This is a genomic window from Streptomyces sp. NPDC002018 (assembly GCF_042890865.1).
Taxonomy (GTDB): Bacteria; Actinomycetota; Actinomycetes; order Streptomycetales; family Streptomycetaceae; genus Streptomyces.
In genome coordinates this window covers 1-42,318 of sequence record NZ_JBIASO010000035.1, presented here as the reverse complement: position 1 = coordinate 42,318, position 42,318 = coordinate 1, and the positions used below count along the sequence as shown (strand labels likewise).

Below are 42,318 nucleotides of genomic sequence, written 5' to 3'. Positions count from 1 at the left end.
GAACAACACCCACAACTCATCCGGCACCAACCGCTCAACCAGATCCGCCATGCATCGTTCAACGACTGACCACGCCATAAGAAACGACGTCTTAGAGCTGCGTAAGCGTCGTTTGCCGCGCTGCCCAAGATCTGGCTCAGGAACACACCAACGAGCGTGCGCGAGCCGGCCTGTCATCACGCTGCCGCGAGGATCGAAGGTGCGCCCCACGGCTCGCGTGACGACGTCGGAGAGGCAAGTGCTGATTCAGGCTGCCGATAGCGGTTAGCAGGGAATCGAGCATGCCCTTTCCTTGGTGCAGCGGATCGACAAAGCGAACTTCAGTTTCGATCAACGTCTTGTTCTGTTGCAGGGGTCCCCTGAGGAATGGCCTGCCGACCATCTGGATCTGCTGGCGGATTACACACCTGTCGGTTTTTCGTCTCGGTGGGGAGAGGTCCAAGCGTTTTTGGGTAGCGGCAGGGATCTTCCCAGGCCGCTGGACAACGCGTAGTCCGAGGGCACGGAAGCGCCCCAGCCGTCTCGGGCTGGGGCGCTTCGTCAGGTTCGGTGTCGCCGTTCGGCCGCGCCTGTGGCGGCGGGAGTCGTACCCGCGTCGTGACCGTCACGGTAGCCGATGGCGGCGGCCAGGACGTGCACCCGGCGGCCGCTTCCCTGGATTCACCAGGGGCATTCCACAGAACTGCCGTACCCCGGCAGCTTTTCGTCCCAGATCCAGCCCTTGAGGACCAGGTTGCTGTAGTACGCGGTCACATGTGTCCACGTGTTGTTGTGGCTGTTGACGGTGTAGCAGTCGTATACGACCCTGGTGTTCGGGGTCAGGCCGTAGCCGGGGGTGCAGTCGGCGTACGGGCCCTGCTGGTGGAGTGTCGCACTCTGGGTGAGTCTCGTTTCCGTGCCGTCCACGCTCTTCCAGGAAGCCGTCTGGCACGCTGCCGCGCCGGATGAGGCCGCGTGGGCTGGCGCGGCGGCTGCGCCGGCGAGGAGCGCGGTGCTGAATACGGTGCTGGCGATGGCATGGCGAAGACGCATGGGTTCCCTTCCCCCTGGTGACTGAGCTTCCGCCGCCCCCGTTGATGCGGCGTGCCGATTAGCGTCTCCGGTCGGTCTTGTAGAAACCTTGAATGCGCTGCGGCCGTTGCCGGCATGCATCTCCCGTACGGGGGCCCTGCGTTTCCCGCGTCCAGGAGCGCCACGTCGAGCGCACCCGCCGGTGGATCGCGGCCGAGGAGCGGCGTGCCACCGATGAGAGGCTCGCGGCTGACGAGCGGGAGCAGCGGTGCCCGCCATCGCCCGCCATCAAGTGGCGGGCGATGCCCATGGACTTCCCCGTCTAGGACCGGGTCTACGCGTTCATCCGCCGCTGGCGGGACAAGGGTCTGGTCAAAGAGTTCCACGACCGGCTGCGCGGGAAGACCCGGCCGACCGGGACCCGGAGCCGACCGCAGGCATCATCGACTCCCAGTCGGTCAAGGCCGCCGCGTCCGTGCCCGCCTCCTCACACGGCTTCGACGGTGGGAAGAAGATCAACGGCCGCAAGCGGCCGCAGGTCGTGGTGGAGCGGACTTGGTCAGCGGACTGCCTTTGACCGCAGGCCGGGGATGTGGACCCCAGAGTGAGACCGAGCGGCTGGATACGGCGTGAGACACCGTGAGAAACCACAAGTCACAGCGTCGGCGGATGCCATCAGAGCTGAGAACCTGCATGAAGTGCTCCAACCCGGGAGCCGCACCGGCTTTACTCCGCGGTCGCGGTCGCGGCCTGCGTCCACGCGCAGGCCGAGGCCGATGCCCGGGCTTGTGGCTGCAAAAACCGGCGCCCAGGGGCGCGAAACGGTGTGCGTGGTGGTGTTGGTCCTCGTTCCGGTGACGCAGGGCCGCGTTGATCCCGCGTGGGTGGACGTGCTGCTGCGGCTCTGGCTGCGCTGGCGGTTCCCGGCCCTCGTGTGTGCAACCGGCGCGGGACCGTGGGCATCCGGCCGGCGGTCTCGCGCCTGCCACCGGCACCGAAAGGTTCACCGTGGGTGTGTCACCCGTGGAGCGATGCGCCTCCTGCGAAACGGAGTTCCCCGACGGCCCGGGCCCGGCCGTCCGAAGAGGTACTGCAGTGTCACCTGCCGCCGCCGGGTCCAACGGCAGCGCGACCAATACCGCGAAGGACGGCTGTACAGGCAGCATTCGAGCAGCGGCACAGCAGAGTCCGGACGCCGTCTGCTCGGGAAGGTTCTCGCAGCTGCCCGGTCAGAACTGCACCTGATGCTTCCGTGATCGCCGGGCGATCGCAGCGGTGCGCGTGCCGGACGCGGGCCGGGGTACGGACGAGGGCCGGGGTACGGACGAGGGGCGGCCGGGTTCGCCGCCGTGTTCCAGGATCTGACGGCCGACGGCCTGGGAGCTCCCGGCCGATTCTACGAATGAATCCGAATCAGCCAATGCTGAAAGGTAGGGATGACATGACAGAGCGAAGCCGCTCGAGGGTGCCCGTCCCTGCCGGCCTGGGCGGCGACATCAACGCTCACCGTGAAATGCCGCAGGTATACGGAGCCGACGGAGCGAATGATCACATTCGGTAGCAGACGTAGGTTCGCAGAGCAGGCCATGTTTGGCTGCCGACGATGCCGTCGGTTGCGAGCGTATAACCGTGCGAGTTGTTCATCATGGTCTGGAATCGCTTAGCGGCGGCTCGGGAGTTGGTCCCGAAGACACCGTCGATCGTGCCGGGGTCGAATCCTGCCCACTTGAGCAGGCACTGAGCCTCGATACCCGCCGTTGTCACCACGGTGGAGCTCGGAACGACCGACATGCCCTCGTAGTAGCCGGCATACGCATAGGGCTCCGCGGCGTCATAGCTGCAGCTATATGCCTGAGCGGTGGTGGTGCCGGCGAAGGCGGCAGGCGCGGCAATGGTTCCGGTGGTCAGTGTGGCGACTGTCAAAGCCGTCACGATACTTCTGCGCATGTCGTCTCGTCTCTCTCGTGAGGTGGTCCGGCAGCACGGCCGTTGGCCGACTGCTGCTGGTGGCAGGTGCTTCGGCTCAGGGCGGCCGGCCTGCTTGTGAGCGTGTGGAATCCGGCGCCGTCATGGACGATGACCGCGTGCTCCGACTCCAGGTACGCCGCCGTCCCGGCGCCGACGGCGCCGGGACGGACTTTCTTGATCAACAAGTTCCCGAGCTGTGGACGATGACGGCCGCTCAGGCGTTGTACTCGGCGTACCACCGCAGCGCGGGCCATGTTTCCTGGCCGACGATGCCGTCAATGGCGGTGTTGTAACCGAACGCGTCGTTCATCAGGGTCTGGAATCGCTTGGCAGCGGCTTGAGACCTGGGCCCGAAGACACCGTCGATCGTGCCGGGGTCGAATTTCGCCCTCTTGAGCAGGCACTGGGCCTCGATGCCCGCACTCGACACCCCGCCGGAGCTCGGAATGACCGTATTGCCGCTGTAGTAGCCGGCATACGCGTTGCCTCCCGAGACGGAGTAGTGACAGCTGTATGCCTGAGCGGTACTGGTCCCGGCGAAGGCTGAGGGTGCGGCTATGGTGCCGGCGATCAACGTCGCGGCTGTCAAGGCAATCGCGATGTTTCTGCGCAAGGTCGTCTCGCTTCTCTCGTGTCGTGGGTCCGGTGGTCATCACTGTCAGGCGAATGCCACCAGTGGCGCCGCTGCACGATGTGCTGCGACGCTACTTCTCCGGAATACGCAGGGGACGGTTCAAGTCGTGGTACCTGGAGAGGGCGGCTGGATCTACCAGTGGGCGCCTACGTAGTACCGCAGTTCAGGCCATGTCGCGCTGCCGACGATGCCATCGACGTCAAGCACGTGGTAGCCGGCCCTGTCGTTCACACGGGCCTGGAATTCCCTGGCGGCGGCTTTGGAGTTGGTCCCGAAGACTCCGTCGATCGTGCCAGGGTTGAACCCTGCCTCCCTGAGCAGGCACTGGGCCTCGATGCCCGCACTCGACACCCCGCTGGAGCTCGGAATGACCGTATTGCCGCTGTAATAGCCGGCATACGTATACGCTCCCGACTCCGAGTAGTGACAGGTGTATGCCTGAGCGACGGCGGGACCGGCAGATGCCGCAGGGGCGGAAATGATGCCGGTGATCAGCGCCGCGGTCGTCAAGGCCAGAGCGATGTTTCTACGCAAAGTCGTCTCGTCTCTCTCGTGTACGGCGTGGTAGTGACTACCATGAGTCGACCGCCGCTGGTGGTGCGTGCTTCAGCCTTGTGACGTCGGAGCCTGAAAAGCAGCTCTTGACATTCAAGGTGTGCAACAGCGCAGGAAGTACCACGTTTTGGGGCCGACGATGCCGTCGACTTCCAGCATGGGGCGTTCGGCCCAGTCGTTTATGTATTCCTGGAATTTCCTCGCGGCGGCTCGAGAGTTGGGCCCGAAGACACCGTCGATCGTGCCGGGGTCGAACCGCCCTGACTTCTTGAGCAGGCACTGGGCCTCGATGCCCGCACTCGACACCCCGGTGGAGCTCGGAATGACTGTACTGCCGCCGTAATGGCCGGCATACCAATCGCCGCTCGACGATTCGGTGTAGTGACAGGTGTATGCCTGAGCGACGGCGGGACCGGCAGATGCCGCAGGGGCGGCAATGGTGCCAGTGATCAGCGCCGCGGTCGTCAAGGCCATAGCGATGTTTCTGCGCAAATTCATCTCGTTTCTCTGGTGCGGTGATCCGGTGATGATCACCGCAGGCCGACTGCTACGCGTGGCACGTGTTTCAGTCTTGAGGGAAACGGGTACTACGGCCATTCCGCGATCCCTCGCGTCCTCGCATCGCAGCTCCCCCGCAGTGGTGGGGCCCCAACACCGCCGGCCACCAGACTGTGGTGATCAGGCCTTCTAAGGCGACCATTTGTGCCATGATTCGATCAGGTTCGAAAGGACGGCTGCGGAACCAGCCGGACCGGACAGCGGAGGGGTCGGAAGGGGCGTGATCGAGCTCACCGTGGACGCCGCCGGGCTCGCCCGGTCCCGCTTCGCCGTCTCACCGCTGCACGAGGTCGCCTTGACGCTGCTGCCCTGGGGTGTGCAACCGGCTCCTGATACCGATCCGTGGATCGCTCGCGCCCGGCGCATACTGCGTCGGGCGCAACTGCCACTGCTGTCGGAACTGGCGCGGGACGAGGGCGGATACGTGCCCGACTTCCTCAGCCCGCATCCTTCAGGGCCCTCGCCCACAGTAGAGGAGCAACTGAAACAGGTCCGGTGCACCCCACCCCGGCGCATCCTGTTCGAGTTGGAGGCCCTACGCGACGGGCGGCCCCGGAACGGTCTCGCCGGTTGCGAGCTGCCGGCAGGTGTGCGGCGGGCCATGGGGCGGGGTGGTGCGCATGTGGCCCGGCAGGCGGCCGACGAGATGCGGCGCTATTGGGATCTGGCCTTCGCCCCGCACTGGGATGCCGCCAAGGCCACTCTCGACGCCGAGATCGACCGATGCGCCAACGTGCTCGCCCGACATGGAGCGGCCACGCTCTTCAACTCGCTTCACTCCGACATCCGATGGGCCGATGGCACCCTGCGGGTCGAGAGCCGGTTCCGGATCGCCCTGCCCGTGCCCCTGGTGATCGTCGTACCGTCACTCGTCGCACGTGGGTCAGTCGTGACCGTGGACCCGACGCGTGACGGGGGGCGGCCCCCGACGCTCATCTATCCCGTGCGCAACGAGGTCATTGCCAACATCGCATCAGCGACCCCCACTGCCGAGATGGCCCGACTGCTCGGCCCCACCCGTGCTGGACTGCTGGCCGCTCTGGCACAACCGGCCTCCACCACGGAGTTGGCGATACGTCATTTCCTCAGGATCTCCACGGTCTCCTACCACCTCGGCATACTGCACCGGGCCGGCCTCGTCGCCCGTGCCCGGTCCGGCCGATCAGTGCTCTACCGCCGTACGCCCGAGGGGTCCCGACTCGCGGGGCGCCGGTAGACGGGCGCAACTCCTCGGTCCCCCGTTATGTTCTTCGCGGTCCTGCAAGAGGGCCGCTGGCCTCCGGGCCCGGCATGGCTGTTCCCCCCTGTCGAACCGATGACCCGGGGGGTGGTGCCACCGGGCCCGAGAGGCGCCGTTGGAGACGCTGATCAGAGGTCCGGCCACCGTCCGGTCCGGCGCAAGGCCGGGCAGTTCGCGGGCGGCAGGTCTGCATAACGTGGATGCGCGCACGACGCCAACGCCGAGGCCGGCACCGCACAACCCCGTTCGGGAGGACGGCTTGAACGAGTACGACGAGATAGGCGTCTTCCTGGGCCTGGACGTCGGCAAGAGCCACCACCACGGCCACGGACTCACCCCGGCTGGCAAGAAGGTCTTCGACAAGCAACTGCCGAACACCGAGCCGAAGCTGCGGGACGTCTTCGAGAAACTGAAGACCAAGTTCGGCACCGTCCTGGTGATCGTGGACCAGCCTGCCTCGATCGGAGCCCTCCCGCTGACGGTGGCCCGCGACACCGGCTGCAAGGTCGCCTATCTGCCCGGCCTGTCGATGCGGCGGATCGCCGACCTCTACCCGGGCGAGACGAAGACCGATGCCCGCGACGCGGCCGTGATCGCCGACGCGGCACGCACCATGCCGCACACCCTGCGCTCGCTGGAACTCACCGACGAGATCACCGCCGAGCTCACGGTCCTGGTCGGCTTCGACCAGGACCTCGCTGCCGAGGCCACCCGCACCAGCAACCGGATCCGCGGCCTGCTCACCCAGTTCCACCCATCCCTGGAGCGCGTCCTCGGCCCCCGGCTCGACCACCAGGCCGTCACCTGGCTGCTGGAACGCCACGGATCCCCGGCCGCCCTGCGAAAGGCCGGACGCCGCAGACTCGTCGAGGTGATCCGGCCCAAGGCCCCGCGCATGGCCACGCGGCTTATCGACGACGTCTTCGACGCGCTCGACGAACAGACCGTCGTCGTCCCCGGCACCGGCACCCTCGACATCGTCATCCCATCCCTGGCCCGCTCGCTCGCGGCCGTCCACGAACAACGCCGGGCCACAGAAGCCCAGATCAGCGCCCTGCTGGAGGCACACCCTCTTTCCCAGGTCCTGACGTCGCTGCCCGGCGTCGGCGTCAGGACCGCCGCCACCCTGCTGGTCACCGTCGGCGACGGCACCGGCTTCCCCACCGCCGCCCACCTCGCCTCCTACGCAGGACTCGCCCCGACCACGAAGTCGTCCGGGACCTCGATCCACGGCGAACACGCACCCCGAGGCGGCAACCGCGTCCTGAAACGCGCGATGTTCCTGTCCGCGTTCGCCGCCCTGCACGACCCCGCCTCCCGCACCTACTACGACAAATGCCGGGCCCGAGGAAAAACCCATACCCAGGCACTTCTCCGCCTGGCCCGGCAACGGATCAACGTGCTGTTCGCGATGCTCCGCGACGGCACCTTCTACGAACCCCGAACCCCACGCCTCGCTTGACCAAAGACATAGAGGCACCCCTGTGAAACCGGGGCGTAGATCCGTACCCGGGGAAGCCGACGGTCCTTGCACGTCATCGAGGCGGAAACACGTGCAGGAGAACATGCACACCTCGTCCGAGTCCGGGATGGGACATCCTTACTCACGCTCGAAAGCAGTGCGGCCCCGAGAGTGTCCGCCTGAGGGGTGCGGGGAGACACTTCCGTGCCGGTGACGGCAGTGGCCATCACGAGCCAGTCCGTTCCGTCACCGCCGGACAGGGGGAACGCCGCTTCGATGGAGCGATGGAGGCCGGCGCCTCCTCCGTCTCCTCGGCGTGGTGCCGTCGTCCCGGACCACGGCTCACGCATCCGTGTCCATCGGACCGGCTCGGCCAGGGCCCGGTCCGCGAAACACGGCCTCGGCAGAAGCGCGGCGGAGCGGCCGGCGGTCTCGGCGGCGCTCTACCCAGAAGATCCCTGGCGCCTTCCGGCCATTCCATGGCAGGTTCCCGGAGATCGATCATCGACACGGCCGCGCCGACCGGAGTGAATTCCGACGTTTCGGCTGCTGGGTTGGTCTGTCCTGCCTCCCCCCGTCGCGCCGTTGCCGGTCGGGTCCGCTTCGGGGGGAGGGGTGCTCAGTCTGTGGTTGTGGCCTTGGCCTCGGGGCGTCGCTCGGCGGCCACGGCCACGCGCACGGCTGGGGCGACCTCCTCAGCGAACTGCCTGATGACATCGGGGGAGTTCGCACGGTAGAGGAAGAAGGCGCTGATCCCCTGGGTGAGGGCGAGGTCGGCCAACTGCTCGACCCACAGACGCGGGGGTCCGTCCAGAAAGGTGGAGCCGGAGGAGAACCGTCCTTCGATGTTGTACCCGCGGCGCACGTCGCGCGGGGAACGCCCGGCTCGGGCCGCGGCCTCGTCGATGACCCGGTTGGCCGTCGCCACGTGCTCCGGCGGCAGGAACGGCGAACTCGGCACCCATCCGTCCGCGATCGTGCCGACCAGACGCAGCATCCGGGGCTGGTAGGCACCCAGCCAGATGCCGAGGTCGTGCACGGGGCGCGGACCGGGCTTCACGCCGGCCAAGCGGTAGTGCCTGCCGTCGAAGCCCACCTCGGTGTCCGACGTCCACAGGGCACGGATGATGCGAACCGCCTCCTCCAGCGCTTCGATGGACTGGGCGGCATTTCGCCGCGGGCCGCCCTCTGCGACCACGAGGTCCCACATCTGCTGGGCGCCCGTGGCTACACCCAGCTCGAAACGACCGCCACTGAGGATGTCGAGCGTCGCGGCGGTGCGGGCGAGCGTGGCGGGCGGGCGCAGCGGGAGATTCGCCATGTTGGGCATCACCGTGACACGTTTCGTCCTGGCCACGATGGCGGCCAAGAGGGCCATGGTGTCCAGCCGCTCCGGCCAGTAAGGGTGATCCGAGAGGCTCACCACGTCGAGCCCGACCGCTTCGATGAGTTCGGCCAGGGCCAGGACGTCCTGGGGGCGGTCGTTGGGCGGCTCCAGCAGGGCCCCGAACACGAGATCGTGTCCGTAGTCGGTCATCGCCGCACCCCCGTCCGCGGCGGGGTGGGTGTGCCGTGTACGCGTTCCGCGTACTGAGCGAATGCCTGCGCGGCAAGATCCGCCATTACCGGACGAATCTCCGGCGGCATCGTGGCGACGATGTCCCGGACGGTGTCGGGTTCGCCCTCGTAGGCCATCATGCCGAAGATCAGGATCATGTCATCGGGCACGAGACCGGCGCCGCCCTCGGCGACCATCTGTCCCCACTCCGCCGCCGTGATGTGCTTCTTGATCAGCGGAAGTGCCTGGTCCTCCTCGGTCGCGAGGTGTTCGACGAGAAGATCCAGCAGGCGCTGCAACGCCTCGGCGAGCGCCGCCCCGTCCTCCGGGGCCACGGTGACCCGCCACGTGGCCGCCGCGTCCCGCACCTCGGTGTTGGTCTTCTCGATCGCCTCGTGCTGGTCCTCCATGACCCGCACGACGGCAGCGGCATCCGTCCCACCCCTGGTGAGCAGCCGGGGCCACAGGTGCCGGTCCTCGCCCTCGTGGTGATGACGAAGGACGGTGTCGACGAACTGGATGTGGTCGGCGACGATCCCCGCCCGCTCGGCGTTGCCGCCCGCCACGCCACGTACCAGGGCTGGGGCGAGGCCGATCTCCCGGCGGAACATGGTGTGCGCCATGTACATATCACGCACGTCTGCGTAAGGCTCGTTTTGCATGTTCAATTTCCTAATAATGCTCGCAGGGCTTTACTGGTTGAAAGATTAACAGGCCCATGGCATTTTTCCTGGAATTGTCCAGCAAACGAACTCGATTATCCGCGAAGTGTTTTCAGCGGCGTCTGCCCGTACCTAGCCTCGTGTGCGGCCGCGAACCGGCCCAGATGGCGGAAGCCCCAGCGCCGCGCGACGGCGGCAACGGATTCGGCGAAGGGGTCCGCGGCGCGCAGTTCTTCGTGAGCCCGGCGCAGTCTGACCTCGCGTACATAGGCCATCGGTGCCATTCCCAGATATCGACGAAAGCCGTTCTGCAGGGTACGGACGCTGACGTCGCAGGACGAGGCAAGCATCGCCACGGTCAGGGGCGCCCTCGGATCGGCCTCGATGAGGTCGACGGCCACGCGGACCGCGGCCGGTCGCGCGGCGGCCGCAGGTGCCCTGAGCGCCTCGGAGTGCGAGTGCACCGTCGCGAGCAGGAAACCGTTCACCAGGCTCTCCGCGAGCGGGGCCGCGATGAGCGGCTCGGAGAGGAGACTGTCCGGTTTCCCCAACTGCCGGTTGACGGACAGGAGCAGTTCCGCCCAGCCGCGCCCGAAGCCGGCCGCGATGTTCACGGTGTGCTCGAAGGTGATCCGCGCCGGTGCGCTGTCGTCCAGAACCCGCACAAGCGCGGCGTTCACGTACGTGACATCCAGCCGTACGCACAGTGCCCGGTAGCCGGCCGCCCACCGGCCGAAGAACGATCCGCCACCGGGCCGGTAGAGAGCGGTTGCCTCGCGGGTGTGGCTCAGGTCGATGCCGCGGTGCCGCGAGTCGAAGCGACCCGCGAGCGGCAGGTGGACGTAGTAGTAGGCGCCGACGTCGTCGCAGGTGACCGCCAAATCGCGCAGAAATGTGACCTCGCCCAGGCCCACCGGGCCGAGCTGTACCTCACGATAGGCCGAAGCGAAGCGTCCTTCCGTCGTGCCGAGCGTGTCGATGGTCGGGGTATGCAGAAACACTGTCCCTACTCGAATGTCGATCTCGTTCCGAGGCGAATACGAGCGGCGCAGCCAACCGGCTCAACGCCTCCGCTGTACAAACGTAACTCGCCCCGCGTCCTCTGCTCGGCCGGTTCCGAACGGTCGCCAACGGCCGCCTCCCCGCCAACCGCGCCGCGCCTCCGGCAAGCCCTCCGGCTTGCCCGCGGGAACGCGGGAGAGATCGTCCAGAGCCCGGCGACGGAAACGGGTGTGCGGCGTGGCCCACGGGCCGTACCGGTCGGGAACATCCCGCCAAGCCGTCCCGGTACGGAACTTCCCCTTTTGGTGTTGACTCCGACCACGAAAAGGCGTGAGCGGCGCTGGTCGATACGGTGGCGGTGGAGGCCTGAGAGCTCGCCCCAGTGGAGGCCGGGGTAGAAGCCGAGTAGGCACCTGGCAGTGCTGCGCCGAAACCGGGCCGCTCGCCTTCACACGGTGAATCCGTCGAGGGTGCTGTACTGACCGGACAGCTTGGTCACCACGATGGTGTGTCTGCCCGAGGAGAGCAGACCGGACGTGTACACCGCGACGTTCGCATGTCGTACGCCGTCGCTCGGCAGTGTGCTGACGACCTGCTGCGGTCCGCCGTCGATGCTGATTCCGATGTTTCCCTGGTCGGTGTTCTGCTCGCCGTACACCGTGACTCTGGTGCCGGTGAAGGTGAGCGACGCGGTCGACCCGTTCGACGTCGCGTAGTGGACGTCGTTCTGATGGTCGCCGTACGAGCGGCCGTCCGCGTACGCGAATCCGCTGTAGGTGATTCTGCCGTCGTCGTCGTTGAGCCGGATGGATCCAGGGACCTGCGGAGTGACGGAGATCTGCCCGGCTGTGGTGCCGGCCGGGACCGGGACGATCATGAATCCGCTGGACAGGTGGGTCACATCGGCGACCGGGGTGGTGCCGATGTATACCGGCGTTGCCGGGCCGAAGCCCTCGCCGGCGACGAGCACCTCCGTCGCGTTGGCCGTGGGCGACACGTAGTAGATTTTCGCGGGGACGGAGACGACCGGCGTGAAGGAGCCGGAGCCCGTGCCCGCGGCGCGCAGCAGGGCGTTGGGAAGGTCGGTCGGCTTGGGGGTTGCCGGGATGGTCGTGTTCCCGCTGGCGTGAGTGTCGACCGGCTGGGCGCACGGGTATGACTGGATGCCGGCGGAGAAGTAGTTGCCGGTGATCCAGAAGTGGCCCGTCGGGCTACAGCCGCCGTGTGATTTGTCACCGGCGCGGAAGGCGACGTTTCCCTGCCAGTTGATCCACTCCGAGCCGGCGTCGTTGTAGTAGGTGAAGTTGGTCGTGGGGCCGTTGTAGGCGATGTTGCCGGTGACCTGAAGGCCCTTGGCCAGGGTCTGCACCGGGTCGATCGTCGTCCCGTCCGCCTGGTACACGTACTGCGCCTGGTGTCCCTCGACGTAGACGGCGCCGCCGTCGCTGCGGACGGACAGATAGTCATGGAGGATGTTGTTGCTGATGGTGTTCGAGCTGTTGATGTTTGTGGTGTTCTGCGGGGTGCTCGCCTGATTGACGTGCCCCTGGATGACTCCGGCCGTGATGCCGGTGTAGGGCAGGTCGTACAGGTTGTTTCGGGTAATGGTCGTGTGCTGTGAGAACAGCAGGGTGATGCCGCTGGCCGAGGAGTAGTCGGTACCGATGTGATGGATGACGTTGTCCGCCACGGTGGTGCCGGTCAGGATTTCGTTGGTGCCGATCGCAGCGGTTTCATTTGCTCCGTTGGGGGTGCAGTTCTGCTTGATCCCCGCGGCGTCGGACGGGTCGGTCGGCAGCGGGTCGTAGGTGCAACCGAGGAGGATCGCGGTGGAGGCGATGTCGGTGAATTCGTTGCCCTGAATGAGGGTGTTGGTCGCTCCGTACATCACGCCCAGTCCGGCTCCGCCGAGTCCGGTGAACCGGTTGCCGGTGAGCGTGATGTTCTTGGAAGCGGTGAACGAGACGTTCGCCAGGGGCTGGGTCAGCGATCCCCAGGGGCAGCTTCCCGCGGGATTGGAGAACCTGCACATGCCCTGGTTGTTCGCGCCGGTCATCCGCAGATTGCTCTGCACGTCGGCGAACCCGGAGCTGGTGGAGGGAGCGTTCCAGGTCGCGAACGAGAACTGAAGACCGCTGAAGGTGATGTCGTGGATGGGCGCGGCGAGAGTACCGGCGCCCTGGACCAGGGTCTCGAGGCGCGGCAGTTCCACGTCGAGGGCGGACATCTGCTGGCCTGCGGAAGGCTTGTAGTACAACGTGCCGCCGGCGCCGTCCAGGAACCACTGTCCGGAACCGAGCAGGGCCTGCGCGTTCTCGATCCGCGCGGGCATCGTCTGGGGCGACATGGACGGCAGGCCACCGCTGGCTTGTGCGTAGGACGCCCGGGCGGTCACATTGGTCCAGCACGGCTGGCTCATCCTCAGCGTTCCGGCCGCCGCCGAGAAGCTTGCCACGCGGCACCTCGACTCGGTCCACGGGCCGTTGCCACCGGGGTAGCCGAACTCGACTCCCGCCACCTGACTTGCGGTCAGCGAGCCGAACCACGCCATCGCCGCCTGGTCGCCGGAGATCGTGTAGCCCGTCGACGTTCCGGTCCACGAGCCCCGGAATCCCAGGCTCGCCGGGGTCGCCTGCGCTATCGGGGCCTTATGGCCGTCGATGTACAGCTGGCGGCTGTTGCTGGAGCTGGGTACCGGAGCGGACCACACCCCGCTCGATCCGCGCTGCGTCCATCCGGTGACCTGTGAGGCCCCCGAGATCACCGGATGCGCCCCTGGCGCGGACCTCCACACCACTGGGTGGCCCGGCGTGCCCGAGTCCGCCGGGGCGAGGGACCAGGTCTTCGACAAGCGATACACACCGTCGGCCAGCAGTACGCTGACGTCCGCGGAGGCCTCTGCGGCGAGATGGGTTCGAACCGCCTCCTGGGCACCGGACAGGGAACACGGGGCCGAGGAGGAACAGGCCGAACCCGTCCCGGACGGCGACGCGTAGAGCGTCACGGAGGCCGCGGCAGTGGCGGATTGAACTACGGGTGCCGTCAGAAGCAGACCGAGGGCTGCTGCGATCGGGCCGACGCGGCGCAGCAGCCTCCGCGTGATCGAACCTTGTGGTGACACGGGCGGGTCCTTCCCCTGTACGGAGACGAGATGATTCTGAGTGACCGGAGGGTTGGCGTGGAGGGCCGGGCAGCGCGAATATTCATCAAGGGCGTGCCAGCGTCGGGAGCTCGGGCCCGGCTGGTGAAGGACGAACGGTATTGCGTCCGCTGGAAGACTCGCGTGCGTCGGAGAGGTGCCTCCGGCGGCTGAAGGCTTGGACCACACACTTACATCCTATGTTTGGTGAATAGTCGGGCTGCCCGCCCCTTCCTGTCAAGGGCCTGCGCAAGCGTGCCGCACCAACGCTTTTGTCCGGCAAGGGTTGTTGAGCATGCGGTAGCCCCGCACGCTTACAGCGCCACCTGAACTGTCCACAGGCACAGATTCATCGGGTGTCTGGTTCGTCGGCCCAGGCCCTGACGTACCCGCCGACGGCCTCCACCGCGGCGGGCACGTTGCCCCCAACCGGACGCATACAAGGCGGTCCTCGGAGCGTGGGACCGGCTCGACGTTCCGCTCACCGTCGCCGCATGACGATCCTCTGCCCTGTCTTTTAGGGACAGGGCAGAGGCGTTTACACGAACAGGTCGGCCCCGGGACTTGTTCTTCGGGCGGCGTCCGCTGTCCCTTGTTCTCGAATGGCCGGGGGCAGGCACAGAGATCACCCTGGATCAGCTCGCGCAGAGCCTCACGGCCGGCCGGCGGATCCGGGGGAGTCCCAAGCGGTGAGCACGGCGGATCGATCCGGTCTGCGTACGCCTCGGTCCATTCCAACCGCTGCGGAAACCGGCCAGGAGGTCGCACTGGCCGGGTGGGGAGGGCGCATCATGCCGAAGGTGTGGCCGCTGGGTGTCGGGCTGAGAGGGTGTCGAGGAGCTGTCCGAAGGTGACCTTGTCGTCGTCGAAGGTGAAGTCGAGGGCTTTCAGGAGGGCTTGCCAGTGTGTGGGATCAGTGCCGCACCGGGCGAGCAGGACAGGCAGCGCTACGACGGGAGCGTCCCAGGTGAGAACCTCATCGAAGGGCATTTGCCGCAGGTGGTCCAGGGTGCAGTGCCGGGAGCGCAGGACCGTGTGGTACACCGCTCCGTGCGACCACAGGCTGTCTCTCTCGGGCGCGTCCAGCCAGGACTGAAGGATGGCTGCCGGGTCGGGGTGTCGGTCGAGTTCGTCATCGGTCAGGAGCCGCAGCACGCCGTCGTCTTCCGCTTCGGCCGGAGCGAGCGCGCCCGTGTCCGTGCGCAGCCACGGCGGTGCGGCGTCCTGGAGGGTGATCCAAGTGAGTTCGAGCGGGTGCAGCGCTTGGAGCACGTCAGTGACCGCAGTGCGTGGCGTGTGCGGGTTGTTGGCGAGGGCAACCACGGCCTCGGCGCGATGGTGCTGGTAGTCGTTCTCCAGCAGCCGGGCGGGTGTGTCGAGTTCACGGTCGATGCCGTTGTTGAAACGGGACCAGCGACGACTCGGCGGGACGGAGACGACCTTCGGGTGCTCAAGGTGGGTGAGCAGTGCGCACGCCTTGGCCAGATGGTCGGGGTTGATGCTGAGGAGAGCCACGTCCTGGGCAAGGTCGACCTGGCGGCCATCGCCGTACTTTTTGTTACGGGGCGGGCCGAGTAGCCGGCCGCGTCGGATGCAGGTGTCGGCGGCCTCGCGGAGCTCCTGGGCGGCAAGGTCCAGGAGGCGTGGGTAATCACGGACTCGTTTGGCGATGTGGTGCAGCCGGTGGCGGGCGCTGATGCTGGGCTTGGGCAGGTCCGCGAGTTCCGGCAGGCACAGCGCGGGCAGACACGCCCGCAGTAGGTCGTCGTCCAGTGCCGGCCCCGGCTCGGTTGGTGCCTGTGACCCGTCCGTGTCGTCGGTGAGCAAGAGGGTGGCTGGCGCCCGCATGCGTTGCTGGTTCGCCTCGGTCTCCGCTCGATCGAGCAGCAGATGCTGCACCGCTGCACCGACGGTGGGGTGGTGGACGAACTCGCGCCACCTCTCAGGGCACGTGGCGAGAACGCGCCAGGCGCGACCGTCACCGAGCCGATGGTAGAAGCCCAGGTGGAAGTCGAGCGGCCGGGTCCAGTCCTTGTGCCGCTCGGGGGCGAGCAACGCGGCTGCCAGGCGTCGAGGTCCTGCTGGAGCTGGCGTCAGCGGATACCACCGTCAAGGCGCTGGGCACGCCCTCACTGCGGGCCCAGCGGCGCCCTTGGTCAGGTGTCTGTCGAGGGGGTGTACAGGTGTGCTTGCCGTATCCCGGCCTTGCGTAGTTCGTCCGCGATGATCCGCAGGTCGGTACGGGCCATGCGCGGCATGATTCCGTCCTTGCAGTCCAACCACACGGAGGGGACGGTTTCCTCGACGGCCACGAAGTTTGGATTGTAGAGATCGATCAGGCCGTACTCCGTCTCTTCCGGAGTGCGTTCACCGCCGTCCTCAAAGACCGTCCACATGCGGTCTGCGGCGGCGGTGAGCGCCACAACTGCACGGGCGTGGTCGTCCGACTCGACGGCGATCTCCCACTTCTGGTGAGGAATGCCGCTGATCCTCTCGATGCGCAGCGTGTTCGGGTCCACGGTGATGCCGCCGGGCTCGCTCTCCGAGACGACGGCACGGCTCATCCACCGCGGGCCTTCCTCGGTATCCAGGCATTCCTCGGCCACGCGCCACAGCATGTCCGAGCTGCCTTGACGGACCGCCTCCTCGAACAGGGCCTGTGCGCCGTCCGGATCGAACACTTCGAAGGCCTGGCACCCGCCTCTGAACGCGACCTCGGCGGGATGGTCGACGCCCGGCGTAACACTCTCGGTATTCTCCATGCCCCGTATCTATCACCAGGGTCTGACACAGGGTGGCGTGGTGGGTGAGGGGGGCGAGTCCGCCGACGTTGCCGGCGTAGGGCACGGCCCAGCCGTAGCGGGCGGCCTGGGTGAACCGGCCACCGGGAGGTCCACGGCCCCGGCGCAGAACTGCCCGACGTCGGGGTCGAGGATCAGCAGTCCGTGCTCGTCGGCCGGGCAGTGACCGGGCAACAGCACGCCGACCATCAGAGGTCGGCCGCTCCGACGATGCCTGGTTTTGAAGTGGTTGGGTGGGGGCTTGCCGAGGGCTTCTTCCGCGACAGGGGCGAAGGCGATGCGATGCGGTAGCTCACGCGGCGGCCGCCCCGAATCCGGCGGCCATCTGCTCCGTGCGCAGCGGGACGTCGACGCGGTCGATCGGACTGGCGGCTGGGACGACCCGCTGCGGGCCGGGAACCTGGAACAGGGCGCCTGGGCGATCGTGCGCCGGGCCGTCGACGACCAGCTCGAACGGGAGGGCCGCGCGCCCGCGTTCGTCATGAACGGCCCCATAGCCCAGGCCCTGCGCGCGACCCGGGACAAGTTCAAGGTGATGGAGAGCAGCAGCGTTCTGTACGCGGCGATCGCCGCCCTCCCGCCCCGGCAGTTCGAGGTCATCGTCCTGCGCTACATCCTCGGCTGCCCCACCAACAAGGTCGCCTGGTTCGTGGACGTGGACGTGGGCGTGGGCGTGGGCGTGGGCGTATGGGCCGTGGGCCGTGGGCCACCACATCCGCCGGGGCCGAACGCCGCCGTGCACATGGACCGGCTCGCCGACGACGCCGAGTCCGCACCGCCCACCACGAAGCCGGACGGCGAGCTCGACGCCGATGTCGACGGAGCGCTGGTGACCGACAGCCCCGCGCGCCGCAAGAAGACCGGGCTCCTGACGAACCGTCCCATCCGCTGGACCGTCCGGCAACGACGGGGGCGAAGCTCTGGTGGTGACACTGCCCGCCGTGCCAGTGGCGGCTGGCCCCCAACACCCTGTCGGCGGCCCCGTGACTGGGTTTGCCTGCCAAGGACACGGGGCTGTCAGGCGCTGGTAATACGGAATGCCTGGTCGGCGCCGCCGGTGCAGGCGGTCTGCATGGCTTCGGCTCCTTCTGTGCGGGGCGCGAGGAAGCCGACACACAGGCCGCCGGACAGAGGCCGGAGCCGGTGTCCGCCCTGGGAGGGTTCCAGGCGGTACTTCTGGGCGGCGACGTCGGCGCAGGTGCGGGGGGTGAGGAGATAGCCCTCGCCCGGGCCGTCGACGGCCAGGCAGCCGATGCCCTTGTCGGGGTCGGGGTGGTGCCACTGGATGCGGTAGACGTTGCTGCCGAGGGATTCTACGTAGACCCGTGGCAGCGAGGTGCATGCGCCCTGGACTGCGATGTCGCGGGTGGTGCGGCCGTTCCGTTCGCGGCCTTCGGTCAGGCACAGGCCGCTTGCGGAGACGGGGCGCATGCTCGACCAGCCCGACTTGGGAGTGTTCGGGGTGCTGGAGGAGGGGGGCTTGCGCGTCGGCGGGTCTGGGTCTGGGTCCGGTGCGGGGGCAGCACCGGCGGACTCGATGGCACCAGCCCCGCCACCGCCCCCTGCCCCGCCATCAGCCCTGCCAGTCCCACCAGCGTTACCGGATCCGTCCAGGCCGGTGGATGGGCCCGGCGTGGTGGTGGACGGGCTGATGCCGGTGGGGGACGGAGCCGGGTCGGCGGCGGGCTGCGAGGTGCCGGAAGCGGACGGGACGCTGGTGGGGGATGGGCCGGCGGCCCGGTTCTGGGTGCGGCCGGTATCAGTGTCATCCTTCGGCCATAACCAGAAGGTGCTCAGGGCGGCCACGGTGAGGGCGCACAGACCGGCCACCAGAAACGTCACGGCCCGTCTACGGCGAGATCGTGACGAGGCGGTGGCTGCGGCTGGTACGGCGATGGGGGGCGGCAGCCGGTCGGCCTCGGCTCCAACGGCCACGCCCCCGGGCTTGTTGCCGAGGGAGCTGTCCGGCCCGGGGGACTGCGGGCGGAGGGTGTCCTGAGCGGGCACCTGTTCGGGTATGGGGTCCGCCGCGCTCGCGGCTTCGTCGTCGGGAGCTTTGTCAGCGGAGGGCGTCTCCTCCTGGGGGGAACTGATGCTTTCTCCGGCCGTCGGCGGTTCCGAGGCGACGGCCAGGCGCCGCCGGGCCGAGAGCCATTCTTCCGCTGCCTCGGGGCTCAGACCGCAGGCGCGGACGTAGGCGGCGAGCAGTTCTGCCCGCGGCAGCTCGTGACGTGCCAGGACCCCCGAGACCGTGGCGCGTGGCAGGACGTCGCCGACGGTGGCCGCGCGTCGTTCCAGTTCCCTGAAACTCACGTCCGCCCAGCGGCGCAGCTGACGCATCGCGGTGGTGAACTCGGCGGCGGTGTGCGCCGCGTTCGGGTCCGGGGCCGGTTCCATGACCACTCCTGATCGCTCATTTAGTCGAATGAGCTCAGTGTGGCGGTGGAGTGATCGATGACGCACCCGGATCCGAGGGTTCCTCTTGTCGGGGATGCGGTGGGAGGAAGCGCGGGGCGCGGGGCGTCCCGGGCAATGGCCGCGTCGGGGCCTACGCATCGGCTGGCCTCAGGCGCTGATGTGGCGATAGCCGGTGGTCCGGGACAACGGTGGCAGGGGCGCGACGGTGACGGTGGTACCGGGCCGGGGGGCGTGGATGACTTTGCCGTGGCCGATGTAGAGCGCGATGTGGCCGTCACCGTAGGACAGGACCAGGTCGCCCGGGACGAGCGCGGCGCGGGTGGTGGCCTTGCCCGCGTGCTTCTGGTCCCAGGTGGTGCGCGGCAGGTCCACTCCGGCTTTTGCCCAGGCCCGCATGACCAGTCCGGAGCAGTCGTAGCCGCGCGGGCCGGTTCCGCCCCACACGTAGGGCTTGCCTATCTGCGCTCTGGCGTAGCTGATGGCCTCGGCGGCCCCGGTGCGGCCCGGGACCTCTGTTGTCGGGGCGGGAGCGGTCCGTTTCGGAGCCGACGGACCGGTGATTCCGTGCCCGGAGCCGGAGCCGGAGCCGGAGCCGGAGCCGGAGCGGGCTTCGGGCGCGTGGCTTTCCGCGTCGTCGGCCAGGCGCAGCGTGTCGCCCGCGTAGATGAGAGTGGAGGCTCCCAGTCCGTTGAGGCGTTGCAGGGCGGCCACCGTGGTGCCGTGCTTCTCCGCGAGGCCGTACAGGGTGTCGCCGGGGACCAGCCGAACCGTCTTCGGCCGGACGGTGCTGTCCTTCCCCTTGGACGGGGCGATACGGCCGCCCTTGTCCTGCGCCTGGGCACTGCGGTCGCGCTGCTGCGAGTCCGGGTGTTCGGCCCTGTCCTCGCCCTTGCTCCTGGCCGGTGCGGGGACCGTGGGCCCGTATGACGGTTCGAGAACGACCGGCCGGGACGGGGAGGAGGCAGGGCCGGCCGCGGACGGGCCGTGGACGGCGAGCACCGCGCCCGCCAGGATGGCCAGTACGCCCAGCACGGCCAAGGCGCAGGTGCCCCATGCCGCCCGGGCCAGAGCCCCCCGCCTCTGGCTGGTCGGCCGCTTGCGGTGAAGTCCGCGCCGCGCGGACTGGATTCCGGTACGGCTCCCGATGACCCGCAGGTGCTTTCTCATCACATCCCCCTCTACGACCCCTCCGATGCGGGGCACGAGAACGAGACTCTTGCGGCAGGGCGATGTCCGGCAACGCCTTCGCCGTCCGGGACAGTCCGGATGTGTCCTAGCAGCTCAGAGCACCCGCAGATACGCTCCGGCACCGCTGATCCCCGCCCACGGGACGAGGGTCGGCGGAGCCGGAGCCGCACCACCGGTGTCCCCCCGTCATGTTTTTTTCGGTCCTGCAGGAGGGCCGCCGGCCTCCGGGCTCGGCATGACTATGTCCCCCTGTCGAAGGCATGACCTGAGGGAGGTGTCACCGGGCCGGCGCCCGGGAGGTGCCGTCGGAGACGCTGATGAGAGGTCCGGCCACCGCCTGGGCCGGCGCAATGCCGGGCAGCTCGCGGGCGGCAGGCCCGCACAACGTGGATGCGCGCGTACGACACCACCGCCGAGGCCGATGCGGCCGATCACCGACCTCTACCCGGGCGAGGCCAAGACCGACGCGAAGGACGCGGCGGTGATCGCGGACGCCGCCCGCACCATGCCCCACACGCTGCGCACCCTGGTACTCACCGACGAGATCACCGCTGAACTCACCGTGCTGACCGGCTTCGCCCCCGGGGGCCGGCAGCACCGCATCCGGCGCTGCCGGAACCGCTCCAGCCGCACACGACCTCAGCGTCGGCTGTCGCCGGGCGCGAGCAGACTGGTACCTCGGCGATCGCCTCCGCCGAAGGGTGGAAGTACTTCCGTACGTTCTCGGGCTTCTTGTGCCGGGACTTCGCCATCGGCATCAGCAGGCTCGCCCTGACCTTGACCAGATGCGTGAGTGTGGAATGTCTCCACTCATGGACATCCCCAGCCCGTGCGGGACTCGCCGCCGAGAGCGCTGCCGCACTCGCTTCAGGCGGCGCTGAAGCGGAACACCTGGTCGCTGGCTCTGCTGCACGTCGCTTGGATCGCTTCGGCGCCGTCGGTGCGGGGAGCCTGGATGCCGATGCACATGCCGCTGTCCATGGGGCGCAGTCGGTAGCCGCCGCCGGATGGCTCCAGGCGGTACCGCTGGCCGAGTGCGCTGGTGCATTCGCCCGGGGACAGTAACTCTGAGCCATAGGTCGGGGCTTGGTCGACGCCAAGGCAGCCGTCGGCTCCGGACTCCGGGTGTTTCCAATGGATGCGATAGATCTGGTTGCCGAGGGATTCCAGGGAGACCTGTGGCTGAGCGGCCTCGGCGCAGGGGCGCTGCACGGCGAGTTCACGATCGGTACGGCCGTTGCGCTCCCGGCCTTCGGTAATGCACAGGCCCGGTGAGTTCGCGGGGTGCATCGTCACCCTGCCGGCCTTGGGCATGCCAGGGGAGCTGGGTGCCTTGGCCGGAGGGCGACTGGGCTGGGCCGTGGTCACGGCGGCGTTCTGTTCGGACCCAGCGCCTGGGGGCGTTCTCCCTTGTTCCGCGCCGGACGGGGACGCACTCGGTGACGTGGGGGCGGACGGGGAGAGCGAAGAGGCGGGTGACGCGGTGTCCGAGGGGCCCGCGGTGGTGCGGGGGCCGTCGCTCGGCTGTGTGGTGACGGGCTTTCCGCCGCCGGGCCAGAACGCGAGCAGAAGAACCCCCGCGGCGGCGCAGACGCCGACGGCTGCCATCGGCAGGTGGCGGTTGCGGAATCTTCGGCCGCCGGGCTTTGCGGGCAGCAAGGGCGTACGGGGCGCGGTTGCGCCTACCGAAGCCTCGTTCCGCGGGTTTCCGGAGGTGCTGGTGCTGGCGCCCGTTTCCGTGCTCGTGCCGGTGTCGATATCGGCGGCTGCGCCAACGGCGGGGTCGGGTTCAGGGGCCGGCCTTGGTTCTTCGCTGGTCCGGTTCGGTACCGCGGGCTCCGCGCTCATTTGGTCCGGTACGGCGGGCTCCGCGCTCATGGCCAGTCGACGGCGCGCGTCCAGCCAGGCGTCGACGGTGGCAGCGTCGCCGCCGCACGCGCGGATGAAGGCGGCCAGAAGCTCTTCGCGCGGGAGGTCCTCCCGCGCCAGCACCCCGGAAACCGTGGCGCGCGGCAGTACATCACCCGCGTCGTTCGCCCTGCGCTCCAGCTGCCGGTAGCTGAGATCGGCCCAGTTACGTAACTGGCGCATCGCATGGACGAATTCCGCCGGTGTACGCGCGGCCTCCGAATTGGGCCCCATCCCCATATCTCCCCCTGATCGCTCGCATGCCCGAAGGGGACTAGTGCGAAAGCGAGTCGGCGAAGAGCTCGACGGCCGGTGATGGCAGAGAGCGGTCCAGCGGTCCGAGGCGGCTTCGGGTTCGGTCACGGTGTGATGTGGCGGTAGCTGACGACGTCGGACCGGTGGGCAAGCTCCGTGATGGTGACCGTACGACCGGAGCCGGGGGCGTGAATGACCTTGCCGTCCCCGATGTAGAGCTGAACGTGGCCACCGTTGTTGCTGATCACCAGATCGCCGGGCACAAGTTCGCTGCGGGTGGTGGCTTCGCCTGCCTTCACCTGGTCCCAGGTGGTACGCGGGAGCTTCACTCCGGCCTTCTCCCAGGCCCGCATCACCAGACCCGAGCAGTCGTAGCCGCGCGGGCCCGTGCCGCCCCAGACGTAGGGCTTGCCAAGCTGAGCTTGCGCGAAGGCAACAACCGCCTTCGCCCCGGCCTTCGCCCCCGACTTCGGCGCCTTCTTCGGCGGATCCGACGTCGGCGGGTCGGTCTTCGGCGGATCCGACTTGGGCGGATCAGTGTCCGGAAGATCGATCTTTTGCGGTTGCGTGGAGTCCGGGGTGGCGGGGACGCGCAGGGTGTCGCCGGCGTAGATCAGTGTCGAGGTGCCCAGATCGTTCAGCCCCTGAAGGGCCTTGACGCTCGTGCCGTGAATACCGGCGAGGGCGTAGAGCGTGTCACCGGGGCGCAGGGTGACTTTCTCGACGACCGTGCCGGTCGGTTTCTTCGGCATCTCCTTCACCGGCTCGGGCGTCTCCTTCACCGGCTCGGGCATGACCGGCCCGTACGGCGTCCGCGGCGAGGGAACGGGCGTCGGCTGGACCTCCAGGGACGACGACTCAGAGGGGCCATGCACTGCCAGCAGCACCCCGCACACCAGTGAGAGCACGAACATCACCACCAGCGAGGCCACCGCCCACAACCGCTCGCCACGGGTGCTCCGAGTCCGGGGCTTGCGGTGCGACACCGGCCCCTTCGCCTGAACCCGCGCCTGCGCCGTCCGCGGCTGCCTGCGTTGCGGAGCCTGCCGCGGGGGCCTGGGCAACGTCTGCTGTGTCATCACAACCTCCCTCTCGGGCCGCGACCTCCGCAGCTCCGAGATGAGGCTTTATCGCCGTCGTGGTGTCCCACCAGATCCTCAGGCGTCCCGGACAGTCCGGATCCGTCCACGCTCACGAAACCCGGCCGGGCACACCGTCCGACCAACCCCGGATACCGGTCCTGACCAGCACGGACGAACCTGGACTGTCCGGGCCGCCGCAATCCGTTGCCCCACCCCCACCCCCGCGGCAACGCTTCTCTCATCGCCCCGCACCACCCGGTCGGCGCCTGAACAAGACGCCCTCCAGGGGCAGATGCCGGGCACGCCCCGCCGCCAGCCATCAGTGCACCCATGCACCAGCGGCGGAAGCGCCCTCACACACATCACGTCCACAAGGAGCATCAGTATGCGCAGTACACGTGCCCGCTCACTGGCGGTCGCCACCGTCGCCGCAGGTCTGCTGGCCGGCGGTATCACCGCCGGCACCACCGGCGCCTTCACCAGCGACAAGCCCACCGACACGATCGCCGAAGCGGCGGCCGCGCGGCCACAGAATCAGCCCAAGACCCAGGGCGAAGACGCGGTGAATGCCGCAACGGGGGCCGGACAGGCGCCGACAGCGCCGCGGGCGGCTGCGGCAGAGGGCTGCAAGACCGACACCTCGCAGTACGAGATCCGCAATCACTGGGTGAACATCAAGACCGCCAATCTCAAGGTACGCATCACGCGGTGCGTGGATTCGTCCGGGAAGCTCACCCCGAGCACCACCACACGCATCTTCGCCACCACGACGACGGCCGGCGACTGGCTCTACGGCGCCACAGTCACACCGGAGCCTGTTCCCGCCATCATCAAGGCCACGGACCGCCAGTACATCCTTGAACAGGACATCGATTCCAAGACCTGCCTGGCGGTCAAGAACGGCCCGTTCTGCTACCACAACAACATCACGTTCACGATCACCGTGAACAAGACGGGCACCAAGTGGGAGATCAGGACCAAGGACACAAGTCTCGACGACGACATCGTTCCTGCCTGACCCTCCCTGCCGCCGGACAGCATCGGCGGGCGCGCCTCCTCGTCAGGGCCGGAGGCAAGGACGCAGGGGCGGTTCCGTCCTTGCCTCCCGGATAACGGGCCCATGGGTCTCCCGGTCGCACGGATGCGCCGCAGGTTCTGCATCTGGGCTTCCTCGAAGTGCCGGCGAGCGCTTCGAGAAGGCCCTGAATGTCACCCTCGACTCGGTGGTGTTCCGCTCCGGCGGCCAGGACCTGACCATCGCCGGACAGCTGGTACCGCGGTGATCCGCTGAGCATGGGACAGGAGAACCACGACGAGTGGCGCGCGGCCATCAGGAACCCTGACGTGGTGCGGGCGATGCTGGAGGACTACAGGGCCGGTCCCACCGTCGACCGGCGGCACGAGGAGGACGACCGCGCCGCCGGAGTACGGATCCGGTGCCCGGCGCTGATCCTGTGGTCACTCCGGGACGACCTGGAGGACCTGTACGGGGACCCGGTGAAGATCTGGCGGCAGTGGGCACCGGACGTACGGGGCCACGGCATCGACTCCGGGCACCACATGGCCGAAGAGGCTCCAGAAGAGCTCGCGTCCTCCCTCGCGGGCTTCTTCACCGGGCGGCCTGAGTAAGAACCCCCTCTGGGCCGCCTCCTGCTCGCCTTCCGGGAGGGCGGAAGCACGCTGATGTCTGGCAATGGGCACAAACGGAAGCGCTCGGTGCACGAGCGTTACTCAGCGGGCGCACAGGCTCCGTGCTGCTCCGTGAGCGGGGCTTTCAAGGTAGCCACAAGGTTTGTACAAGGGCTGTCGATCAGGGTTGGCCCGTCATCAACCGCCCCCTGGAGGACGAATGAGAAAGCGAATAGCTGCAGCCGCTGCGATAGCCGGTGCAGTCGCAGCGTCGGTGCTGCCGGTAACCGCCAACGCGAGCACCTTGGATTCGACAAGCGCCTCCGCATCGGCGCGGGCTGTTCAGTCTGTGCCCCGGCCGGCTACGGGGGCCGCCCCCTCCGCCTCTCAGTTGGCGTCCGCGGCGTTGGCGCCGGGCGAGCAACTGACGGTAGTGGCCGAGGGCAACGTCGGAGCTCTTGCTTGCTTCCCGTGGTCCTTCGACGAATGGTATGGCTGGTCGACCGGTGAGGCATGCCGTCCGGGCTTGACGACGGCCGAAGTCTATGCCGAAGAGGGGGAATGCGCCTTCCTCGTGGTGAAGTGGTGGAATGCCAGCGGTGGTTCGCTGGGCAGCCAGCGCATGACGCCCGCAGCATGTGACGGCACCACCAGTAGATGGACATCGCGGGCTGCTCCCTCGGGTGCCGCGCGTGTCCAGGTCAGCATGGGAAGGTCCTGACGTGGCGCTGAACACCACTTCGCGCCGCGTCCTCGCGTGGGCGGCGAGCCTGTCAGCCGCTGCGACACTGATGGTCAGTGGCACAGCTTCCGCCGCCACCATTGAGTACTACAAGACCTTCTCCTCCAGTGCGAACTACATCACCAAGTCGGATGCCAACGGGGCGTTCAACGCCCAGGTGACCTGGCCGACCACCAACAGGCCGCTGGCATGGTCGTTCGACATCAGCCCGACACTGGAACGCACTGCCACCGGCAATATGCGCTGCACGGCCAAGGTACCCAGCTTTCCCAACTACGACGACACCCATGGCAGCATCCCCGTGGACTACAAATGGCACTCCAGTGTGTCGGGGCCGCACAGGGTGAACACCAGCTACTGGTATGTGCTCAACGCTCAGTGCAAGTTTCCTTCCACCGTCAACGGTACGGGGGGAACCACGACGGTGACGTTGAAGTTCAACTACAAGATGTCGACCACCTCTGCGTTCGCGCGAGGGAACGGACCGGCCTACCAGTCGCGCGTGGCCTTCACACCGGCCTAGAGCCTCTCGTTTGGATCTTGCTGGGTCCCAGCCAGATCCAAACGAAGGACCCTAGGTACTCCAGCCGGACGGGTGGTGTCCTGGGTACAGCGCAGCATGTGCATGGGCTCGACGGCATATCCCCCGTCGATCCAGCTGGCTGACCTCCTCGCCGGCGCAGTCCGGTTGTCCCGGCAACGTCAAACCGCTGCGCCGCGCCGCCCGGCGACGGCTTCTTCCCGGTCCCTCTCGAACACCCGGACCAATTCGCCGACTTCGTCGCCACCGTTGACGATATTCCCGGCAGGGTCGTAGAAGCACTGTTTTTGTCACGGTCAAAGCCAGCTCCAGTCGGGATGGTGCCGTTTCGTCGGCACACCCGCTGTGAAATATGGGGGTAGAAATGAAGGATGACGCTCGCTGGATCCTCGCCTTCGACGCGTCATGCGCAACATGCCGCAAGGTGTCCGACGCCGTGGCGCGGGCCAGCGGCGACAGACTTGATGTGTTGCCACTGTCGCACCCGGAGGTACAACAGCTGCGAGAGCGCGGCTTGGGGAAGGACGCCCCGTGGCGGCCGACTCTGCTCCTGGTGCGTGGCTCCACGCTTCGGGCGTGGACCGGCCCCACGCTCGGTCTGCATCTGGTCCGGTGTCTCGGGCCGCGCTCGACCGTTCGCGTCCTGCAGGCGCTCGGTGACCTGAAGCGGGTGGGCGGCCATGCGCCCTCCGAGCCAACGGCGTACCGGCCGAGCCGGATGGGCCGTGCCCAGTTTCTGCGGCTTGGTGCCGGGGTTGTAGCCGGTGCCGGGCTCGTTCTCGCCGGCCGTACGCCGGCAGTCGCCGAGGACCGGGCCTGTGTCTCCGCACGGAAGTGGGTCCGCGACAACAAGGGCAACCTGCCGCGTGAGTACGACAACTTCATCACTCACCCGATGGCTGTTCGCAGGGCCGTCTTCGCCGAGCTCGACCCACAAGACCGCAGCGACCTGTGGGTGGAACACATAAACCGCTACCGGGCGGTGCACCCGAATCTCTCCCGGCAGTGCGGAAGTGTTCTTGATGAGGCACTGGCGCTTCTCTCGGTGCCATCCACATTCGCCGTCGAATCCGGGCGTGGCGCCGCAGCCCTACAGCGCTTGGACGCGCTGACCACCGAAGCCCAGCAGGCGTTCGGGCCCCTCGAGGCGGGCAGGCTGCTGTTCACCCTCGGCCCCGACGACCGGGCCGACACGGCGGTCGCCGCAGCAGGGTGCGATTGCAACTACGACCAGCCCTGGTGCGGGCTCTTTGGCGCACCCGGCGGTATTTGCATGTACGGCGGCTGCAGCGGCTCGTCCTCCGGCTGCGGCGCGGGGTGGTCGAAGCCCTGCGACGGCGACTGCTGGCTTTGAGTTCAGAGCTGCCCGGTGGGCCAGCCCACTGATCCGATCGCCCCGCTGTACCGCCCGCCGCCCGCCGCCCGCTGCCCGCCGGGCTCGGGCGGTCCGCTTACCGTGGTCGCCGTGGAAATGGGCCGAGGGACGTCGAGAAGCAGCCTTGAGCGGCCGGGGGCCGGTTCGAAGAGTTCCGGCCCCCGTGTCCCGTCCACCGGCGTCGACGGCGCCGGTGATCTTGCGGGGTCATCTCCGCCAGGACGGGGACTTGGGCCGCCCCGGGCTGCTCGTGGAACCAGGATCCCAAGCCATTCATCTGGGTCAAGACCGCCAACCGGATCCCCGAATCCGTCGCCACCCACTGCCACGAATCTCTGACTCAGGGCACTGGTGCCAGGCGAGGGCGTCGCGGACGGGGTGGGTGGTCGCGGCGGTCAGTCCGCCGGCCACCAAGCCGCAGGCAGCCAGAACCGTGACGGTGTGGGACGGGACATGCATGTTTCCTGTCCACGACATAGTGCGGCGCCGGTGCCCACGAACCCGCTGGTCCTATTGACGAGCTCGGTTGGAACATCCGGGGCGGCCGCCCGGAATCACTTGGCTCGCAGGCATCCGTCAGTCCATCGATTTGCGGGCGAGTACCGCCTCCATGACGCGGACGACATCGGTGACATCCTGCGGCCCGTCCTGCCAGCGCGCCGCCACATGGCCATCTGGCCGCACGAGGACGGCTCCTCCTGGCTTCTCGGCATCACCGATCCGCAATTCATAGAGCTCTGCCCACGTCCGAGGCCCCATGAGATCCACATAGTCATCCGCACGGAGCCCACCCTCTGGTTCGAGCGCGTGCACGCCGAACGCCCGGACCGGAACGTGGGCCGCGTGTCCTATGTCTTCCACCCACTTTGCCGCGGGTCCGGCGAACGCCAGGCTCCAGTGCCCGTCGAAGAGTTGGATTGACGACCACGAGTCACCATGGGCATCTCGCAGGAGCACATGCGGCGCGCGAGCTCCAGGACGCGCGGTGACGTTGTACTGAGTGACCGTGGAGTCCCGCTGCGGGCTTCCGTCGTCGACCAGCGCGTCGCTGCGGTAGACGTGCCCGAATTGCTGTCCCAGGGAGTGGAACTCCTCACAGGCTGCCGTATTGCATCGAATGCAACACATCTCGCGCTGCACCAACTCGCTGAGCTGCAGTTGGTGCCCAGGTTAGCGCCGGGTCGGTGGCTGGTTGGGATGCGCTGACCTGGGCACCCGTTACTGACTCAACGATGATGCGTTAGATGCATCGTGAGTGCTGTCGTTGACATGCCTGGAGCCGCGCGCCTGGTCCTCGCCGACGGTGTCGTGCACCTGGACCCCGAACCCGCCGTCCTGGAAGCGATGTTGGAAGGCTGGGCACTGCAGCAGCGCACGCGCTTCTTGAGGGAGTCGACGATCAACCCCCGGATCGCCCTGGTCCGTCGACTGGCCCGATTCACCAATGAGTACCCGTGGCAATGGGACCCCGCCGAGGTGGAGGCATTCTTCGACGATCTTCGTACCCGGCGCCCTGGCAGGCCGCTGGCGGTGTCGACCGCACGGAACTACCAGAACGACCTGCGGCTGTTCTTCGACTACATCACCGACGCCCGCTACGGCTGGCCGTCCACGTGCAACGAACGATTCGGCCGGGCTCCGGTCCAGCTTCTGCACGAGTGGAACACGATCACCCACACCAGCGAGTACGAAGGAGCCGCCGAATGCCGTCCGCTCACCCTTTTTGATGCCGCCGACGGCCGCGTCGAGGAGATCCGCGCACGACGGCGCAAGGGCTCACTCGCGGCCCTTCGCGACGCCATGATCTTGAAGACGGTCTACGCCTTCGGCCTGCGGCGCCAGGAAGCCTGCGGCCTGGACCTGTGCGACCTGCGCCGGAATCCCAAGGTCGCCGACTACGGCCGTTTCGGAGCAATCTTCGTCCGTCACGGCAAGGTTTCCAAGGGCGGGCCCCCCAAGCGCCGCAGCGTTCTGACCGTCCCTGAGATGGACTGGATCGTCGGCGTTCTCGACCAGTACGTCAGCGAGGTCCGCCCCGCCTTCGTGCCTGGCAAGCACCCAGCGTTCTGGATCACCGAGCGCCACGACCGGATGTCCCTGAGACGGCTGAACGACGCCTTCGAGACAGCGCGCCGGGCCGCCGACCTGCCCGCGGAGCTGGACCTGCACTCGCTGCGGCACATTGTCTCCGCTTAGTTTCCGTGTGCGATTGACTCCGACTGAGTAGTTGACCAGGGTGTTTGGGCTTTGCGCTCAGCTGTGTGGTGTTTCTACTGTCAGCGCTCTTGATCCTGAGCTTCTTCTCGTCCCGTGGCTGGCAGTCCTGGGACATCGAGTACCGGCCGTTGATCCCCGAGGGGATGCCCGTGCTCATCGACGACGATCTGTGCTTCGAGGACGGCCCGGCTGCGCCGCGTCCGACGGCGGTGGTGAACCGGTGGCTGCGTGAGCTCCCGGCCAGCGGGGCGCCGGCGCCGAGCTCGTGGGAGAACTACGCACGGGTGGTCAAGGAGTGGATGGAGTTCCTGGCCGAGCATGGGGTGGGGTTGTTCGACTCGCGGGTGCGGTTGAAGGCCTCGTTGAGCCGGTTCGCCGAGCACCGGGCGGCGGGGCCGTGGAAGGCCCGGTTCGCGGCGACGACGTGGGGCCAGCACATGAGCATCCAGTCGCTGTTCTACCGGTGGGCGATGCACGAGGAGTACGCGACCGCCGAGCCGTTCACCTACCGAGCCGCGCGGGCGCTGTTCGCCGGAACCGGCCGGGAGGTGAAGGTGAATCTGGCGGTCCGCCGCACCCCGAAGCCGCACGTGACGGTCAAGTACCTGGAGCCGGACTTCACCGAGCTGTTCCGCAAGGGGCTGCGGGGGCTGGCTCCGGACGGCTCGCAGGACACCGGTTTCCACGGCCGGGAGCTGAGCCGCAACGGGGCGGTCGAAGATCACGCGCTGGCCACCGGGATGCGGCTGCAGGAGTTCACCTACCTGCTGCCCTGGGAGATCCCCGCTCTGCCGCCGGAGCCGACCGCGGTTCCCATCCCGTTCCCGGTGCCGGCCGGGATCACCAAGGGCAAGAAGGTCCGCACCACGTGGACTTCTTACGAGGCTCTGGCCGGGCTGCACGACTATCTCGACCTGGACCGGGCCGCCACGACGGAAGGCTCGCTCTGGCGGCCGCCGCGGCGTTGGGGCGAACCGCTGAAGGTGAGCGAGCCGGATGCCCGGGGAGGGCTGATCAACGGGGTCCGGCGCCCGTGGGAGTCGCTGACGCCGGCCAAGCGGCGTCGTCTGGTCGCCCCGGAGGGCGGTTCGTGCCTGCTGGCGGTGAAGAACGGCGGTGGCCCGTTCACGGCCTGGGCCACGGTCTTCGAGCGCACATCAGACCGGATACGAGCTCGCTTCGAGCCCCGGTTCCCGCACGTCTGGCCCCACCGATGTCGCCACACCTTCTCCATGAGGACCTTGGAATACCTGGTCACCGGGCATTATCGGCAGGCCGCGAAGCTCGTGCGGGACACCGATGCCGACGCCGCTCTCGTCTTCTACTTGAGCAAGGCGGACCCGCTGCTGGTGCTTCGTGATCTTCTAGGCCATTCCACCGTCCTGACCACGGAAAAGTACCTCCGCCGCCTGGATACGACCCGCATCTACCGGGAGGCATACGAGGTGGCCGGGGCCGCTGCTGGGCTTACCGAGGACTCGGTCGCCGAGCGGGAAGCTGCGGCCGAGTTCGACGATGAGCCCGAGGACGGTGGCCTCTGATGCCGACCATGCTGACCGACGAACCCCTCGGCCTCACCTGCGTGTTCAGCGATGGCAGCCGCGCCGACTACAGCCTGGACGGGCTGCCCAACCCTCATCTGGCCCGGGATCTGGCCATCGGTCTCGTGGACCTGATCCATCCGCACGGCACCGCGGGCTCGGAGGGCACCGTCAATTTCTACGTCCAGTCGCTGCGGAGCATGGTCCGCATCCTGGCCGCTCAGGGCTTCACCGGTGGTGCCGCCCAACTGCGGCGAGGACAGCTGGCCGAGTTCTGGATGTCCAGTCCATCGAGGCTGGAGGCCATGACCCGCAGTTTGCTGGAGGGCTATGCCCAGTGCGGCGGCATGCTCGGGGAAGGGGTGCTGGAGCTTGCTGCCGGGCGGCGCTTCAACATCCAGCCCTTCCGCCAGTCCTTGCCGCCCTATTCGGAGGAGGACTGGCAGCGGCTGACCGGGGTCTGCCGGGCCTTGGTCGATGATTCGTACGCCGCCCACCGCCGGGTCCTCGCGGATGCCGCCGGCGGCCGGCACCCTCTCGAAGGAGGCTGGGAGCCGGGCAATCTGCGCTGGCTGCTGGCCCGGGTCGGGCCCGTCAGCATCTCCGAGTTCGGCCGGCACCTGAAGGTCTCGGCGGCGGTGGTCCACAATCGCGGCGGCTTCCACGACGCGACCCGGGCCGCCTTCCCGCACCTGGACGTGCTGATCGCCTACCGGCTGCTGTTCGGCATCTACTCCGGCATCGTCCCCGACGGCATCGCCGAGCTGGTGGTCGAGGACATCGACTGGGCCGGCGACTCGACGGTCCTGCTCTCCTACATCAAGCGCCGCACCGCGGCGGAGAGCCTGAACCTGCCCCGCCGGGCGGTCCGCCTGCTGGAACAGTGGCTCGCGCACTCCGCGCTGCTGCGGACCTTTGTGACCTCGGAGGAACGCCGCAAACTCTGGGTGGGAGTGAGCCGGGCCGGTGGGGACCGCCGCGTCCGCCAGATCGACCGGGTCGCCATCCAGCGGTGGGCCCTTCGCCATGCCGTCGTCGGGAACGACGGGCAGCCCCTCAAGATCCACCGTTCGCGGATCCGCACCACCCACGAAGCCATGCGGGACAAGAGCACCTGGACGGGCAGCGGGCGGGCCACGATCGATCCGAACCACAGCCCGGACGTCGAGGGCGATCACTACCTCACCGCCACCACTCCGGCTCAGCAGCACGCTGTCGAGACGGTCATCGAGGACGCCCAGCACGACATGCTCCGCCTGGCTCACCCGCCGACCGTGATCACCGAGGAAGATGCGGCCGCGCTGGCGAACGGCTATCCGCAACTGGTCGCCGAGCTGAATCTGGATGACGCAGTGATCGACGAGTTGGTCGGTGGACAGCGCGATGTGTTCACCGCCGCCTGCGGGGACCAGCTGTCCGGGCTGCACGGCCCGAAAGGGAAACCCTGTCCGGCCCGGCCCTGGGTCTGCCTGCTCTGCCCGCTGGCCGTCTTCGCTCCCCGGCACGCGGGCAACGTACTGCGGCTCAAAGCGTTCTTCTCCCGGCAGTGGCAGCAGATGCCCGCCGCCCACTTCATGGCCGTCTTCGGCCCCTATGCCACCCGCATCCAGCAGGTCCTGGAGCGCTTCGACCCTGCCGTGCTGACCGCGGCGGCCGGCGATGTCGGGGACCAGGACGACGAGCTGCCCCTGCGGCCCGAGGAGATGACCGCGTGACCACCGCCCTCGCCACTGCCCCCGCCTTCGACGGCCGGTCCGCGGTCTTCGCCGACGCCGATGTCTGCCGCGAAGCCGGATTCACACTTCCCGAGGGAGTGAGCCGTCCGGTGTTCGAGGACGACATCTGGGACTTCACCGACGTCGTCGGCCTGCCCGTCCAACTCGCCCTCTGCACTCGCCGCTTCGACTTCACCAACATCACCGATGCGCGGTGGCGGCTGGTCGGCAAGGAGCTGGTCCTGGCCATGCTCGCCCCACGGCACCCGGCGGTCGCTCCGCTGCCCCGGGCCCATCGCACCGCCCTACACCTGCGCAGTTGCGCGGGCCGCTTGGATGAGCTCGTCTGGTTCTGCCGATGGTTGTCCGAGCACGGGGTATCGAGCCTCGCACAGGTCGACACCCGCATCTGCGACGCCTACCTGGCCCACCGGCGCTACGTCCTCGACGAGCACGGCGCGGTCGTCGGCGAACAGAGCCCGGGAACCCGCCGCAGGGCCGCACAAGTTGCTGTTGACCTGGTCAACTACGGCGAGTTGTTCACCGCTGACCGTGTTCCGGCCGATCTGCGGCCCTGGGGCGGGGCCACCGCCTCCGCCGTCGCCGAGATGCCCTGCGGCCGGACCGAGAACAAGACCCAGCCCGTCGACGACGCCGTCATGCAGCCGATGCTCGCCGCTGCCCTGTTCCTGGTCTCCACGCTGGGCCCGCATGCTGTCGAACTCGCCCGGCAGATTCGGGAAGCCGACAGGCTCTCCACCCGCAAAGCACCAGGGCTCCGCTCAGTCCACGTTGCCCCGGTGGCCGAGTTCACCGAGCTGCTGAGCGAGTACAGCGATACGTGCACACCCTTGCCGATGCTCGCCGACCACCACGTCGCCGACCGGCTTGCCAGCGGCTGGTCCCCCGATGACCCCCTGCTGACAGTGGCCACGGGAGTCCTGGCTCGTCAGGCCGGGATCACCCAGTTCGAGGCCCGCTGGATGCACCGCCTGCGCGGCCCGCTGGAAGACGCGGTCGCCTCGGTCGGGGTGAAGGAAGTCTTCGCCCGGAAGGCTGTCGCGGTCACAACGGCGGACACCTCGTCCGTATTGCCCTGGACCTTGCCGCTGCACCGTCTCCAGGCCGTCGCTCTGGTCGGCATCGTCCGCACTGCCGCGATGATTGTGCTGGCCACGGCCTCCGGCATGCGCGCAAGCGAGCTGATGGAACTCCGCATCGGCTGCCGGCGGCCCCTCGAAGAGCCCGCCCCCGGCCTCACCCGATACCGGCTCGCCAGCAAGATCGTCAAAGGGCAGCCGCTGGGCGGCACCGACGACGAATGGGTCGTCATCGAGCCCGTCTATCGCGCCGTCGAACCCGCCGAAGACCTGCACGACGACCACCGGGACGGCGCTCTGCTCTTCGGACGGTTCGCCTTCTCCGTCCGCTACAAGTGGTTCCGCAACTGGGTCAACTCCCCGGCGGGGCACCGCCTCGGCCTCGCTCCCATCCCCGATGGACAGGTCAATCTGCGGAGGCTGCGTCGCACGCTGGCCCTGGAAATGGCCTACCGACCGGGCGGCGTGCTGGCCTCCAAACTTCACCTCAGGCACATCGCAGTGGCCACAACAGAAGGGTATGCCTTCCGCCCCGGCGGGGCCCAGGCCGAGTTGCTGGCCGAGGTGAACAAGCACGAGAGCGACCGGAACCTGGACCTGGTTCTGACCGAGTTCCGGAACTACCAGCAGGGCATCCTCCCGGCCGGCCCCGGCGCCCGGAGTCTCACCGAGTTCTTCGCCAGCATCGACGAGAAGCTCGAACCGGCGGCAGCCACGGCACCCAAGACCCAGCGCAGCGACCGCGACGTGCTCAACCTGCTGACCAAACGCGCCAAGGTCCTCCACCTCGGCCCGGCGAACTACTGCTGGTTCACCGACCCGTCCCGAGCACTCTGCCTCAAACTGGCCGGCACCCCGACCGCCGACCGTCCGCTGATCGGGATGTGTGACTCCGCCCGCTGCCCGCAGGCCACCCATCACCCCTGTCACCGGCCCGTCTGGGCCGACCATGCAGAGCGCACCGAGACCTTCCTCGGCCAGCTCGGCACCACACGCAAGACCGAGCGCACCCGACTCCAGGCCGATTACGACCGGGCCCTCCGCGTCGTCGCCGAGATCGACGCCGCCCGCAACACCATGAACGAGGAATCCGCATGAGAATCTCCACAGCCCAGCGGACCGAGAACGAGAACCGTATCCGGGCCGCCATGGACCGGCTCCTTCGCGGCGAGCTCCCGCCCGGCGGAAAGTGCGACATCAAGACCCTCGCCGGCGAGGCTGCAGTCGACCGCACCGCGTTCTACGGCACTCGCCCCTACTCTCACCTCCGCGTCGAGTTCGAACGGCGCCTGCGGGCCCTCCAAGATGCCGGCGAGATCCCTGACCCCCGCGAAGCCCAGATCGCCCGGCTCAAGACGGAGAACGCCAAGCTCAAGGAACGACTGGCCGCGTCAGAGCAGACGATTGACGAGTTCACCGACTTCCGAACCCAGGCCCTGGCCCGGCTCGGTGCCCAGCACGAGGAGATCGTCTGGCTCCGCGAGACCGCCGCCGGAACAAGCCGGATCAGCCGCCTTCCGCCATCATCACGGACCACGGTGATCGGGAGCTGCAACTGACATCGCGGCCCGCTCGTTTCGTCACGCTGGCATTGCCTGGAAACGATTAGCCTCCTCCGACCTCCAGTAAGTAACTTGGCACCTGCCCGATGCCCGCTCACCAGGGAGTTTCCATGTTCGAAGACATCCGGGGCCTTGCTCCAGAACGTGCTGCACGGCTCGCCTCCCTCGTCGAGTGCTGCCGGCCGTTGCTGGAGCAGGGCAGCGGCATGGAAGCGGTTCAGCAGTTGCTGAGAGACAGCGGCACCAGTGTCATCGACACAGTCGCCGTCACTCGCGAACTGCTGGGAGCAGGGCCGGGATCCCTGGCTGAGGCCAAGACGATCGTGCTGTCAAGCGCCGCCAGGGCCACCGAGCTACGGGTTCACCAGCAGTTCGTGGAGGGGATCGAGCAGGCGACGGATGTCGGTGACGCCATCCTTCAGCACGCCCCGTCCCGCGGCAACACCATGAAGATCGTCGCCATCGACGGCGCTGGCGGGTCCGGAAAGACCACCTTGGCTGCCGCCGTGGCCGGATACATCGGTGACTGCGTCGTCGTCCACTGCGATGACTTCTACCGTCCCATGCCCGAGCACGAGCGCGAGCGTCTCGATGCCGAACAGGGCTACCACCGCTACTTCGACTGGCAGCGACTCCGCACTCAGATCCTGGAGCCCTTGCGAGCCCATCGGGCCGCCCGCTACGAGACCTACGACTGGGCCACTGGGCAGCTCGGTGACTGGCGAGAGATCGCTCCCCGGACCGTGGTGATCGTGGAAGGGGTCTACTCCGTCCGCCCGGAGCTGTCCGCCTACTACGACCTAACCGTCTACGTCGACACCCCACGCGAGATCTGCCTACAACGGTTGCGAGAACGCTCCCAGGATTCAGAGGAGTGGATCAAGCGTTGGCGGGCTGCCGAGGACTACTACATCGACACCACGCAGCCCCAGACCAGAGCCGCACTCGTCGTCAAGAGCGGTTGAGCAGAGGGGAAGCCGCGATCACCGAGACCGTCGGCGGACTTCCCACGCCTCATACCCTCGCCGCCTGCCGGTGTGGTGTCGGTCACGTCAGTAGACCTGGAATGCAACACAGCCGACCATCACGGTCGCGAACACGGCCTCGACGATCCGACCTGGTCAATCGCTACACAGAGCCATCCGCACACAGCCTCTGCGGACACAAGGCATTGCTACGTGACCCATCTGATCGAGTTCGGTTATCCAGAGAAGTTCGTCCAAGAACAGGTCGGCCACGCCTACGCCAGCACCACGGCCATCTACAGCCACGTCTCGGACGAGTTCCGAAACCGGCTGCTGCGACGCTCACTGCAAGCCCGGCACGGTGATCTATGGGGGCAGGAATCATGATCAGGAAGATGGGCATCGACTGGCAGCTACGGATCCGGATGGCGGAGAAGGGCATGTTCCAGACCACGGAACTCGTTCCGCTGCTGGCCGAACGCGGCGTGCATCTGTCACGTGAGCAGGTGTTTCGTCTCGTGACCCAGACACCGCAACGGCTGTCCATGGACACGCTCGCCGCGCTGTGCGACATTCTCGCGTGTGAGCCCAACGACCTGATCCGGGTGGAGGTCGCCAACGCTGAGGTGCGCAAGACCGTCGGCGAGCAGACAGCGTCTCGGCCGCAAGCGCGTCGCACGACGATCCGGCGCCCAGGCGCGGAATGACCGCTTCTCTCCGCCTCGACGAGGCCCACCGACAGGTCGTCGCCCACCTGACCGTCCGGCTCATGGGGGTGACCGGCGAACAGGCAGCGCAGGCACTGGAGCGCGGGAAGATCACAGCACGTTCCTGCGTCGCCCTTGCCCGCCATTTCCAGGATCACCCAGACGCCTTGGCGAATCCGGGCCCGACACCTCCGCAGAATCTGGTGCGGCTCGCGCATGCCCTGGCGGCCGCCGGACACGGCCCGGTCACCCTGCCGACCTGCGCCGGCTGCGGAAAGACCTCGCACCAACTCACGCATCGCCTCCCGGCCGGACACTGCTGTTCGGCCTGTGCTCGTCGGGTACGACCGCCGAAAACCTGCTCAGGCTGCGACCGACAGATGAAGATCAACGCCCGGGGCCCCAACGGGCCGCTCTGCGGCACCTGCTACGGCAAGCACGTTGCCACCACATGCGGGCAGTGCGGGCGCGTACGCCGCGCGACCTACCGCATGCCCGACGGCAGTGTCCGCTGTCAGGGGTGCCACCCACGCCCTGAGCGCACCTGCGTCAGGTGCGGAGTTCAAGCCCCAGTCCAAGCCATCTCGGCAGACGGACCGGTCTGCCGGCGCTGCTACCGACAACCTGAGCGCCGCTGCGGCAGCTGTGGAGAAGTACGCACGGTCGACCGGCGCGGTGGCGACGGCAGGCCCGATCTGTGCTCCCGCTGCTATAGCGCTCCGCCGGTTGCCTGCTCCTCCTGCGGCCGGCTCCGGACCTGCGCGCGCAGGGTGGCGGGCAAGCCGTTTTGCCAGAGCTGCTGTCCCCGCCCTACGGGCCCATGCGCACGCTGTCTCCACGACCGTCCTGTCCACGCGTACTGGCCGATGGGCCCAGTCTGCAAACACTGCTACGCGGCAGTGCGCGCACGTCCCGTCGCCTGCGCTCAGTGCGAAGAGCGACGTCCACTCATCGGTTCCACCGAAGCAGGGGCCAGCATCTGCGGCCCCTGCGCCGGAGTCGACCTCACCTACGCGTGCCAGCGCTGCGGCACGAGCGACAGAATCTTCCGCGAGCAGTTGTGCACCCGCTGCTTCACCACGAAACAACTGACCGAAGCTCTCGGAGGACAAGACCAAGCGGTCCCCACACAGCGACAGAACTTCCACTCGGCTCTCGCCACCGCAGGACACCCCCGCAGAGTGGCGCACTGGCTGACCCGCGCCGGAGTACCCGCCCTCCTGTCCCAGCTAGCCACCTCCGATGAGGAGATCACCCACCAACAGCTCGACGACCTCCCCAACACGCCGACCACTCGCTACATCCGCGACGTCCTCGTCGTCGCCGCGGTCCTGCCGCCGCGCGACGAACGATTGGAGGCCCTGCCCCGCTGGGCAGACGCCCTCTCGGCCCAGGCACCGCTCCCCCAGCGGCAGCTCGTCACCCCCTTCACCCATTGGTATCTGCTCCACCGCATCCGCCGGGCCCACCGGCACCGCCCGCTACGCGCCAGCACACAGCACCAGATGCGATCGCGACTGCGCCGGGCCCTGGAACTGCTCGACTGGCTCGACGAGCACGGCACCGCTCTCGGGGAACTCACACAGCCAGAACTCGAGATGTGGCTGGAGGAAGGGGCTGTAGAACGTCGTGAGGTGCGTGCCTTCGTTACCTGGGCGCGAGGTCGGGGCCTTGTCGGTGAGCTCGTAGTTCCCCGGGCACGCATCGCCGCCCCCAGCGTCTTCATGACGGACGAGGAGCAGGCCGAGCAGCTGCACCCGTGTCTCAGCGACGATTCTCTGCCTCTTGATGTTCGTACGGCTGGTGCCCTGACGCTCCTCTTCGGGCTGCAGCACACCAAACTGCTCGAACTCACCGTGCGCGACGTCATAGACGACAACGCGATGGTGGCGCTCAACCTCGCAGGCCATCGTCTTCCGCTGCCGCCCGAAGTCGCCCGGTTGGTCCGTGCGCAACGCGACCAGTGCCAGGCACGCTGGCAGCTCGATCAGACAGCCAGCACAACACCGTGGCTGTTCCCCGGCCAGGAGCCCGCCCGCCCTCTCGGAGCCACCTACCTCAATTTGAAGCTCCGCCGACACGGCATCGCGCCTCGCGTCGGCCGCAACAATGCTCGTCTCGCACTGGCCACAGACCTGCCGGCGTCCGTCCTCGCCGACTTCACCGGCACCAGCATCAGCAACGCCACCCGCTGGACCGGATACGCCAGACGCGACTGGCTCGACTACATCGCGTCCCGCACGCAGATCTGACTGCTCCCCCGAGCGACGGCCATGGTCCAGAGAGACCACCACGAGATGAGGGCGGTCATAGCACCTCTGCGCATTCGTCGACGAATGCGCAGAGCCGACGAATGAGGCTCAAGAAGAAGGGGGTGGGGTCCGAGTCGCCCTTCATGTGAGGTGCATCCTGGAGCCACTGCCGCCACAGGCCCCCCGGTTCTCGGAAGCGATCGGCTTGACCACCTCCAAGGTTCAGGTCGATGAACTGGAGAGCGCCCATGACGACGGTCTGGTCGTACGCGAGGTCAGGGCGGCAGAGGTAGCGATCCAGGTAGGCGGCGAGCAGATCAGCGTCGCGCGCCGTTCCGAAACTGGCCAGGGCCACGCTGTAGGCCAGCCCAGCGCAGCAGACCTCGCTGGCCAGCAGGAGTTCCCCGAGGCGCTCACGGAACTCGGTCCGGCGGGAGACAGCTACGAGCCAAGCCGCAGTTCTCCGTTCTCTCCAACTGCCCTCAAGAAGCGTGGCGATCTCATCCAGGGTGATGAGTCCCGCGTCCTCACAGAGATCTCGCATGAATCGGTCGTACTCAGGACCTTGCATGCGCAGCAAGCTGCCGCCGAGCTTCAGATAACGCCGCTCGGGCGTGACATACCGGCGAACCAGGGTTAGCAACTCGGCATCGTCACGAGGGTCGCGTATCACACAGTCGATCTTGCCTTGCCGCCGCGGAACAGAACCAGCCCCTCCCTTGCCCTGATGTGAGTGAGTTCGGCAGTTGGCACTTATGTCGAAGTAAGTGCTCAGATCCAAGGCCCGTGGGTCAGCCGCCGTGGAGGCCCCACTCGTCGAGACCCCCGTAGATGTGCGCTTCGAGGCATTGCGGGGCGTCAAGGCCTACGGCCTCACCCCGGTACACGGCGATGAGGGAGTCCTTGCCCCGCCACCAAGAGTCGGTCACACCCTGTACTTCGGGCACCGACTCGAATTCGCTGAGATCCAGTGCATCGACGGCCTTGCGTGTGACCCTTGTGACGGTCGTGGCCCAACGGCGGGCATGAGCGGCGAGCGCCAGGGATTCCACCCATCCGTCAGTGCTGGCATGCAGGGGCGTCCAGCGGTAGGCGTCGATACCGAACGCCCCGTCGGGGCCGATCACGAAACTGTAGGCCATGGACACCCGGCAGTCCCCTGCCGGGAACGACCAGCCTTCTGCGGGCATCTCCTCGGGGCAGTCGGCCTCCAGGACGCGCGGACCGCCCTCGTAGAACGGGGCCGGCGGCAGGGCGAGGCCGCCCCAGCGGTCCTGGAAGGCAGTTACCCGTTCGATCTCCGCAGCGGGGATCCCGTGCTCGATCCACGCGTCGCGGTGTCGCCGGATGTCCTGCCAGCGAACGCGGATGCCCTCCGTCTCGATGAACCGCTGGGCCCTGCGGCTAAGGCCGGCAGGCGCGACCGGGACGGGCGATACGGGCTGGTCAGCCATTACAGCTGCTCGCCGTCACTGGCGTGGAGCACGGCCGGCGCAATCTCCCGAACGCGCTCCAGGCTGATCCCTGTGCGCTGCTCGACGGCGAGGGGGTGGTCAGTGGGCTCCAGCTCGACGAAGGGGCGCTCGCCGACCGGGCGAGTATGGACGCGCGTCTTCAGGTTGAGCGTCGTCGCCGGGTACACCGGAAGATCGGTGGTGAGCCAGCCGAAGTACGGCTTCTCGGCCTCGCGGCCGGGCCTGTCCCACAGATCCGAGGCCCGGGAGAAGCTCTCTCGGCTGAGCGAGACCCAGACGCCCCAGGAGAACACCTCGTCACTGTCGATGACGGGTATCTCGATCAGGCCCTTGACGAAGTAGTGCTGCCCGCGGACCACGCACTGGTCCGTAGAGAGCAAGCAGTCGTCGGCGTCGGCGAAGGCCGGCTCCCACACGGCGGGGGCCTCGGCCGTGTAGTTCATCGGCAGCTCAGGGTGATGGGACCCGCAGCACGCGCAGGTGAACCCCAAATCACTGGTCATGGGCCCGGAGCCTAGCGACGGACTCCAGACGTACCCGAAGGGGGCTTACCCGGCCACCGCTCTGCGCGGCCAACTACCGCGTTCAGTCACAGCCGGTTACCCCGAGGACAGGCGATGGCACGCGGCTTCCGTGGCGCCTTGGCACTGGAATACCGCAGCTACGGAACAAGTGCACTCCGCCAACACGCAGGTCCTGCAGCCCGGAAGCTACAGACGCTCGCAGGTCGCCGCCCTCAGGGCTCGCCAGCAGCGCCAGGAAGTCCGGGGACGCCATCGCCCTCGCGGCTTCCTGCTGCCGTTTCGCGTTGACCATGCTCTGCGTCGCATTGTGGACGGCGACAGGGCGGCGTTCGGACTCGTACGTGTCCAGCAGTTCCTCACCCGCCTGCCCGTTGAGGACCGCCGTCAGCTTCCAGGCGAGATTGTGCGCGTCCTGAATCCCACTGTTCATGCCGAATCCCCGTTATGTTTTCTGTGGTCCTGCAAGAGGGCCGCTGGCCTCCGGGCTCGGCATGACTGTTGCCCCCTGTCGAACGGATGACCTGGGGGGTGG

33 protein-coding genes and 4 pseudogenes are annotated in these 42,318 nt (G+C 67.8%); 16 read left to right on the top strand and 21 right to left on the bottom strand.

From position 1 onward, the window contains the following. Positions 1-660: 660 nt before the first annotated feature. The 5 genes from ACFYYH_RS33265 to ACFYYH_RS33245 all read right to left on the bottom strand — a co-directional run bounded on the left by ACFYYH_RS33265 (position 661) and on the right by ACFYYH_RS33245 (position 4,765). The gene (locus tag ACFYYH_RS33265) at positions 661-906 is read right to left on the bottom strand and encodes a hypothetical protein (protein WP_388559245.1); all 246 of its coding nucleotides are present in this window, start codon (positions 904-906) and stop codon (positions 661-663) included. A gap of 1,653 nt (positions 907-2,559) precedes the next feature. Further along, positions 2,560-2,934: a peptidoglycan-binding protein gene (locus tag ACFYYH_RS33260; protein ID WP_388559242.1), complete on the bottom strand. Its 375-nt coding sequence runs from the start codon at positions 2,932-2,934 to the stop codon at positions 2,560-2,562. Positions 2,935-3,193: 259 nt separating this feature from the next. Continuing rightward, the gene (locus tag ACFYYH_RS33255) at positions 3,194-3,592 is read right to left on the bottom strand and encodes a peptidoglycan-binding protein (RefSeq protein ID WP_388559239.1); all 399 of its coding nucleotides are present in this window, start codon (positions 3,590-3,592) and stop codon (positions 3,194-3,196) included. Between the two features lie 153 nt (positions 3,593-3,745). Further along, complete coding sequence (locus ACFYYH_RS33250) at positions 3,746-4,123, bottom strand: peptidoglycan-binding protein (RefSeq protein ID WP_388559236.1); 378 nt, start codon at positions 4,121-4,123, stop codon at positions 3,746-3,748. Positions 4,124-4,261: 138 nt separating this feature from the next. Then, positions 4,262-4,765 carry a peptidoglycan-binding protein gene (locus ACFYYH_RS33245; RefSeq protein ID WP_388559233.1) on the bottom strand — a complete coding sequence of 168 codons (504 nt, stop codon included), beginning with the start codon at positions 4,763-4,765 and terminating at the stop codon, positions 4,262-4,264. 181 nt (positions 4,766-4,946) lie between these two features. Between ACFYYH_RS33245 and ACFYYH_RS33240 the strand changes: the two genes are divergently transcribed. Both ACFYYH_RS33240 and ACFYYH_RS33235 read left to right on the top strand, forming a co-directional pair. Continuing rightward, a complete protein-coding gene (locus tag ACFYYH_RS33240; RefSeq protein WP_388559230.1) occupies positions 4,947-5,942 on the top strand; it encodes an ArsR/SmtB family transcription factor in 996 nt (331 codons plus the stop codon). Between the two features lie 283 nt (positions 5,943-6,225). Then, entirely contained in the window at positions 6,226-7,428 is a 1,203-nt protein-coding gene (locus tag ACFYYH_RS33235; protein ID WP_388559227.1) for an IS110 family transposase, read from the top strand. Between the two features lie 619 nt (positions 7,429-8,047). On the opposite strand, the gene ACFYYH_RS33230 is transcribed toward ACFYYH_RS33235, so the two are convergent. From ACFYYH_RS33230 to ACFYYH_RS33195, 8 genes are all read right to left on the bottom strand, one after another. Beyond that, positions 8,048-8,965, bottom strand: a complete 918-nt coding sequence (locus ACFYYH_RS33230) for an LLM class flavin-dependent oxidoreductase (protein WP_388559225.1) — start codon at positions 8,963-8,965, stop codon at positions 8,048-8,050. Then, complete coding sequence (locus ACFYYH_RS33225) at positions 8,962-9,615, bottom strand: hemerythrin domain-containing protein (protein ID WP_388559260.1); 654 nt, start codon at positions 9,613-9,615, stop codon at positions 8,962-8,964. The genes ACFYYH_RS33230 and ACFYYH_RS33225 overlap by 4 nt, the downstream gene beginning before the upstream one ends. Before the next feature lie 128 nt (positions 9,616-9,743). Continuing rightward, positions 9,744-10,649 (bottom strand): AraC family transcriptional regulator, encoded by a 906-nt coding sequence (locus ACFYYH_RS33220; protein ID WP_388559222.1) that lies wholly within the window; start codon positions 10,647-10,649, stop codon positions 9,744-9,746. A gap of 449 nt (positions 10,650-11,098) precedes the next feature. After that, positions 11,099-13,501: a hypothetical protein gene (locus ACFYYH_RS33215; protein WP_388559220.1), complete on the bottom strand. Its 2,403-nt coding sequence runs from the start codon at positions 13,499-13,501 to the stop codon at positions 11,099-11,101. A 1,077-nt stretch (positions 13,502-14,578) separates the two neighbouring features. Continuing rightward, the gene (locus ACFYYH_RS33210) at positions 14,579-15,844 is read right to left on the bottom strand and encodes a hypothetical protein (protein WP_388559217.1); all 1,266 of its coding nucleotides are present in this window, start codon (positions 15,842-15,844) and stop codon (positions 14,579-14,581) included. A 101-nt stretch (positions 15,845-15,945) separates the two neighbouring features. Continuing rightward, positions 15,946-16,551 (bottom strand): hypothetical protein, encoded by a 606-nt coding sequence (locus ACFYYH_RS33205; protein WP_388559214.1) that lies wholly within the window; start codon positions 16,549-16,551, stop codon positions 15,946-15,948. A 1,056-nt stretch (positions 16,552-17,607) separates the two neighbouring features. Beyond that, on the bottom strand, positions 17,608-18,987 hold the full coding sequence (locus tag ACFYYH_RS33200) for an RICIN domain-containing protein (RefSeq protein ID WP_388559211.1): 1,380 nt from the start codon (positions 18,985-18,987) through the stop codon (positions 17,608-17,610). A 168-nt stretch (positions 18,988-19,155) separates the two neighbouring features. Then, positions 19,156-20,175: an NlpC/P60 family protein gene (locus tag ACFYYH_RS33195; RefSeq protein ID WP_388559208.1), complete on the bottom strand. Its 1,020-nt coding sequence runs from the start codon at positions 20,173-20,175 to the stop codon at positions 19,156-19,158. Between the two features lie 430 nt (positions 20,176-20,605). Between ACFYYH_RS33195 and ACFYYH_RS33190 the strand changes: the two are divergent. Beyond that, positions 20,606-20,773, top strand: a pseudogene (locus ACFYYH_RS33190) (transposase); the annotation flags it as partial. Between the two features lie 62 nt (positions 20,774-20,835). On the opposite strand, the pseudogene ACFYYH_RS33185 reads toward ACFYYH_RS33190, so the two are convergent. The 3 genes and pseudogenes from ACFYYH_RS33185 to ACFYYH_RS33175 all read right to left on the bottom strand — a co-directional run. Beyond that, positions 20,836-21,017, bottom strand: a pseudogene (locus ACFYYH_RS33185) (site-specific integrase); the annotation flags it as partial. A 46-nt stretch (positions 21,018-21,063) separates the two neighbouring features. Then, positions 21,064-22,338 carry a helix-turn-helix domain-containing protein gene (locus tag ACFYYH_RS33180; RefSeq protein WP_388559205.1) on the bottom strand — a complete coding sequence of 425 codons (1,275 nt, stop codon included), beginning with the start codon at positions 22,336-22,338 and terminating at the stop codon, positions 21,064-21,066. Between the two features lie 125 nt (positions 22,339-22,463). Then, positions 22,464-23,438, bottom strand: coding sequence for a C40 family peptidase (locus ACFYYH_RS33175; protein ID WP_388559202.1), 975 nt, complete (start codon positions 23,436-23,438; stop codon positions 22,464-22,466). A gap of 388 nt (positions 23,439-23,826) precedes the next feature. On the opposite strand from ACFYYH_RS33175, the gene ACFYYH_RS33170 reads away from it, so the two are divergent. The 4 genes and pseudogenes from ACFYYH_RS33170 to ACFYYH_RS33155 all read left to right on the top strand — a co-directional run bounded on the left by ACFYYH_RS33170 (position 23,827) and on the right by ACFYYH_RS33155 (position 27,707). Continuing rightward, complete coding sequence (locus ACFYYH_RS33170; protein WP_388559199.1) at positions 23,827-24,459, top strand: hypothetical protein; 633 nt, start codon at positions 23,827-23,829, stop codon at positions 24,457-24,459. Positions 24,460-24,701: 242 nt separating this feature from the next. Beyond that, positions 24,702-25,070, top strand: a pseudogene (locus ACFYYH_RS33165) (alpha/beta fold hydrolase); the annotation flags it as partial. A gap of 722 nt (positions 25,071-25,792) precedes the next feature. Continuing rightward, positions 25,793-26,335: a hypothetical protein gene (locus ACFYYH_RS33160; RefSeq protein WP_388559196.1), complete on the top strand. Its 543-nt coding sequence runs from the start codon at positions 25,793-25,795 to the stop codon at positions 26,333-26,335. 382 nt (positions 26,336-26,717) lie between these two features. After that, on the top strand, positions 26,718-27,707 hold the full coding sequence (locus ACFYYH_RS33155; protein ID WP_388559193.1) for a bacteriocin fulvocin C-related protein: 990 nt from the start codon (positions 26,718-26,720) through the stop codon (positions 27,705-27,707). 597 nt (positions 27,708-28,304) lie between these two features. Here the strand turns inward: ACFYYH_RS33155 and ACFYYH_RS33150 are convergent. Then, a complete protein-coding gene (locus ACFYYH_RS33150; protein ID WP_388559257.1) occupies positions 28,305-28,868 on the bottom strand; it encodes a hypothetical protein in 564 nt (187 codons plus the stop codon). A gap of 129 nt (positions 28,869-28,997) precedes the next feature. Between ACFYYH_RS33150 and ACFYYH_RS33145 the strand changes: the two genes are divergently transcribed. The 9 genes and pseudogenes from ACFYYH_RS33145 (at position 28,998) to ACFYYH_RS33105 (ending at position 39,787) form a co-directional block, all read left to right on the top strand. Then, entirely contained in the window at positions 28,998-29,924 is a 927-nt protein-coding gene (locus tag ACFYYH_RS33145; protein WP_388559190.1) for a tyrosine-type recombinase/integrase, read from the top strand. A 164-nt stretch (positions 29,925-30,088) separates the two neighbouring features. Then, entirely contained in the window at positions 30,089-31,486 is a 1,398-nt protein-coding gene (locus ACFYYH_RS33140; protein WP_388559254.1) for a site-specific integrase, read from the top strand. Continuing rightward, on the top strand, positions 31,486-33,201 hold the full coding sequence (locus tag ACFYYH_RS33135; protein WP_388559187.1) for a hypothetical protein: 1,716 nt from the start codon (positions 31,486-31,488) through the stop codon (positions 33,199-33,201). The genes ACFYYH_RS33140 and ACFYYH_RS33135 overlap by 1 nt, the downstream gene beginning before the upstream one ends. Then, entirely contained in the window at positions 33,198-35,399 is a 2,202-nt protein-coding gene (locus ACFYYH_RS33130; RefSeq protein WP_388559184.1) for a site-specific integrase, read from the top strand. Before ACFYYH_RS33135 ends, ACFYYH_RS33130 begins: the two co-directional genes overlap by 4 nt. Continuing rightward, positions 35,396-35,860, top strand: coding sequence for a hypothetical protein (locus tag ACFYYH_RS33125; RefSeq protein WP_388559182.1), 465 nt, complete (start codon positions 35,396-35,398; stop codon positions 35,858-35,860). The genes ACFYYH_RS33130 and ACFYYH_RS33125 overlap by 4 nt, the downstream gene beginning before the upstream one ends. Positions 35,861-35,973: 113 nt before the next feature. Continuing rightward, positions 35,974-36,828, top strand: a complete 855-nt coding sequence (locus ACFYYH_RS33120) for a uridine kinase (RefSeq protein WP_388559179.1) — start codon at positions 35,974-35,976, stop codon at positions 36,826-36,828. Positions 36,829-37,029: 201 nt separating this feature from the next. Then, positions 37,030-37,215, top strand: a pseudogene (locus tag ACFYYH_RS33115) (tyrosine-type recombinase/integrase); the annotation flags it as partial. Further along, positions 37,212-37,535, top strand: a complete 324-nt coding sequence (locus ACFYYH_RS33110; RefSeq protein ID WP_388559176.1) for a helix-turn-helix domain-containing protein — start codon at positions 37,212-37,214, stop codon at positions 37,533-37,535. The pseudogene ACFYYH_RS33115 and the gene ACFYYH_RS33110, both read left to right, overlap by 4 nt. Positions 37,536-38,716: 1,181 nt before the next feature. Continuing rightward, on the top strand, positions 38,717-39,787 hold the full coding sequence (locus ACFYYH_RS33105) for a hypothetical protein (protein WP_388559173.1): 1,071 nt from the start codon (positions 38,717-38,719) through the stop codon (positions 39,785-39,787). Between the two features lie 55 nt (positions 39,788-39,842). On the opposite strand, the gene ACFYYH_RS33100 is transcribed toward ACFYYH_RS33105, so the two are convergent. The 4 genes from ACFYYH_RS33100 to ACFYYH_RS33085 form a co-directional block, all read right to left on the bottom strand. After that, the gene (locus tag ACFYYH_RS33100; RefSeq protein WP_388559251.1) at positions 39,843-40,460 is read right to left on the bottom strand and encodes a DUF6000 family protein; all 618 of its coding nucleotides are present in this window, start codon (positions 40,458-40,460) and stop codon (positions 39,843-39,845) included. A gap of 118 nt (positions 40,461-40,578) precedes the next feature. Continuing rightward, on the bottom strand, positions 40,579-41,241 hold the full coding sequence (locus ACFYYH_RS33095) for a hypothetical protein (protein WP_388559170.1): 663 nt from the start codon (positions 41,239-41,241) through the stop codon (positions 40,579-40,581). Beyond that, the gene (locus tag ACFYYH_RS33090) at positions 41,241-41,705 is read right to left on the bottom strand and encodes a DUF2199 domain-containing protein (protein ID WP_388559248.1); all 465 of its coding nucleotides are present in this window, start codon (positions 41,703-41,705) and stop codon (positions 41,241-41,243) included. The genes ACFYYH_RS33095 and ACFYYH_RS33090 overlap by 1 nt, the downstream gene beginning before the upstream one ends. 142 nt (positions 41,706-41,847) lie before the next feature. Continuing rightward, positions 41,848-42,216: an FAD-dependent monooxygenase gene (locus tag ACFYYH_RS33085; protein WP_388559167.1), complete on the bottom strand. Its 369-nt coding sequence runs from the start codon at positions 42,214-42,216 to the stop codon at positions 41,848-41,850. Positions 42,217-42,318: the final 102 nt, after the last annotated feature.

Bases quoted from the DNA above. Each gene is read 5' to 3' on its own strand.
- ACFYYH_RS33135 (WP_388559187.1), top strand. From the start codon at position 31,486: ATGCCGACCATGCTGACCGACGAACCCCTCGGCCTCACCTGCGTGTTC.
- ACFYYH_RS33230 (WP_388559225.1), bottom strand. From the start codon at position 8,965: ATGACCGACTACGGACACGATCTCGTGTTCGGGGCCCTGCTGGAGCCG.
- ACFYYH_RS33085 (WP_388559167.1), bottom strand. From the start codon at position 42,216: ATGAACAGTGGGATTCAGGACGCGCACAATCTCGCCTGGAAGCTGACG.
- ACFYYH_RS33175 (WP_388559202.1), bottom strand. From the start codon at position 23,438: ATGACACAGCAGACGTTGCCCAGGCCCCCGCGGCAGGCTCCGCAACGC.
- ACFYYH_RS33125 (WP_388559182.1), top strand. From the start codon at position 35,396: ATGAGAATCTCCACAGCCCAGCGGACCGAGAACGAGAACCGTATCCGG.
- ACFYYH_RS33180 (WP_388559205.1), bottom strand. From the start codon at position 22,338: ATGGGGCCCAATTCGGAGGCCGCGCGTACACCGGCGGAATTCGTCCAT.
- ACFYYH_RS33200 (WP_388559211.1), bottom strand. From the start codon at position 18,987: ATGGAACCGGCCCCGGACCCGAACGCGGCGCACACCGCCGCCGAGTTC.
- ACFYYH_RS33090 (WP_388559248.1), bottom strand. From the start codon at position 41,705: ATGAACTACACGGCCGAGGCCCCCGCCGTGTGGGAGCCGGCCTTCGCC.
- ACFYYH_RS33120 (WP_388559179.1), top strand. From the start codon at position 35,974: ATGTTCGAAGACATCCGGGGCCTTGCTCCAGAACGTGCTGCACGGCTC.
- ACFYYH_RS33110 (WP_388559176.1), top strand. From the start codon at position 37,212: ATGATCAGGAAGATGGGCATCGACTGGCAGCTACGGATCCGGATGGCG.
- ACFYYH_RS33145 (WP_388559190.1), top strand. From the start codon at position 28,998: ATGCCTGGAGCCGCGCGCCTGGTCCTCGCCGACGGTGTCGTGCACCTG.
- ACFYYH_RS33245 (WP_388559233.1), bottom strand. From the start codon at position 4,765: ATGGCCGTAGTACCCGTTTCCCTCAAGACTGAAACACGTGCCACGCGT.
- ACFYYH_RS33155 (WP_388559193.1), top strand. From the start codon at position 26,718: ATGAAGGATGACGCTCGCTGGATCCTCGCCTTCGACGCGTCATGCGCA.
- ACFYYH_RS33170 (WP_388559199.1), top strand. From the start codon at position 23,827: ATGCGCAGTACACGTGCCCGCTCACTGGCGGTCGCCACCGTCGCCGCA.
- ACFYYH_RS33095 (WP_388559170.1), bottom strand. From the start codon at position 41,241: ATGGCTGACCAGCCCGTATCGCCCGTCCCGGTCGCGCCTGCCGGCCTT.
- ACFYYH_RS33225 (WP_388559260.1), bottom strand. From the start codon at position 9,615: ATGTACATGGCGCACACCATGTTCCGCCGGGAGATCGGCCTCGCCCCA.
- ACFYYH_RS33195 (WP_388559208.1), bottom strand. From the start codon at position 20,175: ATGAGAAAGCACCTGCGGGTCATCGGGAGCCGTACCGGAATCCAGTCC.
- ACFYYH_RS33205 (WP_388559214.1), bottom strand. From the start codon at position 16,551: ATGGAGAATACCGAGAGTGTTACGCCGGGCGTCGACCATCCCGCCGAG.
- ACFYYH_RS33140 (WP_388559254.1), top strand. From the start codon at position 30,089: ATGCCCGTGCTCATCGACGACGATCTGTGCTTCGAGGACGGCCCGGCT.